This window comes from Rhodococcus coprophilus NBRC 100603, assembly GCF_001895045.1.
Classification (GTDB): Bacteria; Actinomycetota; Actinomycetes; order Mycobacteriales; family Mycobacteriaceae; genus Rhodococcus; species Rhodococcus coprophilus.
In genome coordinates this window covers 114760-169483 of sequence record NZ_BDAM01000011.1, presented here as the reverse complement: position 1 = coordinate 169483, position 54724 = coordinate 114760, and the positions used below count along the sequence as shown (strand labels likewise).

Here is a 54724-nt window from a genome sequence, read left to right as displayed (position 1 = left end):
GGAGACGCCTTCGAACGCCGGATCCTGCGCCATCTCCACCATGAGATCGACCAGTTCGGTACGCCTGGCCACCATGTCGACAAGGCTCGCGACAAGCGTCACTACGGCGAGTCCGAGTACTCCACACCACAATTGGTACGCCGTCGTGATGTCGGCGGGAACAGGGCGTTGCGACGGCCGCACCGGCATCTGCGGCGGAACGGGAAAGCTCACGACAACCGCCCCGCGACCTCTGCGGCCCAGTAGGTGAGCACGATGTCGGCACCCGCCCGGCGGATACCGACCAGCGACTCGAGGATCGCGGCGTCACGATCGATCCATCCGTTCGCGGCGGCCGCGGAGATCATCGAGTACTCCCCCGAGATCTGGTACGCGGCGACAGGCACCGGCGACCGGTCGGCCACTTCCCGGAGCACGTCGAGGTACGACATCGCGGGCTTGACCATGACCATGTCGGCGCCTTCGGCGAGATCGAGGTCGACCTCGTACAGCGACTCGCGACGATTCGCCGGATCCTGCTGGTACGTACGGCGGTCCCCTTCGAGGGACGAGCCGACCGCCTCCCGGAACGGGCCGTAGAACGCGGAGGCGTACTTCGCGGCATAAGCGAGCTGGCCCACGTCCTTGTACCCCGCGTCGTCGAGCGCCTCCCGGATCGCGCCGACCTGCCCGTCCATCATGCCGCTCGGTCCGAGCAGGTGGGCACCGGACTCCGCCTGAACCACAGCCATTTCCGCGTACCGCTCGAGCGTCGCGTCGTTGTCGACGACGCCCGAGTCGGTCAGCACTCCGCAATGCCCGTGGTCGGTGAACTCGTCGAGACACGTGTCGGCCATCAGCACCGTCGCATCACCGAGTTCGCTGCGCAGCGACCGCAGAGCACGATTGAGCACACCGTTCTCGTCGGTCGCACACGTCCCGCGCGCGTCCTTGTCCTCGGGGCGGGGCACTCCGAAGAGCATGAGACCGCCCACGCCCGCCTCGACCGCGGCGGACGCCGCCGAGATCAGCGACTCTGCCGTGTGCTGGTACACCCCGGGCATCGACGTGATCTCGCGAGGCTCCGAGATGCCGTCGGCCACGAACATCGGCAGCACGAGATGCCGCGGTTCCAAGGAGGTTTCGGCGACCAGACGACGCATCGCCGGTGTGCTGCGCAACCGGCGCGGACGGATCTCGGGAATCATCGGACGACATCACCTTCCAGGACGGACACGACGGCACACACGGATCAGCGCCGGGCTCGGGACTTCTTCCGCGGCGGAGGCAGCGCACCCTCGGAGCGCAACCGGGCCGCGTGCTCCGCCAGAGCCTCGACCAGCGGACCCACCTGCGCCGTCTCGGGCTGCACGTCGACGCGCAGTCCGAACTCGATCGCGGTCTCGGCCGTCTTCGGGCCGATGCACGCGACGATGGTGCGCGCGTGGGGCTTTCCTGCGATACCCACGAGGTTGCGGACCGTGGACGACGACGTGAAGCACACCGCGTCGAACCCGCCGGTCTTGATCATCTCGCGGGTCGAAGCCGGCGGCGGCGCCGCCCGCACGGTGCGGTAGGCGGTGACGTCGTCGATCTCCCAGCCGCGTTCGCGAAGTCCCTCGGCGAGGGTCTCGGTCGCAATGTCGGCTCGCGGCAACAGCACCCGGTTCACGGGATCGAACACGTCGTCGTAGGGCGCGAACTCGGCCAGCAGACCCTCGCTGGACTGCTCACCGCTCGGAACCAGTTCGGGGATGATGCCGAACGAACGCACCTTGTCGGCGGTCGCCTGACCGACGCACGCGATCTTCACACCCGAGAACGCGCGCGCGTCGAGGCCGAACGCCTCGAACTTCTCCCACACCGCGCGCACCGCGTTGGTCGAGGTGAACACCACCCACTGGTAGCGGCCGTCGACGAGTCCCTTGACCGCGCGTTCCATCTGCGCGGGGCTGCGCGGCGGCTCGACCGCGATCGTCGGCACCTCCATCGGAATGGCGCCGTGCGTGACGAGACGATCGCTCATCTCCCCGGCCTGTTCCTTGGTGCGCGGCACCAGCACGGTCCAGCCGTACAGGGCGCGCGACTCCCACCACGACATCTTGTTGCGCTGCGAGACCACCTTGCCGACGGTCACGACCAGCGACCCGACGAGTTCGGAACCCGCGTCGTTGAGTGTCGCGAGGGTCGCCTCGACGGTGCGCTGCTGACGGGTGGTGCCGCGCACGGTGATGGCGGCCGGTGTCTGCGGCGCCAGTCCGTGCTCGACGAGCGCGCTCGCGGTCTCGGCCAGATGACCCGAGGTGGCGTGCAGCACGAGCGGACCGGGAGCCGCGGCGAGCGCAGCCCAGTCGACCTCGCCGCGCACGTCGACCTCGGTGTGGCACGACCCCAGGGCCATGCCCGCGTAGCTCGGCACCGACGACCCGGCGGGCAGACCCGGCAGGACCTCGAAGACGACCTGGGTACGGGCAACCGCATTGACCTCGGCGATCACCGAATCGGTCGTCAGCGGGTCGCCGGCGACCAAGCGCACGACGTCGCGTCCCGCCTTGGCTTCCGCGACGAGCGTCTTGGCAACCTCGGCCGGCTCACCGAGTGCGGGCCGGACCTCGGCGATCGGCTCGCCGGTCTCCGGATCGTTGCCGTGATCGGTCCCGACGAGCGCGACGACGCCCTTGTCGACATCGGGGTCGGTGAAGGCGATGGTGGCACCCGTGAGCACGTCGTGCGCGCGCACGGTGAGCAGTGCCGGATCACCCGGTCCCGATCCCACGAACAGGATCCGTCCGGGGGTGTTCTTACGGACTCGGCTCATCGGTCATTCTCCAGTGCGGTCAAATCTGCGGTAAGGGAAAAATCGGGGAACAACTCGGCCACGTCAATCATCCGCCGTGGCCTGTTCGGGAACTATGCCGTCTGCGACCATCAGGCCCTTGGCGCCGAGGTCGAGCAACTCGCGGGCCACCGCACGACCGAGTTCCTCGGCACGCTCGGGTGCGCCGACCGCGCTCGCACGCAGCACGTCCGATCCGTCGAGCGCGGCGGCGCAGCCGCGCACCGACAACTCCTCGAACACCCGTCCGTCGTCGTCGATCGACGAGACGATTTCGGCGAGCGCCCCGACGGGGGCTGTGCAGCCGGCTTCCAGTTCGGCGAGCAGGGAGCGTTCCGCGATCACCGCGGCGTGGCTCGCCGTGTCGTCGAGGGGCGTGACCAGCGCGATGGTCTCGGGGTCGTCGGCGCGGCATTCGACGGCGAGAGCACCCTGCGACGGCGCGGGCAGCATCTGGACCGGTTCGAGTGCCTCGGTGACCCGATCCAGCCGGCCGATCCGCGACAGGCCTGCGCGTGCGATCACGATGGCGTCGAGTTCACCGGAATCGACCTTGCCGATGCGGGTGTCGATGTTGCCGCGCAGCGGCTCGAGCCCGAGACCCAGTCCGAGTGCGGCAAGCTGCGCGCGGCGGCGGGGCGCCGACGTGCCGACCTTCGATCCGGGGGGCAGCTCACCGAGCACGAGTCCGTCGCGCGCGACAAGCGCGTCACGCGGATCCTCGCGCGGCGGGACTGCCGCAACGACGAGCCGGGGGTCCTGGAAGGTGGGCAGGTCCTTGTAGGAGTGGACCGCGATGTCGACATCGCCGTTCAGCAGGGCTTCGCGCAGCTCGGCGGTGAACACGCCGACTCCGATGCGCTGGACCGGTCCGGGCGTGACATCACCCTTCGTCGTGATGATGACGAGTTCGGCGGGATGACCGGCGGCCACCAGCGCGTCGCGCACCGTGCCGGCCTGGGTGGTGGCGAGCACACTGCCGCGGGTGCCGATCCGCAAGGTGCGGCGTGGCCCGGGTGCGTCGATCCGGGTTGCCGATGCGGCCTCGGTGCTCATGCCTTGCCGTCCTTTCGTGGAGCCTGCAGCTCCGTGGTGAGAGCAGGATCGAGTGCGGCGGACAGGTCCGTCGCGGTGGTCGGGTCGGTGAGCGACCCGAGTTCCTTGGTAGGGGTGGCGACTGCGTCGACCGCGCCGGGACGCAGTTCGAACAGCTCACGCAGAGCCTCCGCGTACTGGTCGCCTCCGGGAGTCGATGCGAGTTGCTTGACCCGCACGGTCGGCGCGTGCAGCAGCTTGTCCACCACTCGCCGCACGGTGCGGGCGACCTCGTCGCGCTGGCCGTCTTCGAGATCCGGCAGGCGGGAGTCGAGGCGCATCAGTTCGCCCTCGACGACCTCGGCTGCGCGCTGACGCAGCGCCGTGACCGTCGGCGTGACCTCGGCGAGGCGCTGCGCCGTGAGGTACTGCGAAAGTTCGGACGCGACGATGGCGCGCGCGGCCTCCGCATCGGACGAGGCGGCGCCGGCGGCAGGGTCGCGTTGCAGCGACTCCATGTCGAACACGGTGACTCCGGGGAGACCGGCGACGGCCGGTTCCACGTCGCGGGGAAGACCGAGATCGCAGATTGCGAGGGGGCGTTCGCCGCGCCCGGGTTGGGCGAGCGCGCGGTGGGCGTCGGCGAGGGTGACGACCGTGCCGACCGCGCCGGTGCAGGTCACCGCCACATCGACCTGCGACAGCGCCGACGCGAGGTCGTCGAAGGCGACGACATCGGCCTCGACGCCGTTGGCACGTGCCGTCTCGGCAAGACGCTCGGCGCGCTCCCGGGTGCGGTTGGTGAGGACGATCCTGCCGATGCCGGAACGGGTGAGATGAGCGACGGCGAGGCCACCCATCGCGCCGGCACCGATGACCGCCGCGGTGCGGCCCTGCAGACCGCCGCCGAGGAAAGCAGCTGCCTTGTCGAGGGCCACCGAGACCACCGAGGCACCGGCGGAGTCGATCCCGGTCTCGGTGTGCACCCGCTTACCGACGCGCAGCGCCTGCTGTGCGAGTTCGTGCAGGATGCGGCCCGCGGCCTGCTGCGCGTCGGCCGACGCGTAAGCGGTGCGGATCTGCCCGAGGATCTGCTGTTCGCCGACCACCATGGAGTCGAGTCCGCTCGCCACCGAGAACAGATGCTCGGCCGCCGCTTCGCTGTACCTGACGTAGGCGTGCTTCTGGAGTTCGGTCAGGTCGAGCCCCGAGTGCTCGGCGAGCAGTTCGCCGACCGTCGACAGCGCGCCGTGGAACGCGTCGACCACGGTGTACACCTCGACCCTGTTGCAGGTCGAGACGATCATGGCCTCGGAAATGCGGTCCGACGCCATCATCTTGTCGGTGAGCTTGGGGCGGTCGGTATCTGCGACGGCCACCTTCTCGAGAATCGAGACCGGAGCACTCCGGTGCGAAATCCCGACGAGGAGAACACTCACGGGGCGATCACCGATCCGTTTCTGGTCACAGCCGGCCCGAGCGGGCCCGCCTTACCTGTTTGGGTTCGCCGGGCGGACCTCTGTGTGGACACTCGCGTCAGACCGGACGCCCGGGTGCCGTCAGCGGTTCTGACGAGTTCGTCGTGACGGGTGCTGTTGAAGGAGAGCACCTGCATCTCCACCGCGAGGTCGACGCGACGCACCTCGACGTGGGCGGGGACGGCAAGTTCGATCGGAGCGAAGCTCAGCACGCTCCGTACACCGGAACGCACGAGCAGGTCGCACACGTGCTGCGCGACTTCTTCGGGAGTCGCGACGACGCCGATGGTGGCACCGAGTTCGCGGGCGTCCTCTTCGAGCACGTCGACATGCCGGACGACGAGGTCGCCGACCCGGGTTCCGACGATCGTGGGATCGGCGTCGAACAGACCCGCCATGGTGAATCCGCGACGGTCGAAGCCGGGATAACGGGCGAGCGCGCGGCCGAGGTTGCCGACACCGACGAGCACCACGCGGTGACCGCGGTCGAGGCCGAGAGCATTTTCGATCCGGGACTGGAGACGCACCACGTCGTATCCGACGCCGCGTACACCGTTCGGTCCGAGGAACGACAGATCCTTGCGCAGCTTGGCCGAACCCACCCCCGCCGCGGACGCGAGTTCCTCGCTCGACACGATGAGAGTGCCCGCCTCGGCGAGCGCTCCGAGGACCCGCAGATAAGTCGCGAGACGCGTCACAGTAGCCTGGGGTATATCCCTCACCGGGACAACGGGAGCGGCACCCCCGCCGGAGTCGGCGGTACCGCGGGCGTCCTCGCCCTGCGGTGGGTGCAACTGCGTCACGTTGTGGCTCCTCGTCCGGCCTGTGGACACACGTCTGGCCTCACGGTGATCCGGGGATTTCGTTCACCCCACGGTAACCGCTTGTGAAGCCATGCACAAAGTTGCTCGAAGGCCCTCGAATGTGCTTCTCACCTGCGCGACGGCCGACGACGGCCCACTCAGCGGGCGAGATCGGCGCGCAGCCGCTCCTCGTCGACCTCCCAATAACTGTGCTCCCGCCCGTCCAGCAGAACCACGGGCAGACGGTCGCCGTATTCGGCACGAAGTTCGGGATCCCTTGCGGCCGCTTCGTCCACATCGATGCAGGTGACCCGCAGACCGAACTCTTCACAGAGCTGTTCGAGCTGAGCTCGCGCCGGTCCGCACGCACCGCACCCGGCGCGGACCAGAAGCGTGACGTCGTGATGGAGTGCGGACGCGTCCGCGGCGCGGGAACGATCATCGGTCATGCGTCCACTGTGCGCCATCGGCTGTCGAGATGAACGTCACACCCTCATCTACGTGTTGTTCCCTCCGTGTCGTTCCCTACCCGGGTGCGTGTGACGTTCGGGCTACGCTGGGCGCGGGTCGCCCGTGATCATGGACGGGTGTGAGGACCCGGCCGTCGCGACACCGGAGGTGCGAGTGCCAGCAGGTTCGTTTCCCTACGGTTGGGGCATGGGTGAAACATGGGCGCGGATCATCCGGCCCGGCCGGCGACTGCTGTCGCGGAAGTTCGGGCCGAGCGAGGAAGAGGTCCGCGCCAATCTTGCGGGTGAGGCGAGCGCCGATGCCGCCCTCGCGATGCAGGAGTCCCGAACCGAGCCCGAGCCCGATCTCGAGGCCGCTCCCGTCGCCCGCGATCTCACGGCGGCCGCATTCTTCGACGTCGACAACACCATGGTGCAGGGCGCGTCGATCATCCACTTCGCACGCGGACTCGTCGCGCGTGACTACTTCTCGAAGTCGGACCTGTTCGAGTTCGCGTGGCAGCAGGTCAAGTTCCGCGTCACCGGCAAGGAGAACGCGCACGACGTGGCGATCGGCCGCGACAAGGCGCTGTCCTTCGTCCAGGGCCGTTCCACCGAGGAGTTGCGACGACTCGGCGAGGAGATCTACGACGAGATCATCGCCGACAAGATCTGGGCCGGCACCCGTGCGCTCGCGCAGATGCACCTCGACGCCGGTCAGCAGGTGTGGCTGGTCACCGCCACCCCGGTCCAGCTCGCGGACGTCATCGCGAAACGCCTCGGCCTGACGGGTGCGCTCGGCACAGTCGCGGAAGCGGAGAACGGCCGGTTCACCGGGCGGCTCGTCGGCGACATCCTGCACGGTCTCGGCAAAGCGCACGCGGTGCGCGCCCTGGCCATCGGTGAAGGTCTCAATCTGAAGCGGTGCACCGCCTATTCCGACAGCCACAACGACCTGCCCATGCTTTCGGTCGTGGGCACCGCCGTGGCGATCAATCCCGATCCCGATCTCCGGCAGGTCGCGCGGACACGGGGCTGGGAGATCCGCGATTTCCGCACGGGCCGCAAAGCCGCGAAGGTGGGCGTTCCCACCGCGCTGGGCCTCGGCGCGGCAGGCGGTGCGGTGGCCGTGATGGTCGGACGCCGCCGCGACCGCAACTGACCGGCAGCAGATCCAGCCCGGTCGACGGGATCGAGTGGCGATCGAGCCGAGCGGCTATCCGAGGAAGACGTTGCGGCGACGCGTGAGCAATTTGTAGAGCGTCTGCTGGATGGTCTCCCGCACGTGGTCGGTGACCTCGAACAACACCATCGGGTCGTCGGCGGCGACCTCGTCGTACACGTCCGTGGTGATGGGTGTGCCGAACTCGATGTACCACTTGGACGGCAACGGGACGAGCCCGAGCGGACCGAGCGCCGGGAACAGCGGCGTGACCGGGAAGTACGGCAGGCCGAGCAGACGCGCGAGCGACGACAGGTCGGCGATGTTGGGGTAGATCTCCTCCGAGCCCACGATCGAGCACGGCACGATCGGCGCGTGGGTCCGCAGCGCCGCGGACACGAACCCGCCGCGGCCGAAACGCTGCAGCTTGTAGCGTTCCTTGAACGGTTTTCCTAGGCCCTTGTAGCCCTCCGGGAAGACGGCGACCACCTGGTCCTCCTGCAGCAGGCGTTCGGCATCGGGATGGCACGCGAGAGTATGGCCTGCTTTCCGCGCTACGGTGCCGACGACCGGCAGATCGAACGCAAGGTCGGCGGCGAGCATCCGGAGCGGACGGCCCGCACGCTCCCGGACCGCGACCGAGGTCATGAGTGCGTCGAGGGGCAAGGTGCCGGCGTGGTTGGCGACGATCAGAGCTCGTCCGTCGGAGGGGATGTTCTCGGCGCCGCGCACCTCCACGCGGAACCACTTCTCGAACAGCGGCCGCAGGACCGGCTGGACGACGTGATCCGCGAAATGCGGGTCGAACCCGAAATCGTCGACTTCGTAGTCGCCGACCATGCGGCGACGCACGAACTCGGCGGTTTCGACCACCTGGGCGATGAGGGCATCACGGAGTCCGTCGAGCACACCGCCGGAGTCGTGGGGCTGCTGTGGCCGGCCCGGAGACGCAGGCCGCTCGGGGGGACGCGGAGCGACGGTCTCGGACGCGCGGCCTCCCGCCGGACGACGAGTCCCGGCGTGCAGCGGGATCACCTTGGCTACTTGTGTCATCGAACCTCCGTTCGCTCGCCCAGAGCGGAGAGCACCATCGATTCGGCCCTGTCCACCCACTCGGTTCTCATCACCCGGGTGAGATTGATTCCGCGCGCGAAGTCGTCGAGCGCTTCCCGCGTCGTCCAGCGCGGTTCGAAGCCCAGCTCGGTGCGCATGCGCGTGGTGTCGAGCCCACAACCGAAATGGAAGTAGTCCAGCTCTTCCTTGGTGAACGACTTCATCACCGAGCCCATGAGAGCGTGCCCGGCAGTGCGGAACAACCCGTACGGCATCGGCACGGTCACACCTCCCGCGCGGCGGACGGCCTGGGACATCATGACGATTCCGTCCCCCGCGACGTTGTATATGCCGGACGGCCCTCCGACGACGGCGTGTTCGAGAGCGCCGAGTGCGTCTTCCTCGTGCAGCAGCTGCAACCGCGCGTCGCGGCCGAGCACCGTGGGCACGAGCGGCGAGGTGAGGTAACTCGACACCGACCCGGGCAACCGGTTACCGACAGTCGGGGCGAGCCGGAGGATGGTGGTCGCGATGTCGCTGCGCCGACGCGCCAGCCCGCGCAGGTAGCCTTCGATTTCGATCATGTCCCTGGCGAACGGGCCTGTGGGCCGGCGTCGGGCGCTCATCTCTTCTGTGAACTTCGCCGGGTCCTTCGCACTCGACCCGTACACCACCGAGGACGATCGCAGAACGACCTTGCGCACCGACGGCGCCTTCTGGCAGACGGCGAACAGCTGCATGGCGCCGAGGATGTTCATGTCCTTCATCGCCGTGCGACTGCCGGACTTCGGGGCTTTGGCGACGGCCGACGCGTGCACGACGGTGTCGACACCCATGTTGCGGATGACCTTGCCGAGAAGGGGGTTCCGGATGTCGGCGAGAACGAATTCTGCGCGGCCCATCCGCCGGTGCATGTCTTTGGTCGGCGATTGCGTATCGACTGCGATGACGCGCTCGATATCCGGGTTCTGTGCGAGTCGTGTCACCAGATAGCCGCCGAGAAACCTGCTGGCACCGGTCACCAGCACCACGCGTGACTGCTCTGTTTCCCGCCCCTGCGAACTCACATCCACCCCTGCCTGCGACACCAGCGAGCTCTCACGCTGTCGCGGTCCTCACGGTATGCGGTCACAATACGGCGCGTTCGGCCGCCGCGCATTACACGCGAGGCGATGCCGGGAGCGGCGGCCGCGGGACGGGTGCGGAAACGAGCGATGCCCGCCACCGGAACGGAGGCGGGCATCGGCAAGCTCAGATCTACTTGCCGAGTTTGCGACGCTGCACGCGAGTGCGACGGAGCAACTTGCGGTGCTTCTTCTTGGACATGCGCTTGCGGCGCTTCTTGATCACAGAACCCATGTGGGCATCCCTCACGTTTCTTATAGCGTTCCTACGCACGCCGGTGACGTACGCCTGATGCATGTCGACGCTGGCCCTCGTTGAGTTCAGCGCCTCACGACACCGGCCGCCGGTACGACGAAAAGCAATCGTACCGGGGCGGGTACGCCTTGGTGAAACCGAGGTCCGCTCCGGGCCGCGACTGCCTTCGACGTCCGGCTATCCGACGTCGAAATACGATGTCTCCAGGTAGTCGTGAACGGCCTTCGCGTGCACGCGGAACGAGCGTCCGACGCGCACGGCCGGCAGTTCACCGCTGTGAACCAGCCTGTAAACGGTCATCTTCGAAACCCGCATCAACGCCGCCACTTCGGCGACGGTCAGGAATTGGGTACCGGCGAGAACCGATTGTCCGTCTTGGGGTTGCCCCTTCGACGGCGTGTTTCCTGTAACCATTACACACCTCCGGCACGTCCGCGCCGCCGGCTTCCCCTCCGGCGGAACAGACACGCACGTGCTGTTTCGAGCTTAGCGTGACGAATGGTTCCTGTGCGACGATGACGACCGGTATTTTCCCCGGCCACGAATCAGGTACACCCCATAATGAGGGGTTCTACGCGGTTCCCGGGCTCGGTTCCGCGACGTTGCCGATCTGTACCGACCGGGCGCGCGCCGCCTCGATCGCCTCGTAGAAGGCGGTGCGGACGCCGCCGCGTTCGAGTTCCCGGACCGCTGCCGCGGTGGTCCCACCGGGCGAGGTGACGGCGGCACGCAGGTCTGCGGCGTTCTCCCCCGACTGCGCGAGCATCGCCGCCGACCCGGTCATCGTCTGGACGACGAGTTCGGTCGCGACCGCGCGGGTGAGCCCGACCGCCACTCCCGCGTCGATCATTGCTTCGGCAACCAGGAAGAAGTAGGCGGGTCCCGACCCCGAGACGGCGGTGACCGCGTCGATCTGCGACTCCGGCACGACCGACACCGTGCCCACCGAGTCGAGGATCTCGCGGACGGTGTCGAGGTGCTGAGGCCGCGCGTGCCGCCCGGCAGCGAGCACGCTGGCGCCCTGCCCGACGAGCATCGGCGTATTGGGCATCACGCGGACGACGGGGAAACCGGCCGGAAGCTTCTTCTCGTACCTCGCCGTGGTGACCCCGGCGGCGAGGGACACCAGGATCTGCTCGTTCTCGCTGTCGAGGTCGGCCGACGCCAGCGCACCGATCACGGCGTCGACGTCGTTCGGCTTGACGGCCACGACCACGACGTCGGCGCCTTCGACAGCGTCGGATGTGCTGTCGGTGACGCGAATGGAGTACTCCGCGGACAGCTCCGCAGCGCGCTCGGGGTACTTCTCGGCCACGACGAGATCCTTCGTCGCGAATCCGTTGTGCAACAGTCCCGAGATCAGGGCCTCGCCGATCTTTCCGCCACCGATCACAGCAATTCTCGTCATAGGTGACAGCCTGCCACGACCCGTCGCCCGCCCGGTATCGCAGGCCGGGTGTCGTGGGACACCGGCGGCCGTGGTGTCAGCGCGGGATCATCGCGAGCTGGCGCGACTGCACGACGACCGTGCCCGTGGAGTCGACGACGGTGTGGTCTTCCTCGAACCACGTCCCACCCAGCACGCTGCTCTCCGCCGTCACCCGCAGCCATCCGGGGGCGGGGACGTGCCGCAGGTACGCGGTGAGCTGCACCGTGGGCGCCCAGCCGAACATTCCACGGTTCATGGTGACCGGCGCGGAGATGTCGCCCGCCATGAGCGCGAACAGCACCGCGGTGTCGAGATCGGTCTCGTCGCCCGCGTGGGGGCGCGTCCACATCGACACGGCCGGCTCCCCTTCCTGCCCGGACAGGAAGTGCGCGGTGGACGGGTCGACGTGCAGGCTCGCGGCCCCGGCGAACTTCACGATCTTGCCCATCGGATGGTCGGGCGTGACCACCACCGCGTCCGCGACGGGCTCCACCGGCAGGGAAGCGGTGCGGTGCGGCACGGTGTGGAGCGGCTCGCCGCTGTCGGGGGTCCCCAGGGTCACGCTCGCGCGCACCGCGACGCGTCCGCCCTGGGAGAGTTCGACGTCGACCACCCCGACCTGCCGGCCGTTCTTGCGCAGGGTCGTGGTCAGGTCCACCTCGCCCGGATCGGGAGCCGAGACGAACGAGGCACTGACGGCGAGGGGCTGCACCGACGTGTCTGCCCCGGCAGCGAGGATCTCCCGGCGGGCGGCCGCAGCACACACCGCGAGCATGCAGCCTCCGTGCACCTTGGGTCCGATCGTCCACAGGGGATCGATATGAGCCTGCCAGCTGTTCTCACCGGTCGAGGTGATGGCGACGAGGTCGCGGAAAGGGTGGGAATCGGCCGTGCTCACGGGTTCTCCTCGGTGTTCGACTTGCCAGGGGGATTTCTGTGGCACTCGGGCGGAGACACGAAGATGCCCGCCGCGAGGTGCTGGTGCGCGAGGCGGCGCATCGCCGTGAGGACGGGCTCGTACAGCGCGGTACCGAGCACCGCTGCCTCGACGGTCTCGTGCGGCGAGGTGGTGGGCAGCACCCCGACCTCGAAACGCGCGATCTCGCGAATGTGCTGCCCGTACGCGTCGATACGGCGCTCGGACATCGTGAGGCCTGCGGCGTCGAGGGCTGCGAGCGCGTGTTCGAGTTGCGCGACCGCGGTGAACCGGGGGTCGTAGAGCTGTCCGAGCCGGTCGAGCACCCTTCGGGCACGGGGATAATCGAGTGCGCCGGCCGCAGCCGTACCGTCGCCGGTGCGCGTCTCCCCTGCGGGCGTCTCGCCTGCGGACGTCTCGTCGACATAGGGCGGCAGTGCCGCAATCGCCTTGCCGAGCACCTCGAACAGGTCGTCGCCCGGATGGTCCACGAGTGCGACGACCACTTTGATCCGGTCCAGCGGAAGGCCCTGGGACGCGAGCGCACGAACGAGGCCGAGCCGGCGGACGTGGTTGTCGTCGTACTGCGCCTGCGTGGCACTGGTCGCCCGGCCGGGCATCAGCAGGCCTTCGCGAAGGTAGTACTTGACGGTCGGCAGCGGCACGCGGGTGCGCGACGCGAGTTCCGAAATACGCACGCTCAGCCCCTTTCCGCTCACAACGGATACTACAGCTATCCAATTGGGGCACGGTCCCATGGATCGTCACGGGCACAAGCCGGTCAGGTGTCAGCACTGCCACCATCCGGAATCCTGCTGGCCCGGTGCCGGCCGGGAGCCTGTGGCGGGAGGGGTCGTTCGTTACCGCGGCAGTGCGCTCAGCGGTCGTCCCGGCGGGCACGTTCGCCGGGACCGTCCGACGGCGACACAACCCGCGCGATCTGCCCTGACGGAGGACACCCCGGGTCCCGAGGGTTCACCGGGACCGAAGGGTCGGCACGACGCGCGGACCGGTCGAGGTGACGGCGCGCGAATTCGAGAGACCGCGCGAGCATCGCGGAGCGATCCGCACGGGTGCGCGCGCTCTGCGTGCTCACCTCGAGCACGACCTGCCCGGAGAAGTTGCTCTCCGCGAGCCTCCGGCACATCTGGGCACACGGCTGGGTGCCGTCCCCGGGAACGAGGTGCTCGTCCACCGGCGATCCGCGGCCGTCCGCGAGGTGCAGGTGGGTGAGCCCGTCGCCCATCCGATCGGCGAGCGACATCGGGTCCATCCCGGCAGTCGCGGTGTGCGACAGGTCGAGTGTGTAGTGCGCGAACCCGGTATCGGTGGGGTCGAGGGAGGGCCGGAAGGTCGACACCGCGCGGCCCGGGCCGCGACGGCGAAGCCGTTCGGCTCCACGTTCGCGGCCGCCGAGCAGCACGTCGGCCCGCATCGGGTACATGTTCTCCACCGCGACCGCCACGTGGCTGGTGTCCTCGAGTTCCCCGACCTGGTCGGGAAAGGCGTCCGCATAGCGGCGCTGCCAGCGGAACGGCGGATGGATCACCACGGTCGCCGCGCCCAGGATCTCCGCGGCCCGTACCGAACGCTCCAGCTTGGCTGCCGGGTCGGCACCCCAGACGCGCTGGGAGATGAGAAGGCACGGCGCGTGTATCGCGAGGACGGGGACGCTGTACTTGCGCATCAGACGCCCCACCGCGCCGAGATCCTGGCTCACCGGATCGGCCCACACCATGAGTTCGACCCCGTCGTATCCGAGGTCCGCTGCGAACCGGAAGGCCGCCTCCGTGTCCTCCGGATAGACGGACGCGGTCGACAGCCCTACCGGTATGCCGTTCGCCGTCGCCATCGGATCACCCGTTCGGCATGAGGAACAGGAGTGGACCGAACGCCACGAACGCGCCCACTGCCAACGCAATGAGCTGGCTGGCGATGTCGTCGGTCCGGCGCAGGATCCGCACCAGCGCAACAAGACCGACGATCACCAGCAAGGCGAGACCGAATGCGACCCACGGCATCATGTCCCACAGCATTTCGAAACCCTTGAACAACAACGCGCCGGCGGCGACCGCCCCCACACTCTCCGCGATGAGCAGCGCCCACTGCTTCAGGTTGCTTCCGCCCGACGCGTCGTCCGCATCGTCGAGCGCCTCGTCGTCGCGGGTGTCGTGCTCACCCGATGCGTCGTCCGGCTTACCGACCTTCACCGGCGAAGCTCTGCGCGGCGACACCGCGTCGCCTGCGTCGTCGCGGCTCTTGCGCCGGCGTTTCCCACCCCGGGCGGGGGCGGCGGCGTCCTCACCGGACGCATCCGGGGCATTCCTCCGAGGCGTCTCGGCCGGGTCGGCGAAGCCGTGGGCGTCGGTCGTTTCGTTCTCGTCCTCGGTGCCGGTCCCCTGCAAGTCGCTCGCCGGACCCGAGAGCAGCCGCGGCTCGACGACATCCGCTGCACGCGGGACCGGTACGGGCGCGCTCTGCGGTTCCGATACGGGAAGACCGAGATGGGCGCGGGCGCGGCGTGGAAGGGCGGCGGGCCGGATCACCTCGGTCGGCGATTCGACCTTCGGGGCTTCCCGATCCGGGGTCACCGTCGCCGCCGAACTTCGCGAGGCAGACGCGACGCTCGGAGAGGCGGACGCAGGGCTCGTCGGGGTGGCGACACTGCTGCGCGAGACGGCCGGTGTGCTGCGCGAGGTGGACGCGGCGGCGGCCGAACTCGAAGCAGCGCTACGCGAGGCCGAGGCGGGGCTGCGCGGGGCGGATGTGGAACGGGAAGCGATCGTCGGTTTGGTACCGAGACCGCTCTTGGGAGTCGCCGCCGGAGTACCGAAATCCGGCCGCACGGTGACGGTGGTCAGCTCCGTCGGCGACGGCGGGGCCGGCGTGACGAGTTCCGGCACCTCGACGCGGGGAGTCACCGGCACGACCGGCTCGACGCGCGGGGTTTCGGGAACGACGAATTCCACCTGGGGAACCGACGGCGCCACGGGCTCGACCTTGGGCACCTGAGGCGGCGCGTCGTCGGCCGATCGCGCTGCCGAGGGTGCGGGATCGGAGTTGCGGGTGATCGGAATTTCGCCGGTCAGTTCCGCGACGGAGATTCCGCCACTCGAACCGCGCCGACGGCGCCCGCCGCTGCGCGAACTCACCTTCTGGCCGTTGCGCGCCAGCAACTCTGCGACGGAGACCTGCCCCGTGTCGCTTCTGTGATTCTCGGTCATCCGGCAGTCACCACCAGTTCGCCCCCCATGTCGGTATCGAGCTTCCGCAGAATCAGGCCTTCGCGCAATGCCCACGGGCAGATCCGCAAGGTTTCCACACCGAGCGCCCGCATGCTGGCCTCGGCGACCAGCGCCCCGGCGACCAGCTGCCGCGACCGATCCGCACTCACACCTTCGAGTTCGGCACGGTCGGCGGTGGTCATCCGGGAGATGAATGCGATGAGCTGCCGGAGTCCGCTCGCGGTCAGGGTCCGCTCGACCCGCATGCCCGCCGACGAGGGCGCGGCACCCGTGAGCCGCGCGAGAGTGCGGAACGTCTTCGACGTGCCGACGCACAGATCGGGTTCACCGGCATGGCGCAGGTGCTTGGTGGGTTCGACGAGTTCGGCGTCGAGCCAGTCGCGCAGCGCCGAGATCCGCCGCTTGCCGGGCGGATCCTCTCGGAACCAGTCGCGGGTGAGACGGCCGGCGCCCATCTGCAGCGAATAGGCTACGTCCGGATCTTCGTCCCCACCGAAGGACAGCTCCAGCGACCCGCCTCCGATGTCGAGGTTGAGGATGCGGCCGGCGCTCCATCCGTACCAGCGCCGGACCGCGAGGAACGTCAGTCGCGCCTCGTCTTCGCCCGACAGCACGTCGAGAGAGATTCCTGCCTCCCCGCGTACCCGGTCCAGCACGTCGTCGGAGTTTCCCGCGTCGCGTACCGCGGAAGTCGCGAACGCCATGAGCTCGCCACAGCCCGATGTCCGGGCGATGCTCGCGAATTCGGCGACCGTCTCCACCAGCCGATCGGCGCCCTTCGCGGTGATGTCGCCGTTGTCGTCGATGTTCTCCGACAGCTGGAGTGTCGCCTTGGTCGAACTCATGGGTGTGGGGTGGCCGCCCCGATGGGCGTCCACCACCAGTAGGTGAACGGTGTTGCTTCCGACGTCGAGTACCCCTAAGCGCACATCAACACGTTACTGGGTCTACCGTCGGGACTCGTGACAGCAGGTATGCCCGGCGCCGCCCGCAAGCTCGACCCGGCCCCGGAAGTTCCCCTCGACTTCCCTCGAGAGTGGGTCGAGTTCTACGACCCCGACAACGACCAGCACCTCATCGCAGCCGATATGACGTGGTTGCTCTCTCGATGGACCTGCGTGTTCGGCACTCCGGCGTGCCAGGGAATCATCGACGGGCGACCCGACGACGGGTGCTGCTCGCACGGCGCTTTCCTGTCCGACGAGGACGATCGCGTCAAGCTGGAGGGGGCAGTGAAACATCTCACGCCCGACGACTGGCAGTTCATGGACAAGGGCCTCGGCAAGAAGGGTTTCCTCGAGGAGGACGAACTCGAGGACGAGCCCGCACTGCGGACGCGCCGGCACAAAGGCGCCTGCATTTTCCTCAACCGTCCGGGTTTCGAGGGTGGCGTCGGGTGTGCACTGCACAAGATGGCCCTGCGGCGCGGCATCGAACCGCTCGAGATGAAGCCGGACGTGTGCTGGCAACTCCCGATCCGGCGCACCCAGGACTGGATCGAGCGTCCCGACGGAACCGACATCCTGCGGACCGTCATCACCGAGTACGACCGCCGCGGCTGGGGCGAGGGCGGGCACGACCTCGACTGGTACTGCTCCGGCTCCCCCGACGCTCACGTAGGCGAACGCCCGGTGTGGCAGTCGTATGCGCCCGAGCTCACCGAGTTGCTCGGCGCGGCCGCGTACGACGAGCTGGCACGCCTGTGCCGTCGCCGTCAGGGACTCGGACTCGTCGCCGTCCACCCGGCGACCACTGCCGCGCAGAACCGTTCGTGACGCCGGGCGGGGTCCGGCGAATCCACTGCCGGACCGCGCCCGACGGCACCACCGCCCGGCCGGCGGCCGTCACTCCTCGAGTTTGTAGCCGAGTCCCCGGACGGTGACGAGATGCTCCGGCTTGGCCGGGTCGGCCTCGATCTTCGATCGCAGACGCTTGACGTGGACGTCGAGCGTCTTGGTGTCGCCCACGTAGTCGGCCCCCCAGACCCGGTCGATGAGCTGCCCCCGGGTGAGCACCCGCCCGGAGTTCCTCAGCAGGTATTCGAGCAGGTCGAATTCCTTGAGCGGCAACGACACCTGCTTGCCGTCGACGAGCACCACGTGGCGGTCGACGTCCATGCGGACGGGGCCGGCCTCGAGTATCGCGTCGGACTGCGCGCTGTCGGCCTCCGTGTCGACGCCACGTCGCAGCACCGCCCTGATCCTGGCTATCAGCTCGCGCGCCGAGTACGGCTTGGTGACGTAGTCGTCGGCTCCGAGCTCGAGGCCCACGACCTTGTCGATTTCGCTGTCGCGGGCGGTCACCATGATGACCGGGACTCCCGAGCGGCTACGCAACTGCTTGCAGACATCCGTTCCGCTCATACCCGGCAACATCAGATCCAGCAGGACGATGTCGGCGCCCGCACGATCGAATTCCGCAAGCGCAGAGGGTCCGTCGCCCACGATCGTCGTCTCGAAACCTTCCTTGCGCAGCAGGAAGGCGAGCGGATCCGCCAGCGATTCCTCGTCCTCGACGATCAGCACACGGGTCACTGCCTTGCCCTCCATGTAGTCCTTCGGAGCCGTCCCGGTTTCCCGGGCAGCCTTTGTGAGTCACTCGCCGGCGTCGCCTTCTCCGTCCGACAGAGCATTCTCGTCGTCCTGCCCCTCGAAGTGGGCGGGGATGAGCAGAGTGAACGTGGAACCCGTCCCCGGCTTGCTCCACAGCGTGATCTCCCCGTTGTGGTTCGCGGCGACGTGCTTGACGATCGCGAGACCCAGCCCGGTGCCGCCGGTGGCGCGCGACCGCGCGGTGTCGACGCGGAAGAACCGTTCGAACACGCGCTCCTGGTAGTCCTTCTCGATGCCGATTCCCCGGTCGGTGACGGCGATGGCCACTTTTCCGTCTCGCAACGAGCGGGTCACGGACACGGGCGAGCCCGGTGGCGAGTAAGCGATGGCGTTCGCGACCAGATTGGTCAGTGCGGTGACGAGGAGGGTCCGGTCGCCCAGCACCTCGTATCCGCAGGGCTTGTCGGTGGTGATGTCGATGTCGGCGTTCTCCGCGCTGAGCCGGGTTCGCGCCAGCGCCTCGTCGATCACCGTATCCACGTCGACGACCTCGAGGTCTGGGAGTTTCTCTGCTCCCTGGAGTTTCGACAGGGCGATCAGCTCGTTGACGAGGTTGCCGAGGCGCACCGCCTCGCTCTGCACGCGCCGGCCGAAATGGCGGACGCTGTCCGGGTCGTCGGCGGATTCGAGCAGCGCCTCGGCGAGAAGACCCATCGCACCGACCGGGGTCTTCAACTCGTGACTGACGTTGGCGACGAAGTCGCGGCGGGTAGCTTCCATGCGCACGTGCTCGGAATCGTCGTCTGCATAGAGGACGACGAACCTGGGGTCGTGCTCGAGCAGTATCCGAGCCGTGCAGCGCACCGCGATGTGGTCGCGACCGTGCGGAGATCTGGGCGCGAGGTCGAGATCGAGGGGCTCCCCCGTCTCGAGGACCCGGTTGGCGACCTCCCACGCACGATCCTCGATGAGACGGTTGCGGACGAGCCCGAGTTCTTCGGCCCGCGGATTGAAGAGGATCACGTCGTGGAACTTGTCCACCACCGCGATACCGGTCGCGGACCCGTAGACCACGCGATCGAGGACGTCCGCCATGGTGGGCCCCGCTTCGGTGCGCTCGGCGGCGCGGCGTCGCCGGGTGGACCGCGACACCGCCAGAGCAAGAACGGCACCGAGGACCGCGGCGACGGTTGCCAGCAGGACCGCCTGCGTAACACTCACGAAGGGAATCGTAGTAACACCAGAACTGCGGACGACACCGGGGCGACGACGTTCATCGCACGTCACGCCCTATTTTGCGGGCATTGTCCGGTTGTTCATCCACCGTTTGCCGTGCCCGCGCAAGGGGTGTCGCGCGGGCACGGCGACGGCATTACTTCTTCGCGCCCTGGTTTGCCACTGCCGCGGCGCCGGCCGCAGCAGCCTCGGGATCGAGGTAGGTGCCGCCCGGGTTCAGCGGGCGCAGGTTCTCGTCCAGGTCGTATCGGAGCGGGATGCCGGTGGGGATGTTCAGCCCGGCGATGTCTTCGTCGGAAATACCGTCGAGGTGCTTGACGAGCGCGCGCAGCGAGTTGCCGTGCGCAGTGACCAGCACCGTCTTTCCGGCGAGCAGATCCTGCGAGATCGTCGACTCCCAGTAGGGAACGAAACGCTCGACGACGTCCTTCAAGCACTCGGTGAGCGGAACCTCGTCGAGATTCGAGTACCGGACGTCGGTGTCCTGGCTGTACTTCGAGCCGGGCTCGATCGGCGGCGGCGGGGTGTCGTAGCTGCGACGCCACAGCATGAACTGCTCTTCACCGAACTCGTCCTTGATCTCGGACTTGTTCTTGCCCTGCAGCGCGCCGTAGTGACGCTCGTTGAGCCGCCAGTCGCGGACCACGGGGATCCAGTGCCGATCGGCGGCGTCGAGGGCGAAGTTCGCGGTGCTGATGGCCCGGCGCAACAGCGAGGTGTAGACGACGTCGGGCAGGACACCCTGCTCGGCGAGCAGTACGCCGGCGCGCTTGCCTTCGGCGACGCCCTTGTCGGTGAGATGCACGTCCACCCAGCCGGTGAACAGGTTCATCGCGTTCCATTCGCTCTCGCCGTGGCGGAGCAGAACCAGTGTTCCGATACTCATGGTCCAATCCTGACACGGTGCGACGGCGAATTCGCCCACGGGAGGGGCAATTATCGGCCATATTCGACAACGTGCGTTGCCACTCTCTGCCGGGAACGCACGGTTCGGTCATCTTCGTCATTGCCGACCTGGGGGATTCCATGCCAGATGCACGCCTGTCCCGTCGCTCCGTCCTCACCGCGCTGGGCGCTCTCGGCGCCGCCGCCGCACTTCCGTCCGCAGCCGCGGCCCGTCCACCGGGAGCGGGCGCGACCAGCCCGGGACGCCGGGCACCGGCCGTCCACTCGACGGGCCGCCGGGTCGCGATCCTGGGCGGTGGAATGGCCGGGCTCACCGCCGCGCACGAACTCGTCGAGCGCGGATTCGAAGTCACCGTCTACGAGCCGACCGCTCTCGGCGGGAAGGCGCGCAGTATGCCCTCGCCCGGCACCGGCACGGGCGGTCGCCTCGACCTCCCGGGAGAGCACGGCTTCCGCTTCTTTCCCGGCTTCTACCAGCACATCCCGGATACGATGCGCCGAATCCCCTTCACCGGCAACGCGAACGGGGTGTTCGACAATCTCGTTTCCGGTCCGGCCTTCCGGCTGTCCATCCCGGGTGGGCCGGATCTCACCGCCCCGGCCTCGATCTCACCGCTGCGACTCGACGTCTACGACCTCGAGTCGCTCCAGCAATCGCTCGGTGCCGTCTTTTCTCTCGGCGGCGCCATCCCACCCCACGAACTCGCGCTGTTCACCCGCAAACTCGTGATGTTCCTGACGAGTTGCATCGAACGCCGCGACGACGAGTGGGAACACCAGACGTGGTCACAGACCCTCGAGGCGGACGGCAAGTCGCAGGGCTACCGCGACATCCTCGTCTCGGCACTGACACGGCAACTGGTCGCCGCGCGGCCGCAGTCCGCTTCCACCCGCACCATCGGCGTCATGGGCCAGGCGTTCGTCTGGAACGCCCTGGGTACCGTCCCCGCCTACGGGCATCTCGACAGATTGCTCTCGGCCCCCACCAACGAAGCCTGGATCGACCCCTGGGCGCGACTCCTGCAGGACCTCGGCGTCAAAATCGAAATGGGCTGGCGCGCCGAGTCGATCGAGTTGTCCGGAGGACGGATCACCGGGGCACGCATGGCACACGGTTCGGGAAGCCGGGCGGTGGCCGACGCCGACTGGTTCGTCTCCGCGATGCCGGTCGAGCGCGCAGTGTCCCTGTGGTCGCCGACCATCCTCGATGCCGATCCCCGCCTCGAACTCATGCGTCATCTGACGACCGACTGGATGGTGGGTATCCAGTACTTCCTCCGCGAACGCTCCCGGATCGCGCAGGGGCACGTGGCCTATCTCGGCACGCCCTGGGCACTGACGTCGATCAGTCAGGCACAGTTCTGGCGAGGCGACTTCGCATCGCGCTACGGCGACGGCAACACCCACGACTGCCTGTCCGTCGACATCTCCGACTGGGACACCCCGGGCATTCTCTACGGCAAGATCGCCAAGGACTGCACGCCCGAGGAAATCGCACGCGAGACCTGGGCGCAGATGCAGCAGTGCCTCAACGACGTGGGCGAGCCCGCGCTGCGGGACGAAGACCTCGTGTCGTGGTTCCTCGATCCGGGGGTGCGCTGGAACGCCACGACCGGACGGAACACCAACGACACGCCGTTGCTCATCAATACCGCCGGGTCGCGGAAGAACCGGCCGGAGGCACACACCGCCATTCCCAATCTGTTTCTCGCCGGTGACTACGTACGCACCGACATCGACTTGGCCACAATGGAATCCGCGAATGAATCCGCGCGATCCGCGGTGTCTGCGCTGCTCGCTGCAGCAGGTTCTCCGGCTGCCGCTCCTGCGATGTACCGGCTCCACGAGCCGCCCGAACTCGAACCCTTCCGGCGCATCGATCTCGACCGGTATCGCGCCGGGTTGCCCCACGTCCTGGCGGGATGATTTCCGCGGGGCCGTCCACGAATACAGGTCCGGCCGCGAGCATTCTCGCGGCCGGACCTGTATTCGATGCCCTGCGCCTACGCGGTCGGCGCCCGCAGATCCTTGCGGAGAATCTTGCCCGCGGCAGACTTCGGCACGACGTCGATGAACTGCACTCGCCGCACCTTCTTGTACGGCGAGACGCGGTCGGCGACGAACGCGATCACCTCGTCCTCGGTCAGCGACGAATCAGGCTGTCGCACAACGAATGCCTTCGGGACTTCTTCCCCGTCCTCGTCGAGGACGCCGATTACCGCGGCGTCTGCGATCTGCGGATGGGTCAGCAGCAACGCCTCGAGTTCCGCAGGCGGCACCTGATAGCCCTTGTACTTGATCAGTTCCTTCAGCCGGTCGACGATCCGGACCACCCCGTGCGCATCCACAGTGGCGATGTCCCCGGTGTGCAGGTAGCCGTCGGCATCGAGCGTCTCGGCCGTCGCTTCGTCGTTTCCGAGATACCCGGCCATGACGTTCGGCCCCTTGCACCACAGTTCGCCCGCTGCGGAGACTCCGTCCCCGGTGGGATACTCGACTTCTTCCCCGGTCGCCGGATCGACGATCTTGCATTCCATGTTCGGCACCGTGAATCCGACCGAGTCCAGCGGGGTCTCGTTGTCGGAGAACGGAATTGCATGGGACACCGGGCTCATTTCGGACATTCCGTAACCCTGGCGCACGTTGCAGCCGAGGCGTGCGGCGACCGCCCCGCCCAGCGCCTTGTCGAGGGGCGCCGCCCCCGAGAACACGGTATGGATGCTCGACAGGTCGTACTGGTCGACGAGCGGGTGCTTCGCGAGCGCCACTGCGACCGGCGGAGCGATGAAGATGTACGTGCACTTGCGTTCGGAGATGAGGGAGAGAAACTCGACGAGGTCGAATTTCGGCATCGTCACGAGCGTCGCCCGATTCGACAGTGCCGCGTTGAGCAGAACGGTCATGCCGTAGATGTGGAAGAACGGCAGCAACGCCAGCACTCGATCGTCGCGACCGATTCCCATCCGCGGGTTGATCTGGCACACATTGGCGACGAGGTTGCGATGCGTCAGCATGACGCCCTTGGGCCGGCCGGTGGTCCCCGACGAATACGGCAGTACCGCAAGGTGCGTCGCCGGGTCGAAGCTCACCTCGGGAGCGGGGGCTCGCTCTGCGAGCAGGTCCCGAAGCGAGGGGTGGCCTTCGGCGCCGTCGAGCACGATGAGCAGGTCGGCGGGGATCCCCACCGCCTCTGCCGCCTCGGCCGCCTGCGGCAGCAGCGGCGAGACGGTCAGCACGGCTTTGGCACCGGAATCTTCGAGTTGCTTGACGATGTCCGCGGCGGTGTAGAGCGCGTTGATCGTGGTGGCAGTGGCACCGGAGCGCAGGATCCCGTGGAACACGGCGGCAAACGCCGGAACGTTCGGCGAAAGCAGGCCCACTACATCGCCGACACCGATGCCCCGCGCCGCGAGTGCGCCGGCGATCCCGTCCACCTGTGCGATGAGCGTGCGGTAATCAGTCACAGCCCCGGACGGTCCGTCGATCAGCGCAGACCTGTCGAGGTCGGCTTCGTCGATCGAGCCGAACAGGAAGTCGTAGACGCTCAGCGCGGGAACATCGACATCGGGAAAAGGGCTGCGGAAACTCATGTTTTCTCCTCCGAGCTGATCGCGTCGGCACACCGTGCCGTTGGGTCGCGCGCAACGATACCGCACGGATGTGATCGGCCTCACACCGATTCGGCAAGGCCTCTTCGGGCAGACCGGAGCGGCTCGGTGAGACTCGGAACACCGAAAAGCCCTGCGCACGAAGGATGTCGCGCACAGGGCTCCGGTGACCGAAGGTCGGACCTCGAGGTCCGAAGGATCAGAGGTACTGACCGCAGACCGGCCACGCGCCCGGTCCCTGGCCTGCCAGCACGTTCTCGGCGACGCGGATCTGCTCGTCACGGGACGCGTTGTGCGCGTATCCCGTACCGCCGTAGGCCTCCCAGGTGCTCTGCGAGAACTGCAGGCCGCCGTAGTAGCCGTTTCCGGTGTTGATCGCCCAGTTGCCGCCACTCTCGCACTGAGCCACCGCGTCCCAGTTGCCGGACGCTGCGTTCGCAGTACCGGTTCCCAGAGCGAAGGGGGTGACAACGAGGGCTGCGGTGGCAGCGACGGTGCCGAGGGTGCGCTTGATGTCGAACTTGGCCATGTGAGTGAATCCTCTCCTGCTGCGTACGAGACGGCTTACGCCTGGCGATCCGGTCGATGTTTTCCGATCCGTGATCGCAGATCTCGCTCTGCCCTGATTTCTTGTGATTTCCGAACAACCCGCGGGGCAGAGAGGCGGCGCGGCGGGGCCGGTGCGTAACGCCCGTTCATTTCGGGCCTACAACGACGGTAAGCGATTATCACGGAGTGGTCACGGCACAGTTTTCCTGCACACCCGTACCGAAATAACGGCCGCACAACGGAAAATCCCCAGTTCGACCGGAAGAACCGGGTCGCCTGGGGACCGTGAATCCTGTTGTCTTATGTGACCAGCGTCATACTTTCGACCGGGATATGCCTCGCAAATCGGACGGGGATTACGGCCGGGGAACGTCGTCTCCCGGTGTGTTGTCACCGATTTCGGGATCGAACGCGACGCCGGTCCGCTCCTCGATCAGGTGCCGGAAAGGCTCGAGATTACGCAGAGGTTCACCGCGGGAGACACGCCATTCCCACTCTCGCTTGATCGATGAGATGAATCCGATACCGACGATGATGTTGAAGTCGTAATCGGCGGCTTCGAGGACCTGCCCGAGCACCGCATCGAGTTCGTCGGGTGTCACGGCGTGCTCGGCGATCCGGCCGACGAGGTAGATGTCCCCCGCCTTGTCGAGCGTGTACGCCACGCCGTAGAGGCGACGGTTCCGGCGCAGCAGATACCGGAATACGTCTTCGAAGTTCTCGTCGGGCTTGCGGCAGACGAACGCTTCGACCCGGACACCATGGTTGCCTGCCGAGAGCAGAACCGTGGTCTTGAGCTTGTTCTCACCCGGCAGGTCGACGACGACATGGCCGCCCTCTTTGCGGGAGAACTCGATCTCGCGGTCGCGCAGCGTGGATTCGATCCGTTCGACGAGCTGGTCGGTCATGCCTTGACTCCCCCTGCTCGCCGCAGCTTCCACAGTCCGCGCTGCCGCCGAAGTGCGTACTCACTGGTCCCGAATGCCCGGTTTCGCCTCATGCCTGCCTTCCGGTAACTGTCGATCAACCCGTCTGCGGTGTGTTCCCACGAAAAGCCCTCGGCATGCTTCGGCGCCGCCGCGGCGAGAGCCTTCAACCGTGCGGGGTCACTCACCAGAGACCGCAGCGCCGCAGCCCAATCGTCGATGCGATGCCCGTCGACGAGCACGCCCGTCTGCCCGTCCCTGACCGCGACGCCGAGCCCGCCGACATTCGCCGCGAGCACCGGTGTTCCGCACGCCTGCGCCTCGATGGCGACGAGCCCGAAGGACTCCGAATAGCTCGGTACGGCGACCAGATCCGACGCGCGATAGACCTGGGCCAGACGGTCGGCGGGCTGCGGCGGCAGAAAGTCGACGCGAGGCGCGATGCCCAGCTCGGACGCGAGTTCGATCAACGCGTCCGGACGCTCCAGCCCGGTGCCCGAAGGTCCGCCGACGACGAGCACCCGCAGTGGCAGATCCGGAGCGTCGGCGACGGCGCGGGCAGCGGCCCGCAGCAGCACGTCGGGAGCCTTCAGCGGCTGGATCCGGCCGACGAAGGTCACCACCGTCTCGCGGGGATCGAGCCCGAGTTCCGCCCGCGCAGCGTCACGGTCGCCGGGACGGTAGCGCGACAGGTCGGCCCCCGGGGCCACTACGTCGATCCGCGACGGGTCGGCACCGTAGATCCGCTCGAGCTGGGCAGCTTCGTCCGCAGTGTTCGCGACCATCCGGTCCGCCTCCGCGACGACCTGCTGTTCGCCGATCTGGCGGGCCGCCGGCTCCGGAGTGTCGCCGGCCGCGAGCGACGCGTTCTTCACCGCCGCGAGAGTGTGGGCGGTGTGCACGAGCGGCACTCCCCAGCGGTCGCGGGCAAGCCAGCCGACCTGACCGGAGAGCCAGTAATGGGAGTGGACGAGGTCGTAGTACCCCTGCGGGTGACGTGCTTCCTCGCGCAGGACACCCGCCGCGAATGCGCACAGCTGGGTGGGCAGGTCGTGTTTGTCGAGCCCCTCGAACGGTCCCGCCGCGATGTTGCGGACGAGAACCCCGGGGGCAGCGTGCTGCACCGCCGGATCAGACGAGGAGGTCGCCCTGGTGAAGATCTCCACCTCGACACCGCGACGCGCAAGCTCGATCGCGGTCTGCAGCACGTATACGTTCATGCCTCCCGCGTCCCCGGTCCCGGGCTGTGCCAGCGGGGAGGTGTGAACCGAGATCACGGCCACGCGATGCGGACGGCTGGGCTGGGAGGTCACCCCTCCATACTGCCCTGCGGGTGATCGGGGCGAGCAGCGACCTCTCGCGGACCGGGCTCCGGCGTCACACCGGCAGTTCCGTCAGACCGACGACACGAACCGTGTGACCTCGTCGACGAACCGGTCCGGATCCTCGACGAACGGTCCGTGGTCCACGCCGTCCCAGATGGAGACGGTGACGTGCGGCGTCAACGACGCCACGTGGTGCGCGGCCGAGACGTCGACCACCGAGTCGTCGGATCCGTGGAGCACGAAGACGGGAACGTCGAGATCGGTCAGCAACTCGTCGTTGCTCACCGTGCGGGCGAACATTGCGGCTCGGACTCGCGGCGGAGTGGTCAGGCTCGTGCCGAACAGGGCCTGGGATACGACTCCCTTCCCTTCGGCCGGACCGGTCAGCGAATCCCCGAACGAGCCCAGTGTGCGGACCGCTTCTCGCGGGTCCTCGGACATCGCACCGGGGATCGCGGCGCGCATCGCCGGACCGATCCGTCCGCCCTTCTCCCCGCGGCCGAGGCTCGTGACGGCACCGACCAGGATCACGCCCTTCACCGCACCGGAGCCGTGCGTGGCGAGATAATCACAGATCACGAGTCCGCCGTAGGACCAGCCGAGCAGTACGGCGGGGTTGCGCTCGGACACCCCTTCCGCAGCGAACACCGCCTCGACGTCCGCAGCCCAGGCCTTGCTGTCGTCGTAGCCGGTGTCGGGAACCCCGGAATACCCGTGGCCGCGCAGGTCCACAGCGACCACCCGGAAGTGCTCGGCCAGTGCGTCGAGAACGCACTCTCCCCAGCATTTCGAGGACTGGGCCCAGCCGTGCAGGAGCACGAGGGGCTGTCCGTCTTCGGGACCGAATGCCCGGTAGACGAGGGTGGTGCCGTCGGCGCTGAGAACTTCGCGGACTGTCATGCGCGTCACTGTATCCGGGAGCGAAGGTGGATCCCCGCGGCGCAGCCCGTCGCGACCAGCGCCGCGACGATGCCGACCCCGAACCCTGCGGTGACGCCGACACGATCGATGGCCTGCCCCACCAGCGCGGAACCCAGGGCCACACCGACCCCCAAGCCCGCGACCGTCCAGGTGATGGACTCGGTGAGCTGGCTTGCCGGCACGATCTGCTGAGTCAGGGAGGTCGCGACGATCATCGCGGGCGAGATGGCACAGCCCGCGAAGAGATAGAACAACGCGAGCACGGGGACGTTTCCGGCGAGCAGCAGGGGCCAAAGCAGCACGGACAGTGCGGCCGTCGCGACGAGCAACTGTCGTGCAGGTGCGGAGTGCGCGACCCTCGATCCGAACACCAGGCCGCTCAGGGCCGAGCCCGTTGCGAACAACGCGATCACAAAGGTCGCGGCACCCGGAGCATCGCGCTCGGCGGTGAAGGCGACCGCGACGACGTCGATCACGGCGAAGACCACGCCCATCGCGACCATCACCGCGATGATCGCCAGCAGCGCGGGCAGTCTCAGCAGGTTGACGCGGGGGTTGTCGGCATGCCGGCGGTGTACGGGTGGTTCGGTCTTCCGCAGTCCGGCGAGGGTGAACGTACCGACGAGCAACAGGATCGCGGCGAGCAGCGGGCCCGCCTCGGGGAACACCGCTACACCGAGGCCCACCGACAACACCGGCCCGACGATGAAACACACCTCGTCGATCACAGCCTCGAGCGCGAAGGCGGTCCGGAGCCGGGCGGTACCGCCGTACAACTCCGTCCACCGCGCCCGGACCATCGCACCGATCGTCGGCATGAGGCCCGCGGGGAGCGCGCACACGAACAGCAGTACGACGGGTGCGCCGAACCGCACACCCGCCAGCATCAGGACGATCGCGGTCGCACTGATCACCGCCGCCGCGGGCAGTATCCGGCGTTGCCCGTGCCGATCCACGGCCCGCGACACCAGTGGTGTGAACACCGCATACGACAAGGCGAAGACCGCCGACAACGCGCCACCGAGTCCGTAGTTGCCGCGCAACTGCGAGAACATGGTGACGATTCCGATCCCGACCATCGCGATCGGCAACCGCGCCACGAACCCGGCAGCGCAGAACGCCACCGATCCCGGCGCGGCGAACAACTCGCGGTACGAGCCGCCCAGCCCTTGTGACACGTGTGTTTCTCTCGTCTCTCTTCGCCTCCCGGGCCGCTTCACGGCCCGGGTATCCCGCACGGAACATCCATCCGTGCCAGCATGCACGGTATGAGCGTTCTCCTCTGCTTTCACGCGCACCCCGACGACGAGGTGTTCACCACGGGCGGGGTCATGCGACTGGCAGCCGACGCCGGGCACCGCGTCGTCCTCGTCGTCGCGACCGACGGTGCTCTCGGGGAGCACCCGGACGGTCTGCTCGCGCCCGGCGAGACCCTCGCCGAACGGAGGCAGCGCGAACTCGAGCGTTCCGCCGACGCCCTCGGAGTGTCGCGCCTCGTGACTTTCGGGTACGCCGACTCCGGGATGGCGGGCACACCGGCCAACGATGCCCCGGGTGCGTTCGCGAACGTCGACGTCGACGAGGCCGCCGCACGTCTCGCTGCCGCGATCGACGAGGAGGGTGCAGACGTCGTGACGATCTACGACCCGAACGGCGGTTACGGGCACCCCGATCACGTCCAGGTACATCGAGTCGGCGTCCGCGCCGAGGAACGAACGGGTCACGACGCCGTCTTCGAGTCGTCCATGAATCGCGATCACCTGAAGCGTCTGTTCGCGGCTGCCCCGGACATGGTGGAGGGCGCGCGTCCGCCGGACCTCGACACGTTCGGCCTGCCCGAGAACGAACTCACCACCGCGATCGACGTATCCACCACTATCGCCGCCAAACGGGCGGCGATGCACGCGCACGAGTCGCAGATCGGTGATTTCGGCCCGATGCTGGGTATGCCCGACGAGCAACTGCGGGCGGCATTCGGCATCGAATGGTTCCGGCGGCGTGGGGGTCCGCCGGGTATCCACGAAAGTTCGCTTCCCCTCTAGAGGTCCGACGCGCCACAAACGACAGCGCGCCACAACGACAGAAGGAGAACCGATGGGGCTTCGAGGACGCCGATCCGCGGGCGAGGGGAACAGTATGTCGCTGCTCGAGCGCTATCGTGCGACCGGCGCGGATCTTCCGTTCGGTGATCCCCTCGTCGCACACGGTGTCGCCATGGAGGGCTACTTCTGGCGGTTCACCCAGCCCGATACCGGACGGGTGGTCATCGCACTGTGTGGGGTCAACCGCTCCGACGACGGGCACTGGGCCACACTCGGTCTCGCCGCTCATCCCGGAGGATTTCTACGTACGACGACGCATCCCGAAGCGGCGGCGGACGTCGCGCGACTGGGGGCGTCCGCCGGATCCGCGTTCCGCGGGGATCCCGACAGGGTCGTGATGGATCTCGGTTCGGACGGCCGCCTCGACGTCCGGATCGTGCCCACCGTTCCCTGGCCCCGGCGCCGGTTCGGCGGCTCGAGCGTGTTCCAGACGGTACCTGCGTTGAACCAGTACTGGCATCCCTGGCTTCTCGGGGCACGCGCCGAGGGGTACGCGGTGCTCGGCGACGAGAAGTGGGATCTCGACGGAGCTCAGGTGTACGGCGAAAAGAACTGGGGGAAGGGCGGTTTCCCCGAATCGTGGTGGTGGGGCCAGGCACACGGATTCACCGAGCTGCAGGCATGCGTGGCCTTCGCCGGCGGTCAGGTGCATTCCGGACCCCTGCGGACCGAGGTGACCGCGGTCGTGGTGGCGTTGCCGGACGGCCGTGTCGTGCGGTTGGGCAATCCCGTGACCTCCCCGGTTCGGGCGGACGTCACCGACGAGACCTGGTCGTTGCACGGACGGAACCGGCGGTGGAGCATCGAGATCTCGGCGGCCTCACCCCTCGGATCGGCTCACGTCCTGCCCGTTCCGCTCCCTGCCGAGCGGCGCAACGTCCCGGGCGCGATCGAACATCTCGCAGGGTCGATGAGCGTCACGGTGCGCGAGCGCGGAAAGACGGTGTGGTCCGGCGAATCCCGGCTTGCCGCCCTCGAACACGGCGGTCTCGACCGGGCACGGGCAGAGTTGGACCGACGGGGAGCGGACGCCGCCGCCACCGACGGGCCTCCCCTGGTCTGACCGGCCGTCGGTGCGCTTACCCCGCTGCTCGCCGCATCGCGGCAAGCGGATCGGAGTACAGCGAACTCAGTGACACCACACCGGCCGCGTGTGCCTGCACCCGGTTCCCGAACCCGGTGATGCGAATGTCCTTGCGGGGCAGGGTCGACGACCGGGCGAAGGCATTCGCCACGTGCGGCACTGCGGCCGGGTACTCGGTGAACGCCTGACCGCCGAGAATGACGCGATCCGGGTTGAACAGATCCCGGAGCATCCCGACGGTGCGACCCAGAACGGTGGCGCGCTCGACGAGCAGGTCGTGAGCGGGTGCGGATCCGGCCCGTGCGAGACGATAGACGGATTGCACGGTCGTCTCGTCGCCGTCGCCGAGGATCCCTTCGGCGCGCGCACGCAGCGCCACCGCCCGGTCGCTGACCGTCGCCTCGAGGCAACCGACGGCTCCGCAGGTGCACCCGGCGGACGATCCGGTGGGTAGGTGGGATATCGATCCGGGACCCCCGGTCGGCGTGTGGACCTTTCCGTCGAATGTGAGGGCGACGCCGACAGTTTCACGGGCATAGAAGTACAGGCTCGTGCCCTTGGGATCGACGGCGTCGCGGTCGGGGGTCAGAAGAAGTTCGGAGGCCGCCATCGCCTCCACGTGTGCGGAGACGGAGATCGGCAGACCGAAACCGCCACCGACGACGGCACCGACGCGCGCGCCGGACCATCCCAGGCGGGGATGGTCGGCGAGTCCGGTGACCGAATCGACGCGCCCACCCAGTGCGACTCCGACCCACAGCGGAGTCCGGCGATGCCAGCGGGCGGCAAAAGCCTTGGCGCTGGCGGTGATCGAAGCCAGCGCGATGTTCTGGTCGCCGGCAGGCGTGGGCACCTCGACGGCACCGATGATGCGTCCGCGCAGGTCACTGACCACGATCCCGGTGGTTACGGCACCGATGTGGATCCCGACGGTGAGGTATCGCTCGTGATCGACCTCGACCGGCACCCGAGGGCGGCCGATCGCACCGGATTCGGCGAGGTCCGCACGTTCGCGGAGCAGGCCGGCGGTAAGAAGCGCTGTGACCTGCCTGTTGACTGTGGCGATGCTCGCGCCGGTGGTCTTCGCGATCACGTCGCGAGATATCGGCCCACGATTCGCGGCGACCCGAAAGACGGAGGCACCCGTGCCGTCTGCGATCCGGAGGTCGGGCGGAACGATCCTGACCTGCGACGACGGAGTACGGATCGCGTTCCGGCCACGGGCCGGCGCGGCAGGCCGCGAGACACCTCGCGGTGCCGAGGAACGCGGAGAGAGAAGTGCGGACGGCGAGAGGGCAGGAGCTGTCACGGCTGTTCCTTGCTACTGGTCCCGGGCGTGATCGACATCCGGGATAGGGCGAAAGAAGGAGGTGGCCGCACCGAATACCGACGGCGAGTGGAGAACCGGTGAAGGGACCCGTGAGAAACGGATCAGAATCGGTGCGAAGTTACTTTCCGCAGCAGCGACAACAGAGTTCGCGCGCCAGAGGCAGCCGTGATCCCAACGCGGCGGTCACATACGTGACGCGCGGAGTGGAGGTGGGACCGACCGACATGGGTCCAAACTTATAACCAGAACCAACGGGTGTCCAGTTGCGGAGCAGGCCCGTTTTCACGACGCCCGGCGGGCATCGTGGGTTTCCGCGGAGACCGGGGCGAGGAGCAATGCCTCCCACGCGTCGACGAGGGCCGTCAGCTCGGTACGTTTCGGTGGAAGCCCACGCCGGTCGTAGTGCGCGAGACGCCCGAGGATACTGGCGTACACCAGATCCAGCCGCTGGCTTCCGATGTCGTCCGGAAGGTGCCCGATCGACGCGCGCAGCGCGAGATCGGCGTCCTTGCCGGTCTCCCCGGCTGCCGGGTGCGCTTGGGGTAGGTACGACGAGAATCTGTCGCTGCGCATCAGACGGTCGAGCAGGGCGACGAAATGATTGTTCCGCCCGATGGTGCCGGCGAGCGGTTTCACGATCGCCCACAACGCATCCCGCGTCGACAACCGGCCGTTCGTCGCGGACAGCTCCGCGAGCAGCGCGGTGCGCTCCGAATCGACGGAGGGAATGCGGTGGGTGAACACCGCGAGCAACAACCCTTCCTTCGTGCCGAAGTAGTACCCGATCACGGACGAGTTGTACTGCCCGGCGGCCTTGCGGATGTCCGCGAGAGTGACCCCGTCGTAACCCCGGCGCGCGAAGAGGCGTTCGGCGGCTTCCACGAGCCGGATACGGGTCTGCTCCCCCGAGCTGTAACGCCCCCGTGTGGTCGTCATGGACGCCTACGTTAGCGCCGACCCGCCGTCTTCGCAGGTCGGAGCGCAGCCGCCGATATTCCGGACGATTCGTGTCCTCGTTGCGCCGGTCGTGGCCGTTGCGCGTCCCGCGACCCGCCCTGGCCGGGCCGACATTACGATCGAACCCATGACCATCTCCCCCGATTCCCGTATCGCAGTCGTCACCGGAGCATCGTCCGGCATCGGTGAGGCCACCGCACGCACACTCGCCGCCCAGGGGTTCCACGTCGTGGTCGGAGCACGGCGACTCGACCGCCTCGAGCGGCTCGCCGAGGAAATCGGCGGCACCGCACTCGAACTCGATGTCACCGACGAAGACTCCGTCGACGCGTTCACCACCGTCCTTCCCCGTGTCGACGTGCTGATCAACAATGCGGGAGGTGCGAAAGGACTCGCGACGGTCGCCGAGGCCGTCGAGGAAGACTGGCGGTGGATGTGGGAGACCAACGTCCTGGGCACCCTTCGGATCACCAAGGCGCTCATCCCGAAGCTCATCGCCTCCGGGGACGGGCTCATCGTGACGATCACGTCGGTCGCCGCGCTGGAGGCGTACGACAACGGCTCGGGGTACACGACCGCGAAACACGCACAGGCCGTGCTCCACCGGACGCTCCGCGGCGAGTTGCTCGGACAGCCTGTCCGGTTGACGGAGATCGCGCCCGGAGCGGTCGAAACGGAATTCTCGCTGGTGCGCTTCGACGGGGATCGGGAGCGTGCGGACAAGGTGTACGAGGGCATCACCCCGCTCGTCGCTCAGGACATCGCCGACATCATCGGCTTCGTCGCGTCACGGCCCTCGCACGTCAACCTCGACCAGATCGTCGTCAAGCCGCGCGACCAGGCGAGCGCGGGACGTTTCCACCGCACCACGGATCAGAGCTGACGGACTCTCGTCTCAGATCGCGCAACCGACCGTGACGGGTTCGGGGTGCAGGCGCACCCCGAACACCTCCTCGACGCGATCGCGGATCTGCCGGGCGAGAGCTACGAGATCGGCGGTGGTGGCGGAACCGCGATTGGTCAGTGCGAGAGTGTGTTTCGTCGACAGGCTCGCGGGCGCGTCCGGCCCGGGAAATCCCTTCGCGAATCCCGCGCGCTCGATGAGCCAGGCCGCCGAGAGCTTCGTACCCCCATCCGCCGGGTACTGCGGAATACGGACGCCCGGACCGACGCGAGAGTCGATCGCCTCGAGAACTCCGGGAAGGCGATCCTCGGGCACGACCGGGTTGGTGAAGAACGACCCGGCGCTCCACGTATCGGGGTCGGCGGGATCGAGCACCATGCCCTTGCCGCGTCGCAACGCCAGAACGTGGTCGCGGACCTGCGCCGTGGGCCTGCGTTCACCCTGCTCGGCACCGAGAGCGGCGGAGAGTTCGCGGTACCCGAGCGGTGCGCTCAGCCCGTCGGCACGCACGTCGAGTTCGATCTCGAGGACCACGGCGTGGTCGGAGTGCTTCAGAACGCTCGTGCGGTAGCCGAGACCGAGTGCGCCGGGCTCGACCCACCGGGTCTCACCCGTGAGGCGGTCGAGTAGATGAACTCGACGCAGGAGCGACCCCACCTCGACGCCGTAGGCACCGACGTTCTGCACCGGAGTCGCACCGGCGGAGCCCGGTATCCCCGACAGGCACTCGAGCCCGCCCACTCCGGCGGCGACGGCCGCCGCTACGACTGCGTCCCATTCGGCCCCGGCGTCCGCGCGCACGACAGAATCGGAGACGGAGATCCCGCCGGTCGCGATGCGCACGACGACGCCCTTGAAGCCGTCGTCACCGATCACCAGGTTGGAGCCGCCGGCGATGAGGAGCAGCGGTACCTCGTGCTGGTCGAGGAGCCGGATCACCTGCACCAACGCGTCCGTGGACGTGCATTCGGCGAGGTACTCGGCAGGCCCGCCGAGACGCAGCGTCGTCAGGCTGGACAGCGGTACCTGTTCGGAAATCACGGCCCCCGCGTCGGCAAGCCGTGCCCTGATTCGTGGATCGAGCACCCGCAAACGGTAGCGTGCCCAGCATGGGCAGCCCTATCGACCACTCTGTGACCTACTCGTCCTCCCCCGCGGCGGTGCACGCCACGTTCGTCGACCCGCAGTACTGGCACACCCGGTTGGCCGAGGTCGGCGGACCCGGCGCGGCCGTGGAGTCGGTCGAGACCGGAGACGGCACCATCGACCTGGTCGTTCAGCAGGCCATTCCCGCCGAGCACCTGCCGAGCGTCGTGACGAGCATCCGGCCGGGCGACCTGGTGATCCATCGCGAAGAGTCGTGGGGTCCGCTCACCGGCGACCGCGCGCAGGGACGGTTCTCGGCGCGGGTCGACGGGATGCCCGGGCACGTCGAGGGCACGATGACACTCCAGGGCGACGGCAACGAGTCGATGGTCGTTTTCGAGGGCCGGGTCGAGGTGAAGATTCCGTTCCTCGGATCCAAGATCGAAGCACTCATCGTCGACGAGCTCGTCGGCCTGTTCACGGCGGAGCAGACTTTCACCGCGGCGTGGCTCAGCGGCGACCGCTCCGCCTGACCGCCGACCTCGATTTCCTTGTAGCCCTCGCCGGCAGGTACCCTGACCTGCCGTGTCACGGCGTATCGACTACTCTGCCCGCTTCTCGCATCCACCGAAGCGGGTATACGAGGCACTCGCCGACCGTGATCACTGGGAGGCGCGCACGCGTGAGATGCGCAAATACTCGGACAACCACGTCGAAGAATTTGCCGTCTCCGCCGACGGAATCCATGTCGTCCTGCATCACGTGATCCCCCGGTCGAGTCTTCCCGAGCCGGCCCGGGCCGTGATGAAGAAGGACATGGTGATCACCCGGACGGAAACCTACGGCCCGTTCGACGAGCGGTCCGAGGGGCGCTACGAAGCGTCGGTCCCCGCCGGTCCGGGGAGCCTGACCGGCACGATGACTCTGTTCGGTCACGAGGACGGCGCCACCCTGCTCATCTCCTCCGAAGCGAAGGTTCATCTGCCGCTGATCGGCGGAAAGCTCGAAGACTTGATCTTGACCAACCTGGTCGATGTGTTCGCCGTCGAAGCGGCGATCACCACCGACTGGCTCGGTCGGCAGTAGCTCCCGGGGTGCGCGGACAGCGCCCGGTCGGTGTCGTCACTCGCGGCACCACCGGGATCAATCGATTGCGGCGGAGCGACCGCTGGGCAATGCACGACCCCGAGGTCGCGCGCGCGCTCACAGATGCGTCCGATCCTCTTGTCGTCGACCTGGGTTACGGCGCGATGCCGGTCACGACGCTGGAACTTGCGGCCCGTCTCCGGACGGTGCGCCCCGATGTACGAATGGTGGGCCTCGAAATCGACCCCGACCGGGTGGTCCCAGGCAGGGACGGCGTGGAGTTCGCGCGGGGCGGGTTCGAACTGGCGGGCCTGCGCCCGGTCCTGATCCGCGCGTTCAACGTGTTGCGGCAGTACCCGGAAGACGCGGTGGACGAGGCCTGGGCGCAACTGCGCGGAGGACTTGCACCCGGCGGGCTCCTCATCGACGGAACCTGCGACGAACTGGGCCGGCGCTGCGCATGGGTACTGCTCGATGAGGAGGGACCGCGCTCGCTCACTCTGGCGTGGAGTCCCTTCCACGTCTCCACCCCGTCCGATGTCGCCGAACGGCTCCCGAAAGCGTTGATCCACCGGAATGTCCCGGGCGAGGGCATTCACGAGTTGCTGCAGGCCGCGGACCGGGCCTGGGCGACCGCTGCCCCCTACGCGTCGTTCGGGCCGAGAGTCCGGTGGCGCGCGACGCTCGATCATCTCCGGGAGCAGGGATGGCCGGTTCCGCCGCAGCGCCGCCGTATGCGCGACTGTGTGCTGTCGGTGCCTTGGAGTGTCGTCGCTCCCGCAATGGTCGCCGCTTAGCCGCGGCCGGCGGTCAGCCGGCGGACAGCAGCGCGAGCGCGATGCGGTCGGCCACGGTGGCGGGTTCTCCCGCGACCGCGGCGTGCAGTTCGTCGGAGTCGACGCGCCCGAGGGTGATCGCGTCTCCGACGAGTTCGTCGAGCACTTCCTGCGATACCCCGCCGGCGGCGAGATCCACGGCGGTCCGCGCGGGTGTGGTGACCCGGAAACACCCGACGGTTTCGCAGTCCCGGTCCGTCAGCGTCCGGTGATGCAGCGCGAGCCGGTTGCTCGGCACCGTGCGCTGATCCACCGTCGACAGGTGCAGGAACCGTGGCTGCAGGTGGCCCATACCGTGGAGGTCGGCGGCGCTCTGGTGCGACACCACCGCAGCGCCTTCGTACCAGGCACACCACCGCGCGAACTCGTCGAATTTCGTGTGGGGGCTGTCGCTCATCCGGAACAGTTCGGCGTCGATCCGGATCCACAGGCCTGCCTCGACCCGCGCGCGGAACCCGTCGGCGGCGATGCCGCGCCCGGTCGCCTGACGCGCGGTGAAGTACCCGGCCTGAGTCACGGCGAGCTGACGCAGAAGGTCGTCGGGACCGACCTGCCCGGCTGCGTCGCTCTCTGAATCCGCCCACCCTGTCATGGCGCCCAGACTACCGAACTCCTGTGTTGCATCTCACATAATCGGGTCATCGGTGTGCGCGCGCTCATAGCTTCCTCAGACTTGTCCGGAACAATCTCGTCCATGACGCAAAGGAAGCGCACCCGACTCGTCACGATCTCCGTCATCGTCGTCGCCGCACTCGTCGCGGCCCTCGTCGGCGCCGAGGTCTATGTCCGCAATCGCGCGACAACCTGTCTGGCCCAGTCGTTCGAGAGCGAACTCGGCACGGGCGTGGACGTGGACCTGAGCTGGAAACCGGTGCTGCTGCAACTCGCCGACAAGCAGGTCCCGTCCGTCACCCTCGACAGCGACGACAGCGCGTTCGGGCCCGCGAAAGAGATGCAGGTCCACGCGGTCGTCCGGAACGTGGACCTGCGCGACACCGCGGAAGGTGCCGGCACGATCGGCAGTTCCAGCGCGGAGGTCGACTGGCCCACCAGCGGAATACTCGCCACGGTGCAGTCCCAGTCCGTCGGCGCGCTGATCAGCGACGTCACCGCGGACCCCGAAGCCGGGACGCTGACGTTCGTGGTGGGCGGCGACGGACTGGCCGAACTCACGGTGCGGCCCACCGTGGCCGACGGCATGGTGACCGTCCAGACGGTCGACGCCTCGGTGCTCGGGTTCGGGCTCCCGAATTCTCTCGTCGACGGGATCGTCGAAGCCCTGACCTCCGGGCTGCAGCAGTACCCGCTGGGAATGAAGGCCACGTCGCTGGCGGTCACCGATTCCGGCGTCCGGCTCACCCTCGACGGCGGGCGTTACGTGCTCCCGGAGAATCCGGAGGGCGCACAGCAGCAGAACCAGGGGTCGTGCGGAGTGCTGGCCTGACGGTCAGTCGGGTAAGCCGTCGAGAACGGCGCGGCTTCCCGAGAGTCCCAGGCGCGTCGCGCCTGCTTCGATCATGCGGAGGGCGGCGTCCGCGGTGCGAATGCCGCCGCTCGCCTTGACTCCGAGGCGACCGCCGACCGTCTCGGCCATCAGACGCACCGCGTGCTCGGAAGCGCCACCGGCGGGGTGGAAACCGGTCGATGTCTTCACGAAGTTCGCGCCGGCATTCGCCGCCGCGCGGCACACCTCGACGATCGCTTCGTCCGGCAGCGCCGCGGATTCGATGATCACCTTGAGTACGGGATCGAACCCGATCGCCTCACGGACCGTGAGGATGTCCGCGAGCACCGCGTTGTAGTCCCCGGCGACCGCGGCACCGATGTCGATGACCATGTCGACCTCGCGTGCCCCCTCCTCGACCGCCAGCCGCGCTTCCGCACCCTTGATCAAGGAGTGGTGCTTGCCCGACGGGAACCCCACCACGGTCGCGATCACGAGCCCTTCTGCACGCAACGGCAGCATCGACGGCGACACGCACACGGCATACACGTCCAGTTCCCGGGCCTCGTCGACGAGAGCCCGCACCGCCTGGGACGACGCTTCCGGAGCCAGAAGGGTGTGGTCGATCATCGCGGCGACCTGCGAGCGGGTGAGCGTGGTGGCGGACATGCCGCCAGCTTTGCACACTGCAAAAGCGGTTGCCGGTTGCGCGCGGTACGGCCAGACTCGGTGAGGTGATCATTCGCCGGGAACTACCGTCGGACTTCGGTGCTGTGTCCGACGTCCATCACGGCGCCTTCGCCGCCGTCGCCGCACCCGGCCTCGTCCCGGTCGAACCCGGCCTCGTCGACACACTCCGCAACGGACCCGACTGGCTGCCCCGGCTCTCGCTGGTGTGCGAGCACGTGACGAACGGCATCGTCGGTCACGTGTGCGTCACCCGCGGCGATCTCGGCGGGTATCCGGCCCTCGCGCTGGGGCCGATCGGGGTGCTCCCCGACATGGCGAGGTCCGGAATCGGTTCGGCGCTGATGCACGCTGTGCTAGGCGCTGCCGACGCGCTCGACGAGTCGATCGTCGTGCTGCTCGGCCACCTCGACTACTACCCGCGGTTCGGGTTCGTGCCCGCCGCGGATCTCGGGATCACGCCCGACGTGCCGGAGTGGGCATCGCACCTGCAGGCGCGCCCGCTCACCGGCTACCGGCCGGAGATGACAGGCGAATTCCGGTATCCGTCCGCGTTCTACGAACTCGATGAGGCCGGGTCGTGAACACCGACGAGAATCGTCCGCCCGGTACCGGGGCGAACCACCCGGCTGCCAGCGCTGTGTCCGAGACCGCCCGCACGTTCGATTCCGCGAGCACCGACTTCGACACCCTCACGCCCGTCCTGTGGGGGCCTGCCGGCCAGGCGCTCGTATTCCAGCTCGGGGTCGGCCCCGGCGACACGGTGCTCGACGCATGCTGCGGTGCCGGGGCGTCCGCCGTTCCCGCTGCGATGGCCACCGGTCCGGACGGTCGGGTCCACGGCGTCGACATCGCCGACGACCTCCTCGAACACGGTCGCCTGCTCGCAGAAGCGCGCGCCCTGACCAACATCGACTTCGTGTGCTCCGACGTGACGCGCTGGGAACCGCCGTCCGATGTGCCCGAGGCAGGGTACGACGTGCTCGCGATCTCCTACGGCGTGTTCTTCCTCCCCGACATGGACATCGCGTTCTCGAGGCTCGTCGGTCAGGTCCGGCCCGGTGGACGGGTGGGGGTCACGGTGTGGCGCTCGGAGTCGATGGCGGAGATGAGGGATGCGGTGTTCGACGTGGCGTCCCGTCACTCGCCGGACTTCGCCCGGCGCGCCCCGGATTACGACCACTCGCCGCTGCGCCGGATCGACACCCCCGCAGCCCTCGGGGAATGGCTCGGCGCGGCGGGTACGCATTCCGTCGAGGTGCGGACGTTGTCCAACCTGATCCCGGCGACGGAGGACCTGTGCTGGGCGCTTGTCGCGGGTACCGGATGGCGGACCGCATTGTCCGGATTGGACGCCGGGCAAGTGGCCTCGGTGAGGCAGGACCTGGCCGAGACGATCACCACGCGCGGCATACACACCGTCGACGCGACCACTCTCGTCGGTACCGCGACCGTCCGGCGTCCGCCACCATCGGGGTGAAACCGGCAGGACCCGGCCCGCGGAAGCTGCTCCAGGGCACCTGAGACAATCGGAACCATGACGCTTGCCTCCTCGACCGACAACCGCCGCTACGTCCTGACCCTGGGTTGCCCGGACTCGACCGGGATCGTCGCCCGCATCTCGAAGTTCCTCGCGGACGTCGGCGGCTCGATCGTGGAGGCCGCGTATCACGCCGACCAGGACAGCGGCTGGTTCTTCACACGGCAGGCGGTTCGCGCGTCGTCGATCCCGTTCTCGATCGAGGAACTACGCACCAAGTTCGCCGCGGTGGCCGAGGAGATCGGCCCGGAGACCGAGTGGACGCTCTCGGACACCGGCAAACGCAAGCGCGTCGTGCTTCTGGTCAGCAAGGAAGCGCACTGCCTGCACGACATCCTCGGCAGGGTCGCGGCCGGTGAACTCGAAGCCGACGTGTGCGCGGTCATCGGGAACCACCCCGAGCTCGAGTCGGTCGCGCGCCGGCACGGCATCGATTTCCATTACGTGTCGTTCCCGAAGGACCCCGCCGAGCGCGGGCCCGCTTTCGAACAAGTCCGCAAACTCGTCGACGCTCACGACCCGCACGCGGTCGTGCTCGCGCGCTTCATGCAGGTGCTGCCGGAGTCGCTGTGCGAACACTGGTCGGGCCGCGCGATCAACATCCACCACAGCTTCCTGCCGTCGTTCATCGGCGCGCGGCCGTACCACCAGGCGTTCACACGCGGGGTGAAGCTGATCGGCGCGACGTGCCACTACGTCACGGCCGAACTCGACGCGGGTCCGATCATCGAGCAGGACGTGATCCGGGTCAGTCACAACGACAGCGTCAACGACATGGTGCGCCAGGGCCGGGACGTGGAGAAGCTCGTGCTCGCCCGCGGATTGCGCTGGCATCTCGAGGACCGCGTTCTGGTCCACGACAGCAAGACCGTCGTCTTCAACTGACCCGGGCCGCTTGCATGCGGTCAGCCGACGAGCGCGTCTGCCTTCTCGACGAGATGCAGTAGTTCGTCGTTGACCCGGTCGATCGCCTCGACCGAACTCATGTGGCCCACACCGTCGAGGACGACGAGGCGCTCGAGGTTGCCCGCCTCTTCGAGTTCACCTGCGAGCCGCCGGGCGTGCACGGGCGGAGTCAGGCGATCGGCGGTGCCCACCAGCACCGTGGTCGGCACCGTCAGGTTGTGCAGTCCCTCCCGGATGTCGAGGGCGCTCAGTGCGTGTCCCCACCCGCCGCGTGTACGAGGCGGGCAGCCGAGCACGATCTTCTCGCAGAATGCGACTTCCGGCCCGGTCGCGTTCGGGGAGAGCGCGATGTATCGCAATGCCCGCGTGGTGACGGACGATTCGACCAGCGGCACGGTCGCGCCCATCACCCGTCGCGCGACCGGTACGGGCACTTTCGGGAATCGTGCGGGCAGCGGGACGATCGCCGAATCCGCGACGAGATGGTCGGTTCCGGTGCTGGCGAGCAGTACGCCGGCGACGCGCTCGGTGACCTGTTCCGGGTATTTTTCCGCCCACGCGATGATGCTCATGCCGCCCATGCTGTGGCCCGCCAGGATCGCCTTGCGCCCGGGCGAAACCGTCGCTTCGAGCACGGCGTGCAAGTCGTCGGCGAGTACGTCTGCCCCGAGCGGGCGCGAGCCCGACTCGCTGTTGCCGTGGCCCCGCTGGTCGTAGACCACGACGTGGTAGTTCTCCGCGAAGGCGTTGATCTGCGGGGTCCAATAGGCCGCATTGCAGGTCCAGCCGTGGCAGAACACCAACGGCTGAGCCTGGGAATCCCCGTAGGACAACACGTTCAGACGTGCCCCGTCGTCGGTCCGCACCTCGACCGTCCGAGGCTCGAGCGCGGGCGCCGCGAGCAGCGCGTGGGGCGCGACGTCTTCTGTGCGGACGACGGTGCCGCGCCGGCGTCGTGCGACGACCAGTCCTGCCGTGGCTCCGAGGGCGAGCGCCACTCCGACTGCTATCTGCCACGTCCTTGGGGACGGCTTCTTCACGGTTCTCCTGTGGTGTCGTGCTGCGGGTCGGGGCCCGAGGTGGTCAGAGGACGTGGGCCTTGCGGAGCAGAAGGGCCGACGGCCCGCCGATGAGCCCGACCTCGTCGAGGAATTCGACAGTGCGCCGCGTCCCGAGGCGCAGCCTGTCGTGGTAGTGGGTGTTGCTGCGCGCGGCGGCTTTCGCCTCGGCGACGTCGAGCCCGGCAGCGGCGTACACCCGGTCGTTCACCAGGCTGGTGACGACGAAGTACGCGCTCACTCCCAAATGGAGTCGGATCCACGTGCGCTGCATCCTGGTCGCGAGTCCCGCTCGGCGCCGTGTTTCCTCACGGGCGTAGCGGATGTGTCGTGACTCTTCGACGACGTGGATGTGGCTGACGGTGCGAGTAAGGGGTTGAACCCGCTCGTCCCGCATGAAGTCGCGTTGCATCATGTCGAGAATCTCTTCGGCGAACAGGGTCCCGCCGTAGGCGAGGGCGCCGCTCGCGATCGCCTTGAAGATGCGTCCCGTCTCCCGGATCCAGCGCTTGGGCCGGTACGAGGGCACGCCGAATCGCTGTGCCGACCGCGCGAACATCACGGAGTGGCGGCACTCGTCGGCGATCTCGGTGAGCCCGAACTGCACGTACGGCGTGGACGGGTCGCGGCGGTAGAGGTCGCGCACGAGCATCTGCATCAGGATCATCTCGAACCAGATACCCGTGCCGGCGATACTCGCCGCCTCGTGATTGGTGAGGGTGATGCGCTGGTCCTCGGTCATGCGCTCCCACAGGTCCGTGCCGTAGAGGCTGCACCATTCGGGGGTCATGCCGTATCGCCCCTCGGCGAGGGGGGCTTCCCAGTCGATCTCGAAGGCCGGGTCGTAGGACAGCCGTGCGGAGGAATCGAGAAGCCGTTGCGCGGTTTCCTGCCGCTCGCCATCACTGCCGATCGTCGCGGCACCCGTCCGGGCGTCGCCTGCTCGGTTCGTGCGGGTGAGAGTCATGGCCGACCGCCTCGTCTCGAAGATGTACCCGTTACTCGAAGTGTCATTATCTGGATCACACTTGTCAAGGCACGAGCTCACCCGCGAGATCGCAATCGGGCGGTGCGGGGCGACTACCAGCGGCGGCGCTGAACCTCTTCGACACGCGGCCGCACGTCCACCAGATACACGCACACCGCCACCACCGCGATGATGCCCAGCAGTCCGACCGCCCCGAGCAGAATCAGCACCAGCAACGCGGCGATCAGGATGCCGAGCCACACGGGCTTGGTGAGCTTGTCGACTGCGGGAAACGCCTCGGAAGGCTGGCGAACAGCATGGAAGAGCGCAAACCCGGCTCCCGCGATCGCGATGACCTGCAGCACGAGGATGATCAAACCGGCGAGAGAATCGACATTCGTCACTCCCCCAGTCTACGAGAACCGGCTCCCACGCCAAGTGGCGCGGGAGCCGGTGATATCCGCAGGGCCGACACGGTCTGCGCCCGGCGTGCCGGGCGGGGGCCTCAGGAGCCGCTGGACTTGCGGGGCGCAGCCTTCTTGGCGGGCGCCTTCGCGGCACGCGCGGGAGCCTTGGCAGCAGCCTGAGCCGGGCTCTTCGCGGCCGGCTTTGCCGGAGCCTTCTTGGCCGGCGTCTTCGTGACCGGCGGCGTGGGCTTTACCGTGTTCTCGACCGACTCGGCGACGTCATGGGCAGTCTTGCCGATATCCGACTTGGCAGCGTCCACGCGGTCGGCCGCTTCGGAACCGGCGTCGCGGGCCTGATCACCGAGTTCGAGCACCCGCAAGGCGGCCTCGTCGCCGGCATCGGAAATGGCATCGCCCACACCCTCGCTGGTGTCGGAGATCCGGCCTGCGGCAAGGCCTGCAAGCATGGCGGCCTGCTCGCCGATGGCGCGGGTCTGCCGGGCGACGGTCCCCAACGTTTCTTCGGTGAGCTCGACGGCATCCCCGAACGCTGCCTCGGCCCGGCCGAGTCCTTCTTCGACGGCGGGCTGCTTGCGGAGCCGCTCGATCGTCTGTTCGCCTCGCTCTGCGAGCGCGGTGTACAGGTCGGACGCAACCTTGAGGTATGCCTCGGCGACGCTGCGGAGTTCGTCGGCGGTGAAACGCTCGCGCAATTCTGCGATGTCCTCGGGAAGCTCGGACGGCAGTCCCGCGAGACGCTCGCGGAGCGACTCCACGGCCTCCGTCAGATCGGCGGGAAGTGCGTTGATTTTGTCGCGCGCGGTTCCGACGCGATCGTTCACGTCGCCCTGTGCGTTCTCGGCACGCTCGCGAACCTGCGCGACGACGTCTGCCACGGCGTGCACCACGGCATCGCCCGCGCCGACGGCGGCGAACAGGGAGGTACGGATTGCTGCATTCGGATCGGTCATGTCAGTTCTCCTCGTCGAAGTCTGTGTGGTGCCGGATGTCGCTCCCGGCGTCTGATGCCGTCTCGGTGGGAGCCGCCTGGTTCTCACGGCAGAACGAGTCGTAGATGTCGAACAGAACCTGTCGCTGCCGCTCGGTCAGTACGGGATCGCCGAGCAATGCATCCCGGAAGGCACTCTGCGGACGGTCTTCGAGAATCCCGGCCCGTACATAGAGCACCTCCGCCGACAACCGGAGTCCTTTTGCGATCTGCGCAAGCACTTCCGCAGAAGGCTTGCGCAAGCCACGCTCGATCTGACTCAGGTACGGGTTGCTGACGCCGGCGAGCTTCGACAACTGCCGAAGCGAGACCTGCGCCCCTTCGCGCTGCGCCCGAATGAAGCTTCCGATGTCCTGCGCAGCAGAATTCACCACGCGTGCGGCGATGTCCCCGGGCCCTTCGTTGCCATCGGCCTCACTGTCGGCGTGGGGCCGGTCGCCCGGATCCTCGGCGGTGCCGGGATCCGATCCGGGGTCGTCGCGTCTTTCATCGGTGGGCACGTCCCCCACGCTACGGACGGGTGCTAGCTATAGCAAGCGCTCTGTTAGCATGTGACCGGTATCACGCGAACAACAATTCCGAAATCGTGTAAATAGCCAGGCCCGCGAGGGACCCGACCACCGTGCCGTTGATCCGGATGAACTGCAGGTCCCGGCCCACCGCGAGTTCGATCTTGCGGCTCGCCTCTTCGGCATCCCAGCGTTCGACGGTCTCCCGGATCACCGACGTGATCTCGTCGGCGTAGTTGGCGGCGACGAAGCGCACCGCGTCCAGCAACCAGCCGTCGACTTTCGCCCGCAACTCGCGGTCCTCCCGCAACCGGATACCGAAGGCCATGACGTTCTCCGCCACCTTCGTCCGGAGCGTGCTGTGCGGATCGTCGACGGAATCGAGGATCATCCGCTTGGCCGTGCGCCACGTTGCGCCCGCGAGCTGCGTCACCTCGTCGCGGCCCATGATCTCGGCTTTGACCTTTTCGGCCTTCGCGATCGTCACCGGATCGCTCTGCAGATCGCGCGCATAGTCGGCGAGGAATTTGTTGACCGCCAACCGAACTTCGTGATCCGGGTTGGACCGGACCTTCCACGTGAACTCGACGAGTTCACGGTGGATCCGCTCTCCCAGCAGGAGATCGACGAACTTGGGCGACCACGACGGCGAGTCCCGGCTGATGACCCGGTCGATCGTCTCCTGGCTGCCCAAGGCCCACTGGTGAGCCCGCTCGGAAAGCATGTCGACCAACGGCAGGTGCCGGTTCTCGTCGATCAGTTCCGAGAGCACACGACCGAGCGGAGGCCCCCATTCGGGTTCGGCGATCCGCTTCACGATCGTGTTGTCGATGATCTGCTGGATGTCGTCCTCGCGGAGGATACCGACAATTCCGCGCAGGATCGTGGAAGTCTCCTTCGCCACGCGTTCCGCATGAGCGGGTTCGGCCATCCAGGTGCCGACGCGTAGCGGGATCTGCGCAGATTCGACCTTCGCCGAGACGACTTCGGGCGCCAGGAAATTGGTACCGACGAACGAACTCAGACTCGCACCGAGCTGATCCTTCTTCCTCTTGATGATCGCGGTGTGGGGCACCGGAATGCGGAGGGGATGCCGGAAGAGGGCGGTCACGGCGAACCAGTCCGCCAGCGCGCCGACCATGCCGGCTTCCGAAGCCGCGCGCACATAACCCACCCAGGCGCCTGCACCGCGACTCTCCTGCCACCGACAGAACAGGTAGACGCCGGCGGCCACGATCAGAAACCCGGTTGCGACTGCCTTCATCCGGCGGAGGTCGCGGCGTTTGACGTCATCTTCGATATCCATGAACTGCACTCCTCGATTGTGCCCAAGTTCCCCGGCGCGGGCGCGGAAGCGCGGCGCACGCCGAGTGCGCACCGAGCAGCCACCGTAGACTGAGCCGACGATCGACCGAACGGATGTGCCGCCCAGTGTCAAGCAACCTGCCCCAGACGCCTTCGTCCTCCCGCGCCTCCGAGGACTTACCGACGAAGCAGGACGGCCGGAAACGCCGCTGGCACGAACACAAGATCGCCCGGCGTGAGGAACTCGTGGACGGCACCATCAACGCCATCCGCGCGCGCGGCCACGACATCGGCATGGACGAGATAGCGACGGAGATCGGTGTCTCGAAAACCGTGCTGTACCGGTATTTCACGGACAAGAACGACCTCACGAGCGCAACGATGATGCGCTACGTCGAGACGATTCTCGCTCCGCGGATCTACGCCGCTGTCGCCGAGGATCTCGACGAGTACGGACTGACACGCGTCGCCATCTCGGCTTATGTCGAGACGGTCGGCACGGATCCGGAAGTGTATCTGTACGTGATGTCCAACAGTTCGTCGGCGAGCAGGGACGTCGTCGCGGACTCCGAACGGATGATCGCCGAACTGGTCGCGACGGTTCTGGGCGAACGGCTTCGCCTGCTCGAGATGGACTCGGGCGGGTCGGTGCCCTGGGCGTACGGCATCGTCGGGTCGATCCAACTCGCCACCCACTGGTGGATCTCCAACAAGTCGATGACCGCCGAGGACCTCATCGACTACCTCACGATGATGGTGTGGGGTGGCATCACGGGGATCGCAGCGGTGGCCGGATCTCCGAAAAGGTTCAAATCTCAGCCGCATCCGTTGCTGCCCGAGTGACCCGTCGCGCCCTTCCCACGGGTCCCCAGGATCTTTACTGTTACCCAAAGTTGCACGTATAGTCCGGGTATGCCCGAGCCCGAATCCGACCACCCCGCCCACGACGCGGGCTACCGCGGCCCCGCCGACATCACCGTGCACGACGAGCACGCGACCGTCGACGTGCAACTGTCCGGCCGGTTCGACCCGCTTCGCGGCCGCCACGTGTGGCGCGGGCGGCTACGGGACCTCTCCGGCTCGCTGCCCGGCGTCGACCTCGCTCCGGGCACCGAGGTGACCATCGTCGTGCCCGGATCCGACGAACCCGCACTGGCCCGCATCACCGAAATCGACCTGTGGGGAAGTCACATGGTCGACGGGATCTCCCGCCCCCCTTACGGAGAGCGTCCCGCCTGATCCTCGTCCCGTATGGCAGGCTCGCCCCATGGGAACGAAAAGCGAAGCGCCCTGGCACACTCCGGTTGTCGAGTCGCTGCGAGCGGGTCCCGGCACCCGGGTCTCGGAGCTCGACACGAACGGCACGCCGGGTTTCGAGGGCGACAAGGCCCTCGCGGAACGTTTGCTCGTGGAACGCGGCGCCGCCCTGTCCGACCTCCAGGGAAAGCTGTTCGCCAACGGGCGTATCGGAGACCCCCGATCGGTGTTGCTGATCCTGCAGGGCATGGACACCGCCGGCAAGGGCGGGATGGTGCGTCACGTGATCGGTCACGTCGATCCCCAGGGGGTCGACCACACCGCGTTCGGAGTCCCCACCGCCGAAGAGAAGCGCCACCACTTCCTCTGGCGCATCGTCAAAGCCCTTCCCCGCGGCGGCCAGCTCGGCGTCTTCGACCGGTCGCATTACGAAGACGTGCTCGTCGCACGCGTGCGGTCGCTCGTCCCCGAGAACGTCTGGCGCAGGAGGTACGACGAAATCAACCAGTTCGAAAGCGAAATCACCGCGACGGGAACCACCCTCGTGAAGGTGGCGATGTTCGTCTCGCTCGACGAGCAGAAGAAGCGGCTCTCCGAGCGGCTCGAGCGCCGCGACAAGTACTGGAAGTACGACCCGTCGGACGTGTCCGAGCGTGCGCTGTGGCCGCAATACCAGGAGGCCTACCAGGACATGCTCGACAAGACGAACACCGAGAACGCGCCGTGGTACGTCATTCCGTGCGACCGCAAGTGGTACAGCCGAATCGCGGTCACCGAGTTGCTCATCGACGTGTTCGAACGGCTCGACCTGGACTGGCCCGACCCCACCTTCGACATCGAAGTGGAGAAACGGCGACTCGCGAAGGCCTGAGCGGCCTCCGCGAGCTGTCGTCGTCGATCAGAAGATGTGCGGCGTGTCGAGATGTTTCCTGCGGTCCCGGCGGATGGTCCCGGCGACCATACCCACAGCCAGCGCCAGGGCCACGATCACGGCGACCGCACTGGCCAGCGCTCCTGCTTCGTGGCCGCTACCCGCCGCGACCAGCGCCAGGGCGACCATCAGAATCGCGATCAGTACCAATCCGTATCCGACCCACGCGACAAAAAGGTTGAGCTTCACGGCCGGTCTCCTTCCCAGCGAGGGACGTCTTCCGTTGTCGCCGACGGTACCCGCGGGTGAGCCGCGTCACAAGGTGGCACCATACGGTTGTATGTACTGTTTGCGCCCGGCGCTGCCTCGGGTCACCCGGTGAGCACTCCCGACGATTCACGTCGAGATCCCCCGGGGTCGGGTTACGGCCACGTCGCGTGGGGTGGCCGCCACGAAACCCCACTCGAACGCCTGGACCGGAACTGGGCGAGCCTGCTCCAGGAACTACGGGTGGTACAGACGGGCGTCCAGGTCCTCACCGGACTGCTCCTCACACTCCCCTTCCAGGGCCGCTTCGAGGACCTGACCTCCTACCAATACGGCGTGTACCTCGTGACGTTGCTCGCGTCCGTCTGCGCGACCGTCTTCCTCGTCGCGCCCGTCGTCATGCACCGCCTCCTGTTCCGCCGCGGACAACTTCCGCGCCTGGTCGCGGCCGCACATCGATTCACGATCGCAGGCATCGTGTTCCTCGGCATCGCACTCACCGGTGCAGTCGTCCTGGTGGTCGGAATCATGCTCGGCGACACCGTCGCCTTCATCTGCGGGGCGGCGAGCACGCTACTGTTCGTCGGAGCGTGGGGGCTTTACCCGTGGTGGTTCCGGGCTCGAACCCGCTCGCACGGCCCTCTCGACGGTTTCTGAGATCCGAGCCGGGCGGCGCGCACCGCCCGCCGGTCGGTCGTCACTGCTCACCGGGCAGCACGTCGTAGCGGAGGACGGCGAACTCTCCGTTGCGGCCGACTTCTCTCAAACGCATCTCGATGTGCTTGGGCAGCAGAGGTTTTCCCGCCCCGATCGTCACCGGCGCGAAGGACACGATCACTTCGTGCAGAAGACCGTGTTCGGCGAACTCGCCCGCGAGTCCACCGCCACCCACCATCCACAGGTCCCGCCCTTCCGCCGCCTCGGCCATCTCCGCGAACACCTCGCGCACGTCGTTCTGTGTGAAACGGATGTCGCCCGGTCCGTTCGGTCCGCTCGCCGTCGGAAGGTCGTCGCGATGGGTGAAGACCCAGCACGGAATGTCGTACTCCCACTTGTCGATTCCCTCATGGTCCAGCACCCAGCGGTAGGTGGACGCCCCCATCGCCATCGCCCCGATACCGCCGATGAACTCCTCGTATCCCGCCGGGCCACCGTCGTCGGTCTCCCGCGTGAGAAGCCAGTCGAGCGAATCGTCGGGTGTCGCGAGGAAACCGTCGAGTGTGCTGGCGGTGAAGTACGTCATGCGGGTCATCGGGTGGTCCTTTCGTGTTCGAGTGGCCATTCGAGGGGATCCCCGTGGTCGACGGTGCGACCGGCGGCCCGGAGCATGTGACGTACCAGTTGCCGCCGATGGGCCGAGAATGTGAGCACATGGGAGATCACGCCGCCGAGTACGAAGCTCTCCGGCGGATCACACAGCGCGTCGATCAACCGGTCTCCCCACGCGCCGCGCCGATCGATGTCCCGGACCGCGTCGGCCCATCGCGGAGCAACCTCGTCGAACCGGGTGGGCAGCGCCTCCCGGCCGTGCCCATCCCGAGTCGGCTGGTCCCCTCCCGACATCGACGACAGCCAGACCTCCTTGGTCCACACCAGGTTCTCGAGTACCTGGCCGATCGACTCCTCCGGGCCGTCCCATTCGAGCACCACAAGTCCGGGGAAGCGGATGCGCTCGTACTCCGCCTCCTCCAGATCGCGGGCGAGGTGGAGCAGCGCGCGCGTGTCGTCGAGATCGTGATGCACGAGGCGGGCCACGACCTCCGACGCGGACTGCCCTGCGGGCGAGGGCGCCGTCCCGTCCTCGACCCAGAGGTTCATGGGCGGATGGAAGTGCACTCCGTTGGGTGCCGGCAACCAGTGGGATCGGCTGCCCCATTCTTCGGCGCGCGCGGTCGCACCGGGCGGATATCCGTACGCCCGGGCGAACGCGCGCCCGAAGCCTTCCACGCTGTTGTATCCGGCGGCGAACGCCGTATCCGTGACGGCCGCGCCGCGCCGCAGTTGCCACGCAGCGCGTTCGAGCATCACTCTCCGGCGCAACGCGACCGGGGACTCGCCGGTACCGGCGCCGAACTGGCGGGTGAAATACCAGGGCGATGCGTATGCGCCCTGCGCCATCTGTTCGAGATTGACGTTGTTCTCGTCGAGTACCGCGTCGAGTAACTCACGAAGCCGGTCACGCCGTGGTTCGGACATGCACCAATTCTGACGCTTTCACCGGTGGTACCGCTTGATCGTTCTTGCCGAATCCCGCCCGCAGTGTGGACGTCAGCCCGGCAGTGTCTCGCCTCCGATGGGAGCGAGCACTTCCCCGCTGTAGTACGAGGACATCATTTCGGAGGCGAAGAATACGTAGGACGGGGCGATCTCGTCGGGCTGCGCCGCCCGGCCGTGCGGTCCCGAAGCGCCTGCGCGAGCGAGTAAGTCAGGGCAATGACCGCACCCTTGGTGGCCGAGTAGTCGATCAGGGTCTTGTTGCCGCGCAACCTGTTGATCGACTTGATCGACGCCGTGTTGATGACCGCGGCGCCCCGGGGCAGGTGGGCAAGCGCCGCCTTGGTGACGTGGAAGAAGCTGTCGATATTGACGGCGCAGGTCCGGCGCACCGCTCGTCGTCGAGGTCTGCGAAGTCGTCGACGGGTTGCTGGGTACCGACGCTGTTGACGACGATGTCCACCAGATAGGCGATAGCTACGTCTGCACCCTCCTTCGCGAACGCCCGCCCGACGCCCGAATCTCCACCGGTGATCAAGGCCTTGCGTCCGGAGAGCAACTCCCTGCCGCGATAGTCGCGCATCTCGTCCGCGGACGCTCCGCGATATCCGCCGTGTCGCCCGGACAGCCGATGGATTGAGGTTTCCGTTCCTTGTCGTCGCTCATAATGGAGCGATTACCCCGAGGGCCGGCCACCACACGCACTCGTTTCTCACCGGCTTTCCACGGGTAACCGGCTCGTATGTCTGATGTGATCCGGCCCTGCGATCTGTCCGCCGCGTCCCTCCCCACCCCCCGGGGTCCGATCTCCGCTGCCGTCGTAGAGCGGCTTTCCGCACCCGCCGATGCTGCTCCCTGGCCGGTGACGGTCGGGGACGCCGATCCGTACGGCGACGACGTCCAGCTCGCCTTGACGATGCTCTACGAGCTGCACTACCGCGGATACGACGGCGTCGACGCGTCGTGGGAGTGGATGGCAGGCCCGCTGGGGCTCCGCGCCGAGCTCGAGCGAGTCTTCCTCGACCGGTTGCGCGCGGACGTCCCGGTCACCGACGACACGGATGCGACGTTCGACGCGCTCTACCGCGAACCGAAGGACGCATGGGGCGTCTCGCACGAATTGGCAGAACGCGGCACGTGGGAGCACATCCGGGAGTTCTTCGTACACCGCTCCATCTACCACCTCAAGGAAGCCGACCCGCACGCCTTCGCCATCCCCCGCCTGCGAGGACGAGCGAAGGCAGCACTCGTCGCAGTGGAATTCGACGAGTACGGCGGGGGCCGGGCAGACAAGATGCATTCCCGCTTGTACGCCGATCTGCTGAAAGCCGCCGATCTCGACGACGCGTACCTCCGCTACCTCGATGTCGTCCCGGCCGTCACCCTCGCGACAGTCAACTTCATGTCACTGTGCGGACTGCACCGTGCTCGTATGCCGATGCTCGTCGGGATGTTCACCGCCGCGGAGATCACCACGGCCCCGAGCGCCCGGCGGATGGCCGCGGCGCTCGAGCGTCTCGGCGCCGACCCCGCGTGCATCCTGTTCTACACCGAGCACATCGAGGCGGACGCGGTTCACGAACTGGTGCTGCGTCACGATGTCGTCGGCGAGATGGTCACCGCTGATCCGGAGTGCGCCTCCGACATCGTCTTCGGTGCCGAGGCTGCGGAGTACCTCGAGGGGCGGCTCGCCCGGCACCTGCTCGACAGCTGGACGGCAGGCACCACTTCGCTCCTCTCCCCCCTCGACGAGAAAGCTCCGGTGGACCAGCCCGTGGGCTGATATCCACCGGAGCGGCCGGACGAGGAGGCCGGCGGGCGGTCAGTCGAGGACACCCGGCTCGTGCGTCGAGGTTCCACCCGAACCACGCAGCCGACGGTGGCGGAGGTTGACCGTGATCAGGGCCACGCCGGTCGAGAGCAGGGCTGCGGCGATCACGACGGCGACCACCGTCCAGCCCGCGTACCCGTCACCCGCGGCGAACAGTGCCATGGCCACGACGGCGATGCTTGCAAGAACGCATGCGTAGCCGATCCATCCCGCTATCCGGGAACCCGTGGTCGGCCGCTCGTGCCTCGTTGTGTTGGTCATAGTGGTTTGTACCCGTTCGGTCGGCCGGACAAAACTCGCTCAACGGGAATCGACCTCCGCCGCAGCGTGATCCGGATCATCGACAGGCAGGCGTGGAACCCCGCGAACCGAGGGTGCGGAACCGCGGGACGCCAGCGGAAACTATGCCCCGCGCAAAGGAAAGTGGCCGCGTTCCGGAGGTATCCGGAACGCGGCCCCTGTGATTCGGAAGTCCGGTTCGGTCAGCGGGCCTTGGCCGCAGCTTCCTTCTCGGTGGAAGCTTTGCCGTGGCTCAGAGCGCCCGAAGCGTTCTCCAGGTGCGCTCGCACGAACCACTGGAACTTCTCCAGCTGCCCGGTATGCCCGATGAGGACGTCTTCCGTGATCGGATCGATGTCGCCGACTTCTTCGATCGCCTTACGGTTGTCGGTGATCACACCGTCGTAGACCAGATCGAGAGCCGCGAGGTGTGCCTGGGCGGTGTCGCGTCCCACCGAGTAGTCGTCCCAGGTCCGGTTCTTCTCGATCGCCCCCGGCGTGCCCTTGGGCGATTCACCGAGAGTCGCGATGCGTTCCGCAACCTCGTCGGCGTATCCGCGTACGAGTTCCACCTGGGGATCGATCATTTCGTGCACACCGATGAAGTTGGGACCGACAACGTTCCAGTGGATGTGCTTGAGAGTGAGGTGCAGGTCGTTGTACGCGCTCAAACGCTCCTGCAGAACACGGGCAACTTTCGCGCCGTCTTTGCCGCTCAAACCGGGCACCGTGTATTTCGACATGTGCGATTCCTCCAAGTGCTATCTGGTTGCGTGGCCTTCGAGTACCCCGCGCGGGACATTGCTCAAACACTTCGCGACCGCAGCTACCTGCCTCAGGTCGAGCGGAGGAGATCGGGACCGGACATTCCACTCCGGTGACGGGCACGCGCTGCCCACCGGTGAATCAGCAGTACGACGAGCGCCAATTCGAACGGTATGCCCCCGTAATACATCACCTGGCTGCCCGTTTCGGCTTGCGCCGTGGAGACGCCGGAAGG

The 54724-nt window shown here is 67.6% G+C and carries 60 protein-coding genes and 2 pseudogenes (2 of these 62 running past the window's edge); 18 read left to right on the top strand and 44 right to left on the bottom strand.

Annotated elements, in window-relative coordinates; all coding sequences use genetic code 11:
- The 7 genes from RDCOP1_RS19345 to RDCOP1_RS19315 form a co-directional block, all read right to left on the bottom strand.
- Positions 1-213, bottom strand: the start of a protein-coding gene (locus tag RDCOP1_RS19345) for a hypothetical protein (RefSeq protein WP_231922903.1). Its footprint begins 321 nt before the window's first position; the window shows 213 of its 534 coding nt (coding positions 1-213); it begins with the start codon at positions 211-213; its stop codon lies beyond the left edge, outside the window.
- On the bottom strand, positions 210-1187 hold the full coding sequence (gene hemB / locus RDCOP1_RS19340) for a porphobilinogen synthase (protein ID WP_072704304.1): 978 nt from the start codon (positions 1185-1187) through the stop codon (positions 210-212). Before hemB ends, RDCOP1_RS19345 begins: the two co-directional genes overlap by 4 nt.
- Before the next feature lie 44 nt (positions 1188-1231).
- Entirely contained in the window at positions 1232-2797 is a 1566-nt protein-coding gene (locus RDCOP1_RS19335) for a bifunctional uroporphyrinogen-III C-methyltransferase/uroporphyrinogen-III synthase (RefSeq protein ID WP_072704301.1), read from the bottom strand.
- Positions 2798-2860: 63 nt separating this feature from the next.
- Positions 2861-3871, bottom strand: a complete 1011-nt coding sequence (gene hemC, locus RDCOP1_RS19330; RefSeq protein ID WP_072704298.1) for a hydroxymethylbilane synthase — start codon at positions 3869-3871, stop codon at positions 2861-2863.
- Positions 3868-5289, bottom strand: coding sequence for a glutamyl-tRNA reductase (locus RDCOP1_RS19325; RefSeq protein WP_072704295.1), 1422 nt, complete (start codon positions 5287-5289; stop codon positions 3868-3870). The genes hemC and RDCOP1_RS19325 overlap by 4 nt, the downstream gene beginning before the upstream one ends.
- The gene (locus RDCOP1_RS19320) at positions 5286-6131 is read right to left on the bottom strand and encodes a redox-sensing transcriptional repressor Rex (protein ID WP_072704292.1); all 846 of its coding nucleotides are present in this window, start codon (positions 6129-6131) and stop codon (positions 5286-5288) included. Before RDCOP1_RS19320 ends, RDCOP1_RS19325 begins: the two co-directional genes overlap by 4 nt.
- A 158-nt stretch (positions 6132-6289) precedes the next feature.
- Positions 6290-6580: a glutaredoxin family protein gene (locus tag RDCOP1_RS19315; RefSeq protein ID WP_072704289.1), complete on the bottom strand. Its 291-nt coding sequence runs from the start codon at positions 6578-6580 to the stop codon at positions 6290-6292.
- A gap of 208 nt (positions 6581-6788) precedes the next feature.
- Between RDCOP1_RS19315 and RDCOP1_RS19310 the strand changes: the two genes are divergently transcribed.
- On the top strand, positions 6789-7742 hold the full coding sequence (locus RDCOP1_RS19310) for an HAD family hydrolase (RefSeq protein WP_072704287.1): 954 nt from the start codon (positions 6789-6791) through the stop codon (positions 7740-7742).
- Positions 7743-7796: 54 nt separating this feature from the next.
- Here RDCOP1_RS19310 and RDCOP1_RS19305 read toward each other — a convergent pair whose 3' ends face one another.
- The 10 genes from RDCOP1_RS19305 to RDCOP1_RS19260 all read right to left on the bottom strand — a co-directional run bounded on the left by RDCOP1_RS19305 (position 7797) and on the right by RDCOP1_RS19260 (position 16694).
- Positions 7797-8795 (bottom strand): lysophospholipid acyltransferase family protein, encoded by a 999-nt coding sequence (locus tag RDCOP1_RS19305; RefSeq protein WP_072704284.1) that lies wholly within the window; start codon positions 8793-8795, stop codon positions 7797-7799.
- On the bottom strand, positions 8792-9862 hold the full coding sequence (locus tag RDCOP1_RS19300) for an NAD-dependent epimerase/dehydratase family protein (protein ID WP_072704688.1): 1071 nt from the start codon (positions 9860-9862) through the stop codon (positions 8792-8794). Before RDCOP1_RS19300 ends, RDCOP1_RS19305 begins: the two co-directional genes overlap by 4 nt.
- A gap of 190 nt (positions 9863-10052) precedes the next feature.
- Positions 10053-10154: a 30S ribosomal protein bS22 gene (locus tag RDCOP1_RS19295; protein WP_003402602.1), complete on the bottom strand. Its 102-nt coding sequence runs from the start codon at positions 10152-10154 to the stop codon at positions 10053-10055.
- 198 nt (positions 10155-10352) lie between these two features.
- Positions 10353-10589 (bottom strand): helix-turn-helix domain-containing protein, encoded by a 237-nt coding sequence (locus RDCOP1_RS19290; RefSeq protein ID WP_072704281.1) that lies wholly within the window; start codon positions 10587-10589, stop codon positions 10353-10355.
- Positions 10590-10746: 157 nt separating this feature from the next.
- On the bottom strand, positions 10747-11583 hold the full coding sequence (proC, locus tag RDCOP1_RS19285; protein WP_072704278.1) for a pyrroline-5-carboxylate reductase: 837 nt from the start codon (positions 11581-11583) through the stop codon (positions 10747-10749).
- A 76-nt stretch (positions 11584-11659) separates the two neighbouring features.
- Entirely contained in the window at positions 11660-12502 is an 843-nt protein-coding gene (locus RDCOP1_RS21385) for a thioesterase family protein (protein WP_072704275.1), read from the bottom strand.
- Positions 12499-13218 (bottom strand): MerR family transcriptional regulator, encoded by a 720-nt coding sequence (locus RDCOP1_RS21380; protein ID WP_072704685.1) that lies wholly within the window; start codon positions 13216-13218, stop codon positions 12499-12501. Before RDCOP1_RS21380 ends, RDCOP1_RS21385 begins: the two co-directional genes overlap by 4 nt.
- 179 nt (positions 13219-13397) lie before the next feature.
- The gene (locus tag RDCOP1_RS19270; protein WP_072704272.1) at positions 13398-14372 is read right to left on the bottom strand and encodes a sugar phosphate isomerase/epimerase family protein; all 975 of its coding nucleotides are present in this window, start codon (positions 14370-14372) and stop codon (positions 13398-13400) included.
- 4 nt (positions 14373-14376) lie between these two features.
- Complete coding sequence (locus RDCOP1_RS19265; RefSeq protein ID WP_072704269.1) at positions 14377-15744, bottom strand: Rv0497 family membrane protein; 1368 nt, start codon at positions 15742-15744, stop codon at positions 14377-14379.
- Positions 15741-16694 (bottom strand): Ppx/GppA family phosphatase, encoded by a 954-nt coding sequence (locus RDCOP1_RS19260; protein ID WP_072704265.1) that lies wholly within the window; start codon positions 16692-16694, stop codon positions 15741-15743. The genes RDCOP1_RS19265 and RDCOP1_RS19260 overlap by 4 nt, the downstream gene beginning before the upstream one ends.
- 45 nt (positions 16695-16739) lie before the next feature.
- On the opposite strand from RDCOP1_RS19260, the gene RDCOP1_RS19255 reads away from it, so the two are divergent.
- On the top strand, positions 16740-17540 hold the full coding sequence (locus RDCOP1_RS19255) for a DUF3109 family protein (protein WP_072704262.1): 801 nt from the start codon (positions 16740-16742) through the stop codon (positions 17538-17540).
- Between the two features lie 69 nt (positions 17541-17609).
- On the opposite strand, the gene RDCOP1_RS19250 is transcribed toward RDCOP1_RS19255, so the two are convergent.
- The 3 genes from RDCOP1_RS19250 to RDCOP1_RS19240 all read right to left on the bottom strand — a co-directional run bounded on the left by RDCOP1_RS19250 (position 17610) and on the right by RDCOP1_RS19240 (position 20439).
- Complete coding sequence (locus RDCOP1_RS19250) at positions 17610-18299, bottom strand: winged helix-turn-helix domain-containing protein (RefSeq protein WP_072704682.1); 690 nt, start codon at positions 18297-18299, stop codon at positions 17610-17612.
- A 60-nt stretch (positions 18300-18359) separates the two neighbouring features.
- Positions 18360-19538 (bottom strand): sensor histidine kinase, encoded by a 1179-nt coding sequence (locus tag RDCOP1_RS19245; RefSeq protein WP_072704260.1) that lies wholly within the window; start codon positions 19536-19538, stop codon positions 18360-18362.
- Between the two features lie 151 nt (positions 19539-19689).
- Positions 19690-20439: a phosphoglyceromutase gene (locus RDCOP1_RS19240; RefSeq protein ID WP_072704679.1), complete on the bottom strand. Its 750-nt coding sequence runs from the start codon at positions 20437-20439 to the stop codon at positions 19690-19692.
- 140 nt (positions 20440-20579) lie between these two features.
- Between RDCOP1_RS19240 and RDCOP1_RS19235 the strand changes: the two genes are divergently transcribed.
- Positions 20580-22385, top strand: coding sequence for a hydroxysqualene dehydroxylase (locus RDCOP1_RS19235; protein ID WP_072704676.1), 1806 nt, complete (start codon positions 20580-20582; stop codon positions 22383-22385).
- A 77-nt stretch (positions 22386-22462) separates the two neighbouring features.
- Here RDCOP1_RS19235 and RDCOP1_RS19230 read toward each other — a convergent pair whose 3' ends face one another.
- From RDCOP1_RS19230 to RDCOP1_RS19205, 6 genes and pseudogenes are all read right to left on the bottom strand, one after another.
- Positions 22463-24049, bottom strand: coding sequence for a 4-coumarate--CoA ligase family protein (locus tag RDCOP1_RS19230; protein WP_072704258.1), 1587 nt, complete (start codon positions 24047-24049; stop codon positions 22463-22465).
- A gap of 220 nt (positions 24050-24269) precedes the next feature.
- Positions 24270-24596: pseudogene (locus tag RDCOP1_RS19225) on the bottom strand (transglycosylase family protein); the annotation flags it as partial.
- 376 nt (positions 24597-24972) lie between these two features.
- Positions 24973-25524, bottom strand: a complete 552-nt coding sequence (locus tag RDCOP1_RS19220; protein WP_072704252.1) for a type III secretion system chaperone family protein — start codon at positions 25522-25524, stop codon at positions 24973-24975.
- The gene (mshA, locus tag RDCOP1_RS19215; protein WP_072704249.1) at positions 25521-26855 is read right to left on the bottom strand and encodes a D-inositol-3-phosphate glycosyltransferase; all 1335 of its coding nucleotides are present in this window, start codon (positions 26853-26855) and stop codon (positions 25521-25523) included. Before mshA ends, RDCOP1_RS19220 begins: the two co-directional genes overlap by 4 nt.
- 81 nt (positions 26856-26936) lie before the next feature.
- Complete coding sequence (locus RDCOP1_RS19210; RefSeq protein ID WP_072704246.1) at positions 26937-27767, bottom strand: alpha/beta fold hydrolase; 831 nt, start codon at positions 27765-27767, stop codon at positions 26937-26939.
- Between the two features lie 5 nt (positions 27768-27772).
- Positions 27773-28954, bottom strand: a complete 1182-nt coding sequence (locus tag RDCOP1_RS19205; protein ID WP_072704674.1) for an MFS transporter — start codon at positions 28952-28954, stop codon at positions 27773-27775.
- 102 nt (positions 28955-29056) lie between these two features.
- Here RDCOP1_RS19205 and RDCOP1_RS19200 point away from each other — a divergent pair, with 102 nt between their 5' ends.
- Both RDCOP1_RS19200 and RDCOP1_RS19195 read left to right on the top strand, forming a co-directional pair.
- Positions 29057-29830 (top strand): PIG-L family deacetylase, encoded by a 774-nt coding sequence (locus RDCOP1_RS19200; RefSeq protein ID WP_072704671.1) that lies wholly within the window; start codon positions 29057-29059, stop codon positions 29828-29830.
- 94 nt (positions 29831-29924) lie between these two features.
- The gene (locus RDCOP1_RS19195; RefSeq protein ID WP_072704243.1) at positions 29925-30953 is read left to right on the top strand and encodes a tocopherol cyclase family protein; all 1029 of its coding nucleotides are present in this window, start codon (positions 29925-29927) and stop codon (positions 30951-30953) included.
- 16 nt (positions 30954-30969) lie between these two features.
- On the opposite strand, the gene RDCOP1_RS19190 is transcribed toward RDCOP1_RS19195, so the two are convergent.
- On the bottom strand, positions 30970-32181 hold the full coding sequence (locus RDCOP1_RS19190; protein WP_371836835.1) for an ROK family transcriptional regulator: 1212 nt from the start codon (positions 32179-32181) through the stop codon (positions 30970-30972).
- A gap of 405 nt (positions 32182-32586) precedes the next feature.
- Complete coding sequence (locus tag RDCOP1_RS19185; RefSeq protein ID WP_072704237.1) at positions 32587-33240, bottom strand: TetR/AcrR family transcriptional regulator; 654 nt, start codon at positions 33238-33240, stop codon at positions 32587-32589.
- A gap of 148 nt (positions 33241-33388) precedes the next feature.
- Here RDCOP1_RS19185 and RDCOP1_RS19180 point away from each other — a divergent pair, with 148 nt between their 5' ends.
- Positions 33389-34144 (top strand): SDR family NAD(P)-dependent oxidoreductase, encoded by a 756-nt coding sequence (locus RDCOP1_RS19180; protein ID WP_072704668.1) that lies wholly within the window; start codon positions 33389-33391, stop codon positions 34142-34144.
- A 12-nt stretch (positions 34145-34156) separates the two neighbouring features.
- On the opposite strand, the gene RDCOP1_RS19175 is transcribed toward RDCOP1_RS19180, so the two are convergent.
- Positions 34157-35251, bottom strand: a complete 1095-nt coding sequence (locus tag RDCOP1_RS19175) for a UDP-N-acetylmuramate dehydrogenase (protein WP_072704235.1) — start codon at positions 35249-35251, stop codon at positions 34157-34159.
- 23 nt (positions 35252-35274) lie between these two features.
- Between RDCOP1_RS19175 and RDCOP1_RS19170 the strand changes: the two genes are divergently transcribed.
- Genes RDCOP1_RS19170 through RDCOP1_RS19160 form a run of 3 tightly spaced genes read left to right on the top strand, consistent with a single transcriptional unit; the run spans position 35275 to position 37134 of the window.
- Complete coding sequence (locus tag RDCOP1_RS19170; RefSeq protein ID WP_072704232.1) at positions 35275-35784, top strand: DUF2505 domain-containing protein; 510 nt, start codon at positions 35275-35277, stop codon at positions 35782-35784.
- A 52-nt stretch (positions 35785-35836) separates the two neighbouring features.
- Positions 35837-36337 carry a DUF2505 domain-containing protein gene (locus RDCOP1_RS19165; RefSeq protein ID WP_072704229.1) on the top strand — a complete coding sequence of 167 codons (501 nt, stop codon included), beginning with the start codon at positions 35837-35839 and terminating at the stop codon, positions 36335-36337.
- An 8-nt stretch (positions 36338-36345) separates the two neighbouring features.
- Positions 36346-37134: an SAM-dependent methyltransferase gene (locus RDCOP1_RS19160; RefSeq protein WP_072704226.1), complete on the top strand. Its 789-nt coding sequence runs from the start codon at positions 36346-36348 to the stop codon at positions 37132-37134.
- 13 nt (positions 37135-37147) lie between these two features.
- Here the strand turns inward: RDCOP1_RS19160 and RDCOP1_RS19155 are convergent, their stop codons facing one another.
- The gene (locus tag RDCOP1_RS19155) at positions 37148-37765 is read right to left on the bottom strand and encodes a type IV toxin-antitoxin system AbiEi family antitoxin domain-containing protein (RefSeq protein WP_072704222.1); all 618 of its coding nucleotides are present in this window, start codon (positions 37763-37765) and stop codon (positions 37148-37150) included.
- A gap of 102 nt (positions 37766-37867) precedes the next feature.
- Between RDCOP1_RS19155 and RDCOP1_RS19150 the strand changes: the two genes are divergently transcribed.
- Positions 37868-38617, top strand: coding sequence for an LmeA family phospholipid-binding protein (locus RDCOP1_RS19150; RefSeq protein ID WP_072704219.1), 750 nt, complete (start codon positions 37868-37870; stop codon positions 38615-38617).
- Between the two features lie 3 nt (positions 38618-38620).
- On the opposite strand, the gene deoC is transcribed toward RDCOP1_RS19150, so the two are convergent.
- Entirely contained in the window at positions 38621-39286 is a 666-nt protein-coding gene (gene deoC / locus RDCOP1_RS19145) for a deoxyribose-phosphate aldolase (RefSeq protein WP_072704216.1), read from the bottom strand.
- A 65-nt stretch (positions 39287-39351) separates the two neighbouring features.
- On the opposite strand from deoC, the gene RDCOP1_RS19140 reads away from it, so the two are divergent.
- Genes RDCOP1_RS19140 through purU form a run of 3 tightly spaced genes read left to right on the top strand, consistent with a single transcriptional unit; the run spans position 39352 to position 41729 of the window.
- Complete coding sequence (locus RDCOP1_RS19140; protein WP_072704213.1) at positions 39352-39888, top strand: GNAT family N-acetyltransferase; 537 nt, start codon at positions 39352-39354, stop codon at positions 39886-39888.
- A gap of 56 nt (positions 39889-39944) precedes the next feature.
- Positions 39945-40784 carry a class I SAM-dependent methyltransferase gene (locus tag RDCOP1_RS19135; protein WP_072704665.1) on the top strand — a complete coding sequence of 280 codons (840 nt, stop codon included), beginning with the start codon at positions 39945-39947 and terminating at the stop codon, positions 40782-40784.
- A gap of 57 nt (positions 40785-40841) precedes the next feature.
- The gene (gene purU, locus RDCOP1_RS19130) at positions 40842-41729 is read left to right on the top strand and encodes a formyltetrahydrofolate deformylase (protein WP_072704211.1); all 888 of its coding nucleotides are present in this window, start codon (positions 40842-40844) and stop codon (positions 41727-41729) included.
- A gap of 20 nt (positions 41730-41749) precedes the next feature.
- On the opposite strand, the gene RDCOP1_RS19125 is transcribed toward purU, so the two are convergent.
- The 6 genes from RDCOP1_RS19125 to RDCOP1_RS19100 form a co-directional block, all read right to left on the bottom strand.
- Complete coding sequence (locus tag RDCOP1_RS19125; protein WP_072704208.1) at positions 41750-42790, bottom strand: alpha/beta fold hydrolase; 1041 nt, start codon at positions 42788-42790, stop codon at positions 41750-41752.
- Between the two features lie 43 nt (positions 42791-42833).
- Positions 42834-43775 carry an AurF N-oxygenase family protein gene (locus tag RDCOP1_RS19120; RefSeq protein WP_072704205.1) on the bottom strand — a complete coding sequence of 314 codons (942 nt, stop codon included), beginning with the start codon at positions 43773-43775 and terminating at the stop codon, positions 42834-42836.
- Positions 43776-43888: 113 nt separating this feature from the next.
- Positions 43889-44179, bottom strand: a complete 291-nt coding sequence (locus tag RDCOP1_RS19115; RefSeq protein ID WP_072704202.1) for a DUF2516 family protein — start codon at positions 44177-44179, stop codon at positions 43889-43891.
- Positions 44180-44280: 101 nt separating this feature from the next.
- Positions 44281-45153 (bottom strand): heparin-binding hemagglutinin, encoded by an 873-nt coding sequence (locus RDCOP1_RS19110; protein WP_072704199.1) that lies wholly within the window; start codon positions 45151-45153, stop codon positions 44281-44283.
- Position 45154: 1 nt separating this feature from the next.
- Positions 45155-45577, bottom strand: a complete 423-nt coding sequence (locus RDCOP1_RS19105) for a helix-turn-helix domain-containing protein (protein ID WP_072704663.1) — start codon at positions 45575-45577, stop codon at positions 45155-45157.
- Positions 45578-45752: 175 nt separating this feature from the next.
- Entirely contained in the window at positions 45753-47006 is a 1254-nt protein-coding gene (locus RDCOP1_RS19100) for a DUF445 domain-containing protein (protein WP_072704660.1), read from the bottom strand.
- Positions 47007-47119: 113 nt separating this feature from the next.
- On the opposite strand from RDCOP1_RS19100, the gene RDCOP1_RS19095 reads away from it, so the two are divergent.
- The 3 genes from RDCOP1_RS19095 (at position 47120) to RDCOP1_RS19085 (ending at position 49133) form a co-directional block, all read left to right on the top strand.
- Positions 47120-47848, top strand: a complete 729-nt coding sequence (locus RDCOP1_RS19095; protein ID WP_072704196.1) for a TetR/AcrR family transcriptional regulator — start codon at positions 47120-47122, stop codon at positions 47846-47848.
- Between the two features lie 69 nt (positions 47849-47917).
- Complete coding sequence (locus RDCOP1_RS19090; protein ID WP_072704193.1) at positions 47918-48244, top strand: DUF4873 domain-containing protein; 327 nt, start codon at positions 47918-47920, stop codon at positions 48242-48244.
- Positions 48245-48272: 28 nt separating this feature from the next.
- Positions 48273-49133, top strand: coding sequence for a polyphosphate kinase 2 family protein (locus RDCOP1_RS19085; protein ID WP_072704190.1), 861 nt, complete (start codon positions 48273-48275; stop codon positions 49131-49133).
- 27 nt (positions 49134-49160) lie between these two features.
- Here RDCOP1_RS19085 and RDCOP1_RS19080 read toward each other — a convergent pair whose 3' ends face one another.
- A complete protein-coding gene (locus tag RDCOP1_RS19080) occupies positions 49161-49382 on the bottom strand; it encodes a hypothetical protein (protein WP_072704188.1) in 222 nt (73 codons plus the stop codon).
- Between the two features lie 222 nt (positions 49383-49604).
- Here RDCOP1_RS19080 and RDCOP1_RS19075 point away from each other — a divergent pair, with 222 nt between their 5' ends.
- Positions 49605-50057, top strand: a complete 453-nt coding sequence (locus tag RDCOP1_RS19075; protein WP_072704657.1) for a DUF6328 family protein — start codon at positions 49605-49607, stop codon at positions 50055-50057.
- A gap of 40 nt (positions 50058-50097) precedes the next feature.
- Here RDCOP1_RS19075 and RDCOP1_RS19070 read toward each other — a convergent pair whose 3' ends face one another.
- From RDCOP1_RS19070 to RDCOP1_RS19060, 3 genes and pseudogenes are all read right to left on the bottom strand, one after another.
- Complete coding sequence (locus RDCOP1_RS19070) at positions 50098-50652, bottom strand: dihydrofolate reductase family protein (RefSeq protein WP_072704185.1); 555 nt, start codon at positions 50650-50652, stop codon at positions 50098-50100.
- The gene (locus RDCOP1_RS19065; protein ID WP_072704182.1) at positions 50649-51596 is read right to left on the bottom strand and encodes a helix-turn-helix domain-containing protein; all 948 of its coding nucleotides are present in this window, start codon (positions 51594-51596) and stop codon (positions 50649-50651) included. Before RDCOP1_RS19065 ends, RDCOP1_RS19070 begins: the two co-directional genes overlap by 4 nt.
- A gap of 72 nt (positions 51597-51668) precedes the next feature.
- Positions 51669-52280, bottom strand: a pseudogene (locus RDCOP1_RS19060) (SDR family oxidoreductase).
- Between the two features lie 76 nt (positions 52281-52356).
- Here RDCOP1_RS19060 and RDCOP1_RS19055 point away from each other — a divergent pair.
- Entirely contained in the window at positions 52357-53397 is a 1041-nt protein-coding gene (locus RDCOP1_RS19055) for an iron-containing redox enzyme family protein (protein WP_072704179.1), read from the top strand.
- Positions 53398-53436: 39 nt separating this feature from the next.
- Here the strand turns inward: RDCOP1_RS19055 and RDCOP1_RS19050 are convergent, their stop codons facing one another.
- The 3 genes from RDCOP1_RS19050 to RDCOP1_RS19040 form a co-directional block, all read right to left on the bottom strand.
- Complete coding sequence (locus RDCOP1_RS19050; protein ID WP_072704176.1) at positions 53437-53706, bottom strand: hypothetical protein; 270 nt, start codon at positions 53704-53706, stop codon at positions 53437-53439.
- A 221-nt stretch (positions 53707-53927) separates the two neighbouring features.
- Positions 53928-54467, bottom strand: coding sequence for a Dps family protein (locus tag RDCOP1_RS19045; protein WP_072704652.1), 540 nt, complete (start codon positions 54465-54467; stop codon positions 53928-53930).
- 92 nt (positions 54468-54559) lie between these two features.
- Positions 54560-54724, bottom strand: partial view of a cytochrome c oxidase assembly protein gene (locus RDCOP1_RS19040; RefSeq protein ID WP_072704173.1) — the 3' portion only. 618 nt of this gene lie beyond the right edge of the window; 165 of the gene's 783 nt are visible here — the last part of the coding sequence; its start codon lies beyond the right edge, outside the window — the gene reads right to left on this strand; its stop codon occupies positions 54560-54562.

What these genes read in the sequence shown, in the direction of transcription:
- proC (WP_072704278.1), bottom strand. Translation starts at nt 11,583, where the DNA reads ATGACGAGAATTGCTGTGATCGGTGGCGGAAAGATCGGCGAGGCCCTG.
- RDCOP1_RS19155 (WP_072704222.1), bottom strand. Translation starts at nt 37,765, where the DNA reads ATGACAGGGTGGGCGGATTCAGAGAGCGACGCAGCCGGGCAGGTCGGT.
- RDCOP1_RS19170 (WP_072704232.1), top strand. Translation starts at nt 35,275, where the DNA reads ATGGGCAGCCCTATCGACCACTCTGTGACCTACTCGTCCTCCCCCGCG.
- RDCOP1_RS19295 (WP_003402602.1), bottom strand. Translation starts at nt 10,154, where the DNA reads ATGGGTTCTGTGATCAAGAAGCGCCGCAAGCGCATGTCCAAGAAGAAG.
- RDCOP1_RS19095 (WP_072704196.1), top strand. Translation starts at nt 47,120, where the DNA reads ATGTGCCGCCCAGTGTCAAGCAACCTGCCCCAGACGCCTTCGTCCTCC.
- RDCOP1_RS19200 (WP_072704671.1), top strand. Translation starts at nt 29,057, where the DNA reads ATGAGCGTTCTCCTCTGCTTTCACGCGCACCCCGACGACGAGGTGTTC.
- RDCOP1_RS19220 (WP_072704252.1), bottom strand. Translation starts at nt 25,524, where the DNA reads ATGACCGACCAGCTCGTCGAACGGATCGAATCCACGCTGCGCGACCGC.
- RDCOP1_RS19305 (WP_072704284.1), bottom strand. Translation starts at nt 8,795, where the DNA reads ATGACACAAGTAGCCAAGGTGATCCCGCTGCACGCCGGGACTCGTCGT.
- RDCOP1_RS19315 (WP_072704289.1), bottom strand. Translation starts at nt 6,580, where the DNA reads ATGACCGATGATCGTTCCCGCGCCGCGGACGCGTCCGCACTCCATCAC.
- RDCOP1_RS19265 (WP_072704269.1), bottom strand. Translation starts at nt 15,744, where the DNA reads ATGACCGAGAATCACAGAAGCGACACGGGGCAGGTCTCCGTCGCAGAG.
- RDCOP1_RS19110 (WP_072704199.1), bottom strand. Translation starts at nt 45,153, where the DNA reads ATGACCGATCCGAATGCAGCAATCCGTACCTCCCTGTTCGCCGCCGTC.
- RDCOP1_RS19240 (WP_072704679.1), bottom strand. Translation starts at nt 20,439, where the DNA reads ATGAGTATCGGAACACTGGTTCTGCTCCGCCACGGCGAGAGCGAATGG.
- RDCOP1_RS19045 (WP_072704652.1), bottom strand. Translation starts at nt 54,467, where the DNA reads ATGTCGAAATACACGGTGCCCGGTTTGAGCGGCAAAGACGGCGCGAAA.
- RDCOP1_RS19270 (WP_072704272.1), bottom strand. Translation starts at nt 14,372, where the DNA reads ATGGCGACGGCGAACGGCATACCGGTAGGGCTGTCGACCGCGTCCGTC.
- RDCOP1_RS19150 (WP_072704219.1), top strand. Translation starts at nt 37,868, where the DNA reads ATGACGCAAAGGAAGCGCACCCGACTCGTCACGATCTCCGTCATCGTC.
- RDCOP1_RS19100 (WP_072704660.1), bottom strand. Translation starts at nt 47,006, where the DNA reads ATGGATATCGAAGATGACGTCAAACGCCGCGACCTCCGCCGGATGAAG.
- RDCOP1_RS19230 (WP_072704258.1), bottom strand. Translation starts at nt 24,049, where the DNA reads ATGAGTTTCCGCAGCCCTTTTCCCGATGTCGATGTTCCCGCGCTGAGC.
- RDCOP1_RS19195 (WP_072704243.1), top strand. Translation starts at nt 29,925, where the DNA reads ATGTCGCTGCTCGAGCGCTATCGTGCGACCGGCGCGGATCTTCCGTTC.
- RDCOP1_RS19290 (WP_072704281.1), bottom strand. Translation starts at nt 10,589, where the DNA reads ATGGTTACAGGAAACACGCCGTCGAAGGGGCAACCCCAAGACGGACAA.
- RDCOP1_RS19235 (WP_072704676.1), top strand. Translation starts at nt 20,580, where the DNA reads ATGCCAGATGCACGCCTGTCCCGTCGCTCCGTCCTCACCGCGCTGGGC.
- hemB (WP_072704304.1), bottom strand. Translation starts at nt 1,187, where the DNA reads ATGATTCCCGAGATCCGTCCGCGCCGGTTGCGCAGCACACCGGCGATG.
- RDCOP1_RS19180 (WP_072704668.1), top strand. Translation starts at nt 33,389, where the DNA reads ATGACCATCTCCCCCGATTCCCGTATCGCAGTCGTCACCGGAGCATCG.
- RDCOP1_RS19310 (WP_072704287.1), top strand. Translation starts at nt 6,789, where the DNA reads ATGGGTGAAACATGGGCGCGGATCATCCGGCCCGGCCGGCGACTGCTG.
- RDCOP1_RS19050 (WP_072704176.1), bottom strand. Translation starts at nt 53,706, where the DNA reads ATGACCAACACAACGAGGCACGAGCGGCCGACCACGGGTTCCCGGATA.
- RDCOP1_RS19120 (WP_072704205.1), bottom strand. Translation starts at nt 43,775, where the DNA reads ATGACTCTCACCCGCACGAACCGAGCAGGCGACGCCCGGACGGGTGCC.
- RDCOP1_RS19185 (WP_072704237.1), bottom strand. Translation starts at nt 33,240, where the DNA reads ATGACGACCACACGGGGGCGTTACAGCTCGGGGGAGCAGACCCGTATC.
- purU (WP_072704211.1), top strand. Translation starts at nt 40,842, where the DNA reads ATGACGCTTGCCTCCTCGACCGACAACCGCCGCTACGTCCTGACCCTG.
- RDCOP1_RS19070 (WP_072704185.1), bottom strand. Translation starts at nt 50,652, where the DNA reads ATGACCCGCATGACGTACTTCACCGCCAGCACACTCGACGGTTTCCTC.
- RDCOP1_RS19055 (WP_072704179.1), top strand. Translation starts at nt 52,357, where the DNA reads ATGTCTGATGTGATCCGGCCCTGCGATCTGTCCGCCGCGTCCCTCCCC.
- deoC (WP_072704216.1), bottom strand. Translation starts at nt 39,286, where the DNA reads ATGTCCGCCACCACGCTCACCCGCTCGCAGGTCGCCGCGATGATCGAC.
- RDCOP1_RS19065 (WP_072704182.1), bottom strand. Translation starts at nt 51,596, where the DNA reads ATGTCCGAACCACGGCGTGACCGGCTTCGTGAGTTACTCGACGCGGTA.
- RDCOP1_RS19210 (WP_072704246.1), bottom strand. Translation starts at nt 27,767, where the DNA reads ATGACAGTCCGCGAAGTTCTCAGCGCCGACGGCACCACCCTCGTCTAC.
- hemC (WP_072704298.1), bottom strand. Translation starts at nt 3,871, where the DNA reads ATGAGCACCGAGGCCGCATCGGCAACCCGGATCGACGCACCCGGGCCA.
- RDCOP1_RS19255 (WP_072704262.1), top strand. Translation starts at nt 16,740, where the DNA reads ATGCCCGGCGCCGCCCGCAAGCTCGACCCGGCCCCGGAAGTTCCCCTC.
- RDCOP1_RS19335 (WP_072704301.1), bottom strand. Translation starts at nt 2,797, where the DNA reads ATGAGCCGAGTCCGTAAGAACACCCCCGGACGGATCCTGTTCGTGGGA.
- RDCOP1_RS19085 (WP_072704190.1), top strand. Translation starts at nt 48,273, where the DNA reads ATGGGAACGAAAAGCGAAGCGCCCTGGCACACTCCGGTTGTCGAGTCG.
- RDCOP1_RS19090 (WP_072704193.1), top strand. Translation starts at nt 47,918, where the DNA reads ATGCCCGAGCCCGAATCCGACCACCCCGCCCACGACGCGGGCTACCGC.